Origin of the sequence: Streptomyces sp. NPDC006551, from assembly GCF_040611675.1 — a bacterium.
In the GTDB taxonomy this organism is placed as follows: Bacteria; Actinomycetota; Actinomycetes; order Streptomycetales; family Streptomycetaceae; genus Streptomyces.
In genome coordinates, this window is record NZ_JBEXOT010000012.1 from 112523 (window position 1) to 158287 (window position 45765).

46 protein-coding genes (1 of these 46 running past the window's edge) are annotated in these 45765 nt (G+C 71.5%); 28 read left to right on the forward strand and 18 right to left on the reverse strand.

Annotation, left to right across the window (positions count from 1 at the left end; translation table 11 throughout):
• From ABZY12_RS14915 to ABZY12_RS14925, 3 genes are all read left to right on the forward strand, one after another.
• Positions 1–1533 carry the 3' portion of an ABC-F family ATP-binding cassette domain-containing protein gene (locus ABZY12_RS14915; protein ID WP_356890126.1) on the forward strand. 66 nt of this gene lie to the left of the window's left edge, so the window shows 1533 of its 1599 coding nt (coding positions 67–1599); the start codon falls outside the window, past its left edge; the stop codon is at positions 1531–1533.
• Positions 1534–1855: 322 nt separating this feature from the next.
• On the forward strand, positions 1856–2077 hold the full coding sequence (locus ABZY12_RS14920; protein WP_006123601.1) for a helix-turn-helix domain-containing protein: 222 nt from the start codon (positions 1856–1858) through the stop codon (positions 2075–2077).
• A gap of 122 nt (positions 2078–2199) precedes the next feature.
• The gene (locus ABZY12_RS14925; protein WP_356890128.1) at positions 2200–2997 is read left to right on the forward strand and encodes an enoyl-CoA hydratase/isomerase family protein; all 798 of its coding nucleotides are present in this window, start codon (positions 2200–2202) and stop codon (positions 2995–2997) included.
• A gap of 351 nt (positions 2998–3348) precedes the next feature.
• Here ABZY12_RS14925 and ABZY12_RS14930 read toward each other — a convergent pair whose 3' ends face one another.
• Positions 3349–4020 carry a hypothetical protein gene (locus tag ABZY12_RS14930; protein ID WP_356890130.1) on the reverse strand — a complete coding sequence of 224 codons (672 nt, stop codon included), beginning with the start codon at positions 4018–4020 and terminating at the stop codon, positions 3349–3351.
• Between the two features lie 93 nt (positions 4021–4113).
• Between ABZY12_RS14930 and ABZY12_RS14935 the strand changes: the two genes are divergently transcribed.
• The 5 genes from ABZY12_RS14935 to amaP are packed head-to-tail and all read left to right on the forward strand — an operon-like array spanning position 4114 to position 6350.
• Positions 4114–4566: an Asp23/Gls24 family envelope stress response protein gene (locus tag ABZY12_RS14935; RefSeq protein ID WP_356890132.1), complete on the forward strand. Its 453-nt coding sequence runs from the start codon at positions 4114–4116 to the stop codon at positions 4564–4566.
• A 29-nt stretch (positions 4567–4595) separates the two neighbouring features.
• Positions 4596–4787: a hypothetical protein gene (locus ABZY12_RS14940; protein ID WP_356890134.1), complete on the forward strand. Its 192-nt coding sequence runs from the start codon at positions 4596–4598 to the stop codon at positions 4785–4787.
• A 6-nt stretch (positions 4788–4793) separates the two neighbouring features.
• Positions 4794–5144 carry a hypothetical protein gene (locus tag ABZY12_RS14945; protein ID WP_356890136.1) on the forward strand — a complete coding sequence of 117 codons (351 nt, stop codon included), beginning with the start codon at positions 4794–4796 and terminating at the stop codon, positions 5142–5144.
• Positions 5141–5758, forward strand: a complete 618-nt coding sequence (locus tag ABZY12_RS14950) for a DUF6286 domain-containing protein (protein WP_356890138.1) — start codon at positions 5141–5143, stop codon at positions 5756–5758. Before ABZY12_RS14945 ends, ABZY12_RS14950 begins: the two co-directional genes overlap by 4 nt.
• A gap of 4 nt (positions 5759–5762) precedes the next feature.
• Positions 5763–6350, forward strand: coding sequence for an alkaline shock response membrane anchor protein AmaP (gene amaP, locus ABZY12_RS14955; RefSeq protein WP_356890140.1), 588 nt, complete (start codon positions 5763–5765; stop codon positions 6348–6350).
• A gap of 297 nt (positions 6351–6647) precedes the next feature.
• Here amaP and ABZY12_RS14960 read toward each other — a convergent pair whose 3' ends face one another.
• The 7 genes from ABZY12_RS14960 to ABZY12_RS14990 form a co-directional block, all read right to left on the reverse strand.
• Entirely contained in the window at positions 6648–7403 is a 756-nt protein-coding gene (locus ABZY12_RS14960) for an SDR family oxidoreductase (RefSeq protein ID WP_356890142.1), read from the reverse strand.
• Between the two features lie 4 nt (positions 7404–7407).
• A complete protein-coding gene (locus ABZY12_RS14965; protein WP_356890144.1) occupies positions 7408–9192 on the reverse strand; it encodes a glycoside hydrolase family 15 protein in 1785 nt (594 codons plus the stop codon).
• A 52-nt stretch (positions 9193–9244) separates the two neighbouring features.
• Positions 9245–10045, reverse strand: a complete 801-nt coding sequence (locus tag ABZY12_RS14970) for an SURF1 family protein (protein WP_356890146.1) — start codon at positions 10043–10045, stop codon at positions 9245–9247.
• A gap of 198 nt (positions 10046–10243) precedes the next feature.
• Positions 10244–10477 carry a hypothetical protein gene (locus ABZY12_RS14975; protein WP_356890148.1) on the reverse strand — a complete coding sequence of 78 codons (234 nt, stop codon included), beginning with the start codon at positions 10475–10477 and terminating at the stop codon, positions 10244–10246.
• Positions 10478–10531: 54 nt separating this feature from the next.
• Positions 10532–11506, reverse strand: coding sequence for a DEDDh family exonuclease (locus ABZY12_RS14980; protein WP_356890150.1), 975 nt, complete (start codon positions 11504–11506; stop codon positions 10532–10534).
• Between the two features lie 144 nt (positions 11507–11650).
• Positions 11651–14254 carry an MXAN_6230/SCO0854 family RING domain-containing protein gene (locus ABZY12_RS14985; RefSeq protein ID WP_356890152.1) on the reverse strand — a complete coding sequence of 868 codons (2604 nt, stop codon included), beginning with the start codon at positions 14252–14254 and terminating at the stop codon, positions 11651–11653.
• 150 nt (positions 14255–14404) lie between these two features.
• A complete protein-coding gene (locus ABZY12_RS14990) occupies positions 14405–15040 on the reverse strand; it encodes a TetR family transcriptional regulator (protein ID WP_356890154.1) in 636 nt (211 codons plus the stop codon).
• 100 nt (positions 15041–15140) lie between these two features.
• On the opposite strand from ABZY12_RS14990, the gene ABZY12_RS14995 reads away from it, so the two are divergent.
• From ABZY12_RS14995 to ABZY12_RS15030, 8 genes are all read left to right on the forward strand, one after another.
• Entirely contained in the window at positions 15141–15950 is an 810-nt protein-coding gene (locus ABZY12_RS14995; RefSeq protein ID WP_356890156.1) for an acetoacetate decarboxylase family protein, read from the forward strand.
• Positions 15950–16834 carry an SDR family NAD(P)-dependent oxidoreductase gene (locus ABZY12_RS15000; protein ID WP_356890158.1) on the forward strand — a complete coding sequence of 295 codons (885 nt, stop codon included), beginning with the start codon at positions 15950–15952 and terminating at the stop codon, positions 16832–16834. Before ABZY12_RS14995 ends, ABZY12_RS15000 begins: the two co-directional genes overlap by 1 nt.
• Positions 16835–16845: 11 nt before the next feature.
• Complete coding sequence (locus tag ABZY12_RS15005) at positions 16846–18153, forward strand: amidohydrolase family protein (protein WP_356890160.1); 1308 nt, start codon at positions 16846–16848, stop codon at positions 18151–18153.
• Entirely contained in the window at positions 18153–19376 is a 1224-nt protein-coding gene (locus ABZY12_RS15010; RefSeq protein ID WP_356890162.1) for an amidohydrolase family protein, read from the forward strand. The genes ABZY12_RS15005 and ABZY12_RS15010 overlap by 1 nt, the downstream gene beginning before the upstream one ends.
• A gap of 24 nt (positions 19377–19400) precedes the next feature.
• The gene (locus ABZY12_RS15015; protein ID WP_356890164.1) at positions 19401–20114 is read left to right on the forward strand and encodes a VIT family protein; all 714 of its coding nucleotides are present in this window, start codon (positions 19401–19403) and stop codon (positions 20112–20114) included.
• A gap of 148 nt (positions 20115–20262) precedes the next feature.
• On the forward strand, positions 20263–21141 hold the full coding sequence (locus ABZY12_RS15020) for a sterol desaturase family protein (RefSeq protein WP_356890166.1): 879 nt from the start codon (positions 20263–20265) through the stop codon (positions 21139–21141).
• The gene (locus ABZY12_RS15025) at positions 21138–21806 is read left to right on the forward strand and encodes a lysoplasmalogenase (RefSeq protein WP_356890168.1); all 669 of its coding nucleotides are present in this window, start codon (positions 21138–21140) and stop codon (positions 21804–21806) included. The genes ABZY12_RS15020 and ABZY12_RS15025 overlap by 4 nt, the downstream gene beginning before the upstream one ends.
• An 18-nt stretch (positions 21807–21824) precedes the next feature.
• Positions 21825–22868 carry a zinc-dependent alcohol dehydrogenase family protein gene (locus ABZY12_RS15030; protein ID WP_356890170.1) on the forward strand — a complete coding sequence of 348 codons (1044 nt, stop codon included), beginning with the start codon at positions 21825–21827 and terminating at the stop codon, positions 22866–22868.
• Here the strand turns inward: ABZY12_RS15030 and ABZY12_RS15035 are convergent.
• The gene (locus tag ABZY12_RS15035; RefSeq protein WP_356890172.1) at positions 22858–24159 is read right to left on the reverse strand and encodes a CoA transferase; all 1302 of its coding nucleotides are present in this window, start codon (positions 24157–24159) and stop codon (positions 22858–22860) included. The genes ABZY12_RS15030 and ABZY12_RS15035 overlap by 11 nt on opposite strands.
• A 90-nt stretch (positions 24160–24249) precedes the next feature.
• Positions 24250–25788, reverse strand: coding sequence for a S8 family serine peptidase (locus tag ABZY12_RS15040; protein WP_356890174.1), 1539 nt, complete (start codon positions 25786–25788; stop codon positions 24250–24252).
• 287 nt (positions 25789–26075) lie between these two features.
• Between ABZY12_RS15040 and ABZY12_RS15045 the strand changes: the two genes are divergently transcribed.
• From ABZY12_RS15045 to moaA, 3 genes are all read left to right on the forward strand, one after another.
• On the forward strand, positions 26076–26450 hold the full coding sequence (locus tag ABZY12_RS15045; protein ID WP_356890176.1) for a DUF485 domain-containing protein: 375 nt from the start codon (positions 26076–26078) through the stop codon (positions 26448–26450).
• Positions 26447–28081: a cation acetate symporter gene (locus ABZY12_RS15050; protein WP_356890178.1), complete on the forward strand. Its 1635-nt coding sequence runs from the start codon at positions 26447–26449 to the stop codon at positions 28079–28081. Before ABZY12_RS15045 ends, ABZY12_RS15050 begins: the two co-directional genes overlap by 4 nt.
• Positions 28082–28241: 160 nt before the next feature.
• A complete protein-coding gene (gene moaA, locus ABZY12_RS15055) occupies positions 28242–29240 on the forward strand; it encodes a GTP 3',8-cyclase MoaA (protein WP_356890179.1) in 999 nt (332 codons plus the stop codon).
• Here moaA and ABZY12_RS15060 read toward each other — a convergent pair.
• Positions 29223–29483: a hypothetical protein gene (locus ABZY12_RS15060; RefSeq protein WP_356890181.1), complete on the reverse strand. Its 261-nt coding sequence runs from the start codon at positions 29481–29483 to the stop codon at positions 29223–29225. The two genes, moaA and ABZY12_RS15060, sit on opposite strands and share 18 nt — an antisense overlap.
• A gap of 181 nt (positions 29484–29664) precedes the next feature.
• Entirely contained in the window at positions 29665–30009 is a 345-nt protein-coding gene (locus tag ABZY12_RS15065; RefSeq protein ID WP_356890183.1) for a DUF3099 domain-containing protein, read from the reverse strand.
• Between the two features lie 182 nt (positions 30010–30191).
• On the opposite strand from ABZY12_RS15065, the gene ABZY12_RS15070 reads away from it, so the two are divergent.
• Complete coding sequence (locus ABZY12_RS15070) at positions 30192–30467, forward strand: GlsB/YeaQ/YmgE family stress response membrane protein (protein ID WP_356890185.1); 276 nt, start codon at positions 30192–30194, stop codon at positions 30465–30467.
• A 158-nt stretch (positions 30468–30625) separates the two neighbouring features.
• Here the strand turns inward: ABZY12_RS15070 and tyrS are convergent, their stop codons facing one another.
• The 3 genes from tyrS to ABZY12_RS15085 are packed head-to-tail and all read right to left on the reverse strand — an operon-like array spanning position 30626 to position 34857.
• On the reverse strand, positions 30626–31891 hold the full coding sequence (tyrS, locus tag ABZY12_RS15075) for a tyrosine--tRNA ligase (protein WP_356890223.1): 1266 nt from the start codon (positions 31889–31891) through the stop codon (positions 30626–30628).
• Positions 31892–31945: 54 nt separating this feature from the next.
• The gene (locus ABZY12_RS15080; protein ID WP_356890187.1) at positions 31946–33337 is read right to left on the reverse strand and encodes a metallopeptidase TldD-related protein; all 1392 of its coding nucleotides are present in this window, start codon (positions 33335–33337) and stop codon (positions 31946–31948) included.
• Positions 33334–34857: a TldD/PmbA family protein gene (locus tag ABZY12_RS15085; RefSeq protein WP_356890189.1), complete on the reverse strand. Its 1524-nt coding sequence runs from the start codon at positions 34855–34857 to the stop codon at positions 33334–33336. Before ABZY12_RS15085 ends, ABZY12_RS15080 begins: the two co-directional genes overlap by 4 nt.
• Positions 34858–35043: 186 nt before the next feature.
• On the opposite strand from ABZY12_RS15085, the gene fabG reads away from it, so the two are divergent.
• The 3 genes from fabG to ABZY12_RS15100 all read left to right on the forward strand — a co-directional run bounded on the left by fabG (position 35044) and on the right by ABZY12_RS15100 (position 37123).
• On the forward strand, positions 35044–35748 hold the full coding sequence (gene fabG / locus ABZY12_RS15090; RefSeq protein ID WP_356890191.1) for a 3-oxoacyl-[acyl-carrier-protein] reductase: 705 nt from the start codon (positions 35044–35046) through the stop codon (positions 35746–35748).
• Between the two features lie 5 nt (positions 35749–35753).
• Complete coding sequence (fabI, locus tag ABZY12_RS15095) at positions 35754–36539, forward strand: enoyl-ACP reductase FabI (protein WP_356890193.1); 786 nt, start codon at positions 35754–35756, stop codon at positions 36537–36539.
• Between the two features lie 176 nt (positions 36540–36715).
• A complete protein-coding gene (locus ABZY12_RS15100; protein WP_356890195.1) occupies positions 36716–37123 on the forward strand; it encodes a hypothetical protein in 408 nt (135 codons plus the stop codon).
• On the opposite strand, the gene ABZY12_RS15105 is transcribed toward ABZY12_RS15100, so the two are convergent.
• Positions 37068–37772 (reverse strand): FadR/GntR family transcriptional regulator, encoded by a 705-nt coding sequence (locus ABZY12_RS15105; RefSeq protein ID WP_356890197.1) that lies wholly within the window; start codon positions 37770–37772, stop codon positions 37068–37070. The genes ABZY12_RS15100 and ABZY12_RS15105 overlap by 56 nt on opposite strands.
• Before the next feature lie 64 nt (positions 37773–37836).
• Between ABZY12_RS15105 and ABZY12_RS15110 the strand changes: the two genes are divergently transcribed.
• From ABZY12_RS15110 to ABZY12_RS15125, 4 genes are all read left to right on the forward strand, one after another.
• A complete protein-coding gene (locus tag ABZY12_RS15110) occupies positions 37837–39135 on the forward strand; it encodes an MFS transporter (protein WP_356890199.1) in 1299 nt (432 codons plus the stop codon).
• Between the two features lie 17 nt (positions 39136–39152).
• On the forward strand, positions 39153–39269 hold the full coding sequence (locus ABZY12_RS15115) for an SGM_5486 family transporter-associated protein (RefSeq protein ID WP_356890201.1): 117 nt from the start codon (positions 39153–39155) through the stop codon (positions 39267–39269).
• Between the two features lie 142 nt (positions 39270–39411).
• On the forward strand, positions 39412–39615 hold the full coding sequence (locus ABZY12_RS15120) for a hypothetical protein (RefSeq protein ID WP_356890225.1): 204 nt from the start codon (positions 39412–39414) through the stop codon (positions 39613–39615).
• Positions 39616–39650: 35 nt separating this feature from the next.
• Entirely contained in the window at positions 39651–40169 is a 519-nt protein-coding gene (locus ABZY12_RS15125) for a histidine phosphatase family protein (protein ID WP_356890203.1), read from the forward strand.
• Positions 40170–40268: 99 nt separating this feature from the next.
• On the opposite strand, the gene serB is transcribed toward ABZY12_RS15125, so the two are convergent.
• A complete protein-coding gene (serB, locus tag ABZY12_RS15130) occupies positions 40269–41483 on the reverse strand; it encodes a phosphoserine phosphatase SerB (protein WP_356890205.1) in 1215 nt (404 codons plus the stop codon).
• A 331-nt stretch (positions 41484–41814) separates the two neighbouring features.
• Between serB and ABZY12_RS15135 the strand changes: the two genes are divergently transcribed.
• Positions 41815–44376 (forward strand): FHA domain-containing protein, encoded by a 2562-nt coding sequence (locus ABZY12_RS15135; protein ID WP_356890207.1) that lies wholly within the window; start codon positions 41815–41817, stop codon positions 44374–44376.
• 73 nt (positions 44377–44449) lie between these two features.
• On the opposite strand, the gene ABZY12_RS15140 is transcribed toward ABZY12_RS15135, so the two are convergent.
• Entirely contained in the window at positions 44450–45190 is a 741-nt protein-coding gene (locus ABZY12_RS15140) for a transglycosylase SLT domain-containing protein (RefSeq protein WP_356890209.1), read from the reverse strand.
• Positions 45191–45765 lie beyond the last annotated feature (575 nt).

Sequence of the window (45765 nt, forward strand, 5' to 3'; positions counted from 1 at the left end):
CGTATCGCCAAGGGCGACCGCATCGGCCTCGTCGGCCGTAACGGCGCGGGCAAGACCACCCTCACCAAGTGCCTCGCAGGCGAGGGCATGCCCGCCGGCGGCACCATCAGCCGCTCGGGCGAGGTCGGCTACCTCCCGCAGGACCCGCGCACCGGCGACCTCGACGTCCTGGCCCGCGACCGCATCCTCTCCGCGCGCGGCCTCGACGTCCTCCTCCGCAAGATGCGGCAGAACGAGGAGCGCATCGCGACCGGCTCCGGCGCCACCCGCGACAAGGCGATGAAACAGTACGAGCGCCAGGAGACCGAGTTCCTCACCAAGGGCGGGTACGCCGCCGAGGCCGAGGCGTCCACCATCGCCGCCGCCCTCGGGCTGCCCGACCGGGTCCTCGGCCAGCCGCTGCACACCCTCTCCGGCGGTCAGCGCCGCCGGATCGAGCTGGCCCGGATCCTCTTCTCCGACGCCGACACCCTGCTCCTCGACGAGCCCACCAACCACCTCGACGCCGACTCCATCGTCTGGCTGCGCGACTACCTCAAGACCTACCGCGGCGGCTTCATCGTCATCTCCCACGACGTCGACCTCGTCGAGACCGTCGTGAACAAGGTCTTCTACCTGGACGCCAACCGCTCGACGATCGACGTCTACAACATGGGCTGGAAGCTCTACCAGCAGCAGCGCGAGGCCGACGAGAAGCGCCGCAGGCGCGAGCGCCAGAACGCCGAGAAGAAGGCCGCCGCCCTCAACTCGCAGGCCGACAAGATGCGCGCCAAGGCCACCAAGACCGTCGCCGCGCAGAACATGGCCAAGCGTGCCGAGCGGCTGCTCTCCGGCCTGGACGCGGTCCGGGTCTCCGACAAGGTCGCCAAGCTCCGCTTCCCGGAGCCCGCGCCCTGTGGCAAGACCCCGCTGACGGCGGAGGGCCTGTCCAAGTCCTACGGCTCGCTCGAAATCTTCACCGATGTGAATCTCGCCATCGACAAGGGCTCGCGCGTCGTCATCCTCGGCCTCAACGGCGCGGGCAAGACGACGCTGCTGCGGCTGCTCGGCGGCGTCGAGCAGCCCGACACCGGCGAGGTCACCCCAGGCCACGGACTGAAGCTCGGCTACTACGCCCAGGAGCACGAGACCCTCGACCCGGAGCGCTCGGTCCTGGAGAACATGCGGTCCGCCGCGCCCGACCTCGACCTCGTCGAGGTGCGCAAGGTGCTCGGCTCCTTCCTCTTCTCCGGCGACGACGTCGACAAGCCGGCCGGGGTGCTCTCCGGCGGGGAGAAGACCCGGCTCGCGCTCGCGACCCTGGTCGTCTCCTCGGCGAACGTGCTGCTCCTGGACGAGCCGACCAACAACCTCGACCCCGCCAGCCGTGAGGAGATCCTCGGCGCGCTGCGCACCTACAAGGGCGCGGTCGTGCTCGTCACCCACGACGAGGGCGCGGTCGAGGCGCTCCAGCCGGAGCGGATCATCCTGCTCCCGGACGGTGTCGAGGACCTATGGGGCGCGGACTACGCGGACCTGGTGGCCCTCGCCTGATCATTCCGGCATGGATCATTCGGCTCATGGGTGATCCGTCATCTGAGTGAGGGCGTCTCATCCCCTCGGCGCGGCTCTCTGCGGAATCCTTCCGCCGGGGCCGCGCCGTGCTCGTTCCCCCAGTGCGGCGCTGACCTGGTACTTCCTGGCCGGACACGGGTGGAAGCCGCGACCGGGCCCTGCGGAATGAGTGCCTCCGGTCGTGGTGGCGGCTTTCCTGTCCGCAAACCTCACGGCACAGACCTTGTCGAATGGGTGGCCAGGACGTCGGGAAGGGGTGATCATGAGAAGTCCAGAGCGCACTTCCCATGAGGAGGCACGGGTGGCCGAGACTCTGAAGAAGGGCAGCCGGGTGACCGGCGCCGCGCGCGACAAGCTCGCGGCAGACCTGAAGAAGAAGTACGACTCCGGTGCGAGTATCCGGGCGCTGGCCGAGGAAACCGGCCGCTCCTACGGATTCGTCCACCGGATGCTCAGCGAGTCCGGAGTCACGCTGCGTGGACGTGGCGGAGCGACACGGGGCAAGAAGGCAGCCTCGGCCTGACATCGGGGCGCGGCTCGTCCGGTCCACCGTTTCTCACGGTGGCCACCCGGTCGACCGTGCGGTCGACCGGGTGGTTACTGTGCAGTCACTTAGCAGTGCTGCACCGGAACCGGAGGCGCCCCATGACTTCGCTCGACTCTGTGCTCGTGTTCGACAAGGACGGTGTACGGCTCACCGTCGAGGACGCCGTTGCCACGGTGACGCTGACCAATCCGGCGAAGCGCAACGCTCAGTCTCCCGCTCTGTGGCGGGCGTTGACGGAGGCCGGCAGGTCGTTGCCCGGCAGTGTGCGGATCGTGGTCCTGCGTGGCGAGGGCAAGTCCTTCTCCGCCGGACTCGACCGGCAGGCGTTCACGCCCGAGGGCTTCGACGGAGAGCCGTCCTTCCTGGACATGGCACGTGGTTCGGACGATGACCTGGACGCGGTCATCGCCGAGTACCAGGAGGCGTTCACCTGGTGGCGCCGCAGCGACATCGTGTCGATCGCGGCCGTCCAGGGGCATGCCATCGGTGCCGGGTTCCAGCTCGCCCTCGCCTGCGACCTGCGGGTCGTCGCCGAGGACGTGCAGTTCGCCATGCGCGAGACCAGCCTGGGCCTCGTGCCGGACCTCACCGGCACGCACCCGCTCGTCTCACTCGTCGGCTATGCCCGCGCGCTGGAGATCTGCGCCACCGGCCGCTTCGTCCACGCCGACGAGGCCGAGCGCATCGGCCTCGCCAACATCGCCGTGCCCGGCGCGGAACTCGACGCCGCGGTACGGGACTTGAGCGCCGCCCTGCTCGCCGCACCGCGCGACGCGGTGATCGAGACCAAGGCGCTGCTCCAGGGCGCCTCCGGCCGCTCCTACGAGGACCAGCGCGTCGCCGAGCGCGCCGCCCAGGCCCGCCGTCTGCGCGATCTCGCCGGCCTCGGCGACTGACCCCGGCGCGGCCTGGGGCTTGGGGCCTGGCGGCCCCCGAAGCCTGCCCGCCTTGCCCGGTGGCCCGTCGGCCGTGCGGCCGGGTCCCATGCGTCGCCGAGCGCGCCGCCCAGGCCCGCCGTCTGCGCGATCTCGCCGGCCTCGGCGACTGACCCCGGCGCGGCCCGCCGCTTGGGGCCTGGCGGGCCCCGAAGCCTGCCCGCCTTGCCCGGTGCCCCGTCGGCCGCGCGGCCGAGGTTCACGCGTCGGGCGGCCCGCCGGCCGGTGGCCCGACCGGTGGGCCGGTGGCGGCTGGGGCGCCGCCGACGGCCCTGAGCGCTCGGCGACCTCGCGGGCGCGCGCCCGCCGGCGTCAGCGGATCTCCGAGACCAGTACCGTGACCGCGGTCCCCTCCGGGGTGGACGAGGTCAGTCGGGTGCGGACCGACCTCGCCACGTCCAGGGCCCGGTGGCCGGAGGTCACCGCCAGTTCCACGCGGAGCCGGCCCTCGGAGCGGTGGACCGGGGCGCCCAGGACGTCCGTCAGGGCCGCCACGCCCTCGACCGCGAGGGCCGCCAGGGCCGCGGGATCGTCCGCGGCCGGCGAGGTTCGCCCGGGTGGGGGAGCGGGGGCCGGTGCTTTCGGCCCGCCCGCCGGGCCCTCCACGAGGCCCGTCACCCGCAGGTCCACCTCCGCCACCCCGAGACCCAACTCGCCCGCGGCGGAGGCGAACAGGGCCTCCCGTACCTCCTCCGCGAGGACCGGCAGCGGCCTTTCCGTCGTCGCCGCGAACTCCGCCGTGATCCGCAGCGGCCCCGGCGGCAGCCCGCCCGGCGGTACGGGGAGCGGCGCCTCCTCGTCCGGTGCCACGAGAGCCACCCGGAGCGGCCCCGGCACCACCCCTCGTACCGCCGCCGCTGCCCGCAGCAGCACCGTCCGCGCCGCGCGCTCCGTCAGCCACGCGCCGTCCTTCGCCTCCCCGAGCGGCAGCAGCCGGCCCGGGCCCAGGCGCTCTCGCACCGTCGTCGCCCAACCTTCAGTCATTGCTCCAGCCTGCCGCATCCACGGCGCGAGACGGGGCAAGCGCACTTAATGTGGGCAAAGAAGCACATAAGTGCCCGGAAGGGATGAATGGCTATGAGTGAGACCGCACACTCCGACGCACCGTCCATGACGAAGCGCGGCGGCGGCGCCCCGGCCACGCGGGGCCGGACCACCATCGCGGACGGAGTCGTCGAGAAGATCGCCGGCCTCGCCGCCCGCGACGTCGACGGCGTCCACGCCATGGGAAGCGGGCTCTCCCGCACCTTCGGCGCCGTCCGCGAGAAGGTCCCCGGTGGCGGTGGCACGAAATCGGGCGCCACGCGCGGTGTGAAGGCCGAGGTCGGTGAGGTGCAGACCGCACTCGACCTGGAGATCGTCGTCGACTACGGCGTCTCCATCTCCGACGTCGCCGGTGACGTCCGCGAGAACGTGATCGCCGCCGTCGAGCGGATGACCGGCCTGGAGGTCGTCGAAGTGAACATCGCCGTCAGCGATGTGAAGTTGCCCGACGAAGAGGAAGAAGAACCGGAGCAGCGGCTCCAGTAGCCGCGGGACGCCCGGCGAAAGGGGTCGGAATGAGCATGGCATTGGTCGGCCTGGTGGCCGGAATGGCCCTCGGCTTCGCCGGGTACTTCGGCGGCTTCGGGGCGTTTGTGCTGGTCGCGGCGTTGGGAGCGATCGGCTTCATCGCCGGTCGGTTCCTCGACGGGGATCTCGAACCCGGCGACCTCTTCCGGGGTCGCGAGCGCGGCGAACGGCGGAGGTGACCGGGGGTGACAGTCGATCAGGTGGGGGCCGCGGGCCGCGGCGCGACCACGATCGCCGACCGGGTCGTCGCGAAGATCGCCGCACAGGCGGCACGGGAGGCGCTCGACGCCGTGCCGAAGGGCGGCTCGGCGCCGTACGCCTCGGTCGTCGTGCACCGTGACACCGCACGCGTGTCGGTGAGCCTGGAGCTCTCCTATCCCTCCGACGTCGGCCGGCAGTGCGGCGCCGTGCGCGGTCAGGTCATGCGGCGGGTGAGGGAGCTGGCGGGCATGGAGGTGCCCGAGGTGGCCGTTCACGTGGAACGGCTGCACTCACCGCGCACCGCCAAGGACGCGGCGCGGGGGAGGCTGGCATGAGCACCGAGGCCGAAACCGCCGAGAACACCCGGCCCGAGCCGGTGCCCGCCCTGAAGGAGACGCCGCCCGGGTTGGTACGCCGTTTCTGGGCCGTCCGGCGGATCCCCGCGGCGCTCGTCGCCGCCGTGGTCCTCGGCGGCGCGGGTCTGCTCCTCTACGACGTCGCGGCGGTACGGGCGGACCGCACGGCCATGCGATGGCGGCGCGAACTCGCCGACGGCCTGGCGACCCGCACCCTGGACAACGCCTGGATCCTGGCCGGGGCATTCGCCGCCGTGCTCCTCGGCGCCTGGCTCCTCTTCCTCGCGGTCACGCCCGGCCTTCGGTCCGTGCTGCCGATGAGGCGCGAACACACCGACGTCCGGGCCGGCCTCGACCGGGAGGCCGCCGCCCTCGCCCTGCGGGACCGGGCGATGGAGGTCTCGGGAGTGCAGTCCGTACGGGTGCGGATGAGGCGGCGCAAGGCGGCGGTGCGGGCGGTCTCGCACTTCCGTGAACTGGACGACGTACGGGCCGACCTGGAGCACGCGCTGGCCACCGGCATCGGCGAACTCGGGCTCGCCCGCCCACCGGCGCTGACGGTACGGGTCGGTCGGCCGCCGAGGAAGGGATGAGGAGATGACGGTCGTTCTCCGGCGCGTCAACCGGATCGTGCTCGGGCTCGTGGGGCTGCTGCTCATCGTCGTCGGCGGGGCGGTCGCCGCCGCCGGACTCGACCTGCCCGTGCCGTCCTGGTGGCCCTGGTCCGGGCCGTCCGACGTCCTGCTGAGCGAGTCGGGCCGACGGCGCTGGCGCGACGACGGCTGGTGGTGGCCGGCGGTCATCGCCGCCCTCGGGCTGGTGGTGCTGCTCGCCCTGTGGTGGCTGATCGCCCAGTTCCGGCGGGCCCGGCTGGCGGAGATCCTCGTCGACACGGGCGACGGGGAGGGCGCGGCCGTCCGCGGCCGGGCCCTGGAGGACGTGCTGGAGGCGGACGCCGCCGCGCAGGAGGGTGTGGCGCGCGCCCAGGTCGCCCTGACCGGCCGCCGCACGGCCCCGCGCGCCCGCGTCGCCCTGTCGCTGGAGCCGTACGCCTCCCCGGGCGAGACCCTGGCCACGCTGACCGGCGAGGCCCTGGACCACGCCCGCACCTCGACGGGCCTGCGCTCCCTGCCGACCGAGGCCCGCCTGCGCGCCGTCAAGCACCGGGCCCGCCGGGTGAACTGACCGCGACTCGACCGGCCGGTGGCCGACGCCACCCGGCCACCGGGCCGCCCCGTGCCCGACGCCACCGGGCCGCCCCGTGCCCGACGCTGACCGGCCACCGCCCGTCCCGTGCCCGACGCTGACCGGCCACCGCCCGCCCCGTGCCCGATGGCGACCGGTTACCGTGCCGTCCCGCGTCCCGCGTCTGGTGGCGACCGGTTACCGTGCGTTCCCGCGTCCCATGGCGACCGGCCACCGGCCCGCCCCACGCCCGACGCCACCCGGCCACCCGGCCGCCCCGCGCCCGGCGTCGCCGTCTCAGAAGCCGTGTCGCGCGCCGCCGTCCACCGGGACCATGACGCCCGTCACGTACGAGGCCGCGGGCGACAGCAGGAACGCGGCCGTACGGCCGTACTCCTCCGGCGTGCCGTAGCGGCGCAGCGGGATCCGGGACTCGTTCGCCGTGCGTGCCGCGTCCGCGTCGCCCGACAGGGCGTCCAGGGACCGGACCCGGTCGGTGTCGATGCGCCCGGGCAGGACGCCGACGACCCGGATGCCCCGCGGGCCCAGATCGGTCGCGAGGGACTTCGCGAAACCGGCGAGCCCAGGGCGCAGACCGTTGGAGATCGTGAGGCCCGGGATCGGCTCGTGGACCGAGCCGGACAGGACGAAGCCGATGACCCCGCCCTCGGTCAGCGTCTCCGCCGCCGCCCGGGCCATCCGGACCGCGCCGAGGAAGACCGTGTCGAACGCCGACGACCACTGCTCGTCGGTGTTGTCCGCGCCGAAGCCCGGCGCCGGGCCGCCCACGCTGACCAGGATCCCGTCGAAGCGGCCGAAGCGGGACCGCGCCTCGGCGATCACCCGCGCGGCCGCCTCCGGGTCGGCGTTGTCGGCGGCCACGCCGGCCGCACCCGGACCCAGCTCGTCGACCGCCTCGGCGACCGACTTCTCCTCGCGCCCGGTGATCACCACCTTCGCGCCCTCGGCGAGCAGCGCCTCCGCCGAGGCCCGGCCGAGCCCCCGCGTCGCCCCCGTCACCACGTACACACGGTCCTTCAGTCCAAGATCCATGGACCTATCCTGCCGTCTCCGCCCACGGCAGCGCGAGGGCGGTGCCCACGAGCCCCACATGGCTGAACGCCTGCGGGAAGTTCCCCAGCTGCCGCCGCGCCACCGGGTCGTACTCCTCCGCCAGCAGACCCACGTCGTTGCGCAGCTTCAGGAGCCGCTCGAACAGCTCCCGAGCCTCGTCCTCCCGCCCGATCAGCCACAGCGCGTCCGCCAGCCAGAAGGAGCAGACGAGAAACGTTCCCTCGCCGCCCGGAAGGCCGTCGACCGAGACGCCCTCGGTGCTGTACCGGCGCAGTAACCCGCCCTGCGTCAGCTCCTTGCGCACCGCGTCGACCGTCCCCACCACCCGGGGATCCTCCGGCGGCAGAAAGCCGACCTGCGGGATGAGCAGCGTCGCCGCGTCCAGCTCCCGCGAACCGTACGACTGTGTGAAGGTGTTGCGCCGGGAGTCGTACCCCTTCTCACAGACCTCCGCGTGGATCTCGTCCCGCATCGCCCGCCACCGCGCCGCGTCCCCGGGCAGCGACGGGTCGGCCTCCAGCGTGCGCACCGCCCGGTCGGCCGCGACCCAGGCCATCACCTTCGAGTGGACGAAGTGGCGGCGCGGCCCCCGGACCTCCCACAGCCCCTCGTCCGGCTCGCGCCAGGTCGACTCCAGGAAGCCGAGCAGGCTCAGCTGGAGGTTCCAGGCGTGCCGCTGCGGCGGGATGCCCGCCTGTCGCGCCCGGTGGAGCGAGTCCATGACCTCGCCGTACACATCGAGCTGGAACTGCTCCACCGCCGCGTTCCCGATCCGTACCGGCGCCGAGTCCGCGTGGCCGCGCAGCCAGGGGAGCGTCATCTCGGGCAGCCGGCGCTCCCCGGCGGGGCCGTACATGATCTGCAGATCCGCCGGGTCGCCGGCCACCGCGCGCAGCAGCCAGTCGCGCCACGCCGCCGCCTCGTCGACATAGCCGGCCGCGAGGAGCACGCCGAGGGTGAGGGTGGAGTCGCGCAGCCAGCAGGAGCGGTAGTCCCAGTTCCGTACGCCGCCGATCTCCTCCGGCAGGGAGGTGGTGGGCGCGGCCACGATGCCGCCCGTCGGGGCGTAGGTGAGCGCCTTCAGGGTGATCAGCGAGCGCATCACCGCCTCGCGGTACGGGCCTTCGTAGGTGCACCGTGACGACCAGGCCCGCCACTCCGACAGGGACTGCTCCAGCGCGACGAACGGATCGATGAGCTTCGGGCGCGGCTCGTGCGACGGGTGCCAGGTGAGGACGAACGCCACCTTCTCACCGGCGGCGACGGTGAAGGTCGAGCAGGTGGAGAACTGCTGGCCCCAGGTCTTCACGGGCGGTTCGCTGCGCAGCCAGACCGAGTCGGGCCCGGCGATGGCCACCCGGTGCCCGTCGATGCGCCGTATCCACGGCACGACCGAGCCGTAGTCGAAGCGCAGTCTGAGCACCGCGCTCATCTCCACGCTGCCGCTGACGCCTTCCACGATCCGCATGACATCGGGCGCCTTGTCGCGCTGCGGCATGAAGTCGACGACCTTGACGGTGCCGGTGCGGGTCTCCCAATACGTCTCCAGGACGAGGGTGTCACCGGCGTAGCCACGGCGGGTGCAGGTCGTCGCGCCCTTGGGCGCGATCCGCCAGTGACCGTTGTCCTCGTCGCCCAGGATCGCGGCGAAGCAGGCGGCCGAGTCGAAGCGCGGCAGACACAGCCAGTCGATCGACCCGTCGCGTCCGACGAGCGCGGCGGTCTGGAGATCCCCGATGAGGGCGTAATCGTCGATACGTTGCGTCACGCTCTGGCGTGTTCCCGAAAGCACCGACGGTCAATCAGTCGACCGGAGTGGGCTACACCGCAGCGGTGGCCGGTTCCGGAGTTCCCGCACCACCGTCGGCGCGGGCCTCGGCTTCGCGATCGCGCTTCTCGCGGCGTACCAGGATGATCCAGCCGACCGGCACGCCCGCGGCGAAGAGCCACCACTGCACGGCGTACGCCATGTGCGCGCCGATCGAGTCGTGGTCGGGCTCGGGGATCAGCTCGGGGGAGTCACCGGCCGGTTCGGGCGCCGTCTGCTCCAGATAGCCGCCGAGGACCTCGCGGCCCAGCAGCTCCGCCTGCTGCTCGCTGTTGATCAGCATGACCTGACGGTCCGGCAGTCCGCGCAGGTCCTTGATGCCGCTGGCGCCGGTCGTCTCGTCGGCCTTGAGGCGGCCGGTGACGGTGACCTCGCCCTTGGGGGCGGGCGGCACCTCGGGGAAGGACTTCTGGTCCGGGGCGGCGGGGACCCAGCCGCGGTTGACGAGGACGGTACGGCCGTCCCGGAGCACCAGCGGGGTCAGGACGAGGACACCGATCCGGTCGTCGGCGTTGGTCCGGCGGCGGACGACGACCTCGTGCGCGGTGTCGAAGGTGCCGGTGGCGGTGACCCGGCGCCAGTAGTCGGCGCGCGGGACGGTGTGCCCGGGGGAGGTCAGCGACTCGATCGGGACGGGCTTCGCCTTCAGGTTGTCCGCGATCAGGGTGTTCTGGGCGACCCGGCGCTCGTGCCGGTGGAACTGCCAGAAACCCAGCTCGATCATCACGGGGATGAGGACGAGGGCGACGAGGGTGAGGATCACCCACTGCCGGGACAACAGGAAGCGGTACACGTCGTCGACGGTACAACGTCGCGAGAGGCCCCCTCGCGGCGGGTGCCGGAGGGGGTCGAGCCCGCGCGGGCGGGGAGCCGGGTGGGACCGTGCGGTCGCGGGGCGAGCTGCGGACCACAGGGACCGTGCGGTTCGCGGGGCGGGCTGCGGACCACGGGGACCGTGCGGTCGCGGGCGAGCCGCGGACCACAGGCCCCCCTAGACGTGGTCGACGATGCCCACCTTTCCCTCCGCGCGGGCGCAGTGACCGCCGCAGTACCACTTGCCCTGCACCTCGACGCCCTGGCCGATGATCTGGACCCGGCAGTGCTCACAGATGGGCGCCATGCGGTGAATGGCGCAGGCGAAGCAGTCGAAGACGTGCACCGCGCCCTGCGCGTGCACTTCGAAGGACATGCCGTAATCGTTTCCGCAGACCTCACAACGTGCCATGCGCCACAGGGTGCGTCCCGGGGCGTACGAAGGGCGGGCGGCACGCCCGGCCGTTCACCCGTCTGCCGGGGCGACGTCCCGCAGCAGTTGTGTGAAGCCCGCCTCGTCCACGATCGGGGTGCCGAAGGACTTCGCCTTGACCGTCTTGGAGGTGGCCGCGTCCGGGTCGTTCGTCACCAGCAGGCTCGTCAGCCGGGAGACGCTCGTCGCCACATGGAGCCCCGCCTCGACGGCGCGGTCCTCCAGCAGCTCACGGTCGATGGAGGTGTCGCCCGAAAACGCCACCCTCATGCCCTGCTTGAGCGGTTTGTCCGCTTCGTAACGTCCGGGATTCGGGTACGGGCACGGCGGACGCTTCCTGGACGGCCGCCAGCCGTTCGCGTGGTACGAGGACTGGTGGCCGATCCGGGGCGTGGCCGGCGCCGGAGCCCACTCCGTCAGCGGCCGGCATTCCAGCAGCGGCAGCCGTACGTTCCGTTCCGCCGCGGCGTGCAGGCTCGGCCGGAACGCCTCGGCCAGCACCCGCGCGTCGTCCAGCGCGTTGTGGGCCCGCTGCTGGACGACACCGAAGTGCGCGGCCAGCGACTCCAGCTTGTGGTTGGGCAGCGGGAGCGACAGCTCCTTGGACAGGGCGATGGTGCACAGCCGCTGGCGCACGGGCGCCGTGCGCTCGGCGCGCGCGTACTCGCGGGCGATCATCGACCAGTCGAACATCGCGTTGTGCGCCACCAGGACCCGGCCGTCGAGACGCGCCGAGAACTCGGCGGCGATCTCCGGGAAGAGCGGCGCCCCCTTGAGCGTCTCGGTGGTCAGCCCGTGGATCCAGACCGGCCCGGGGTCCCGCTCCGGGTTGACGAGCGTGTACCAGTGGTCCTCGACATTGCCCTGGGCGTCCAGGCGGTAGACGGCAGCCGACACTATCCGGTCGTCCCGGGCGAGTCCGGTGGTCTCCACGTCGACGACCGCGTACCCCGGTGGGTAGGCGGTCGGCCACGTCGCTGCTGTCGTGCGGTCGTCGAGCATGGTCACTGAGAATACGGGCCGCCGCTGACAACGCCGCCCCCGGTGTCCGCTCCGGGCCCGGAATCCGGCCGCCGGGTCGACACCCGGGTCCCACGGACGGGTGGTCGTACGGCAGTTCACCTCCGCCCTTCGCACCCGCCTGCGTGACGCTCAGCCCAGCATGGCCACGAGGTCCCCGGCCGCGGCCTGTTCGAGACCGCAGCCGTCCACCGGGCCGGGCAGCAGCCGGTAGACCGTGCCCGTCGCCGCCTCGGGCACGACCTCGCCGTCGAGGAGGGCGAGGAACGCGTGCCGGCCGCTCGCGACCTCCCCGGCCATCACGCACCCGTCCTCGGCGGTGTGCCGCCGCTCCGGCGCCCCGCCCGTACGGATGCGGTCCGCGAAGGACTCCACCGGCTCCCCCGGTCCCCGCTCGTACTCCCTCACCTCGTCGTCGCCCTCGTGCCCGCGCCGCAGCACCGCGACCCGGTCCGTACGCGCCGCCGCGTGCCAGACGGCCAGATCCCACAGGCTCGTCCGGCCGGCGGTGAAGTACTGGTACAGGTCCTTGCCGACCCGCCCCAGAACGGCGCTGTGCGTGTACACGCTCTGGAAGCCCTCGGACGGCGGCAGATGAAGGTCCGTCCACAGGAAGGTGCGGTGCTCCAGGTCCACCAGCATCGGCACATGGATCTGGGCGTCGCCCACCAGGTCGTACCGCTGCCGCACGGTCCTCGGGTCGTACTCCGCGCCCCTGCCCTCCCTGGAGGGGAGGGCCATGAAACCGGCGAAAGCGTCGAGGAGCTGCTCGAACGGCACGTTGTTGTAGCTGAAGACGATCGGCATCGCGAACCGCACCCCCGTGTCGGCGAGCGCCGCCAGATCCAGGTCGGCGTACTCGGTCGCCCCCTTGGGGGCCGGTGCCGAGGTCAGGTCGCCGGAGTGGACCACGGCGCGGTCGCCGTGGACGAGGTTGGTGTAGTCGCACAGCCCGACGTACGCCCAGTCCGCGTCGAACAGCGCCACCGACAGATCCAGGTCCACCCGGGTCTTCGTCGGCTGCGCCCAGTGGAGGAACATCCGCAGGACCTCGCCCCGGGGCAGCGGCTGCGTCGAGCCGCGCGGCACGGAGACCAGGGCCTTGGCCGCCGCGCCCTCGGCCGACGGCACGGCAAGGCCGGACAGGCCCGCGTCGAGGACCGCGACGTCGAAGCGGGGCGCGTCCGCGAGCCGGCGCAACACCTCGCCCTCCAGGAGGGCGCAGACCTCGGCGGTGAGAGGGGCGGCCAGCGGAGCGCGCGCGTCGTCCAGCGTGTACGCGTGCGTCACCCTGCCGCGCGGGAAGAACACCCGGCGGTCACCGGGCAGATGACGGATCCTGAGCCGTCCGAGCGCCGAGAGCAGAGGTCCGGGACCTGCCCCGGGAAGGGCCCGGCGCAGCACCTCGGCCACGTCCGCGGGCAGGGTCTCGAAGCCGTACAGCCGCAGCAGGTGGTCGAGCCGGCGCACCAGCTCCCCGGGTCGCTGGGCGAGCAGCGCCAGAGCGGTGCCCAGGTCCCGGGTGGCCAGCGCGGTCTCCACCCGGCCCGTCCAGGTGTGCGGCTTGACGCGGTCGCCGTCGATCCGTACGACCCGGGGGTGTGCGGCGGCGGTGCGCCGCAACGCCTCGCCCAGTGCGTCCCGCCCGGTGTCGAGGGAGGTGCCGCGCAGCACCGCGAAGGCCAGGGCGGCCCGCGGGTGCCGGGTGTGCCGCTCGAAGGGGTGGAGCGTCTCGGCCGCCTTCTTCCACAGCCCCGGGTGGCGCAGCAGGTCCTCGACCAGCGAGGTGGTGTCGAGCCCGTCCAGGACGGCGAGAAGCTGCCGGCGCAGCGCGCGCGGCAGCGACCGGAACGGGCGGGGCTCCAGCAGGTCGGCCTCACCGCCGGACCAGACCGCGAGCAGTCGCAGGACATCGGTGGCGGTGGTCAGCCGGACGTCCAGCTCTGGCCGCACGGCCTCCCGGGTCGACCGGTCGAGCAGCAGGGTGCCCAGGAGCAGCGCCTTGGTCTCCCGTACGGGAATGTCGGCGGGCAGCCAGTCGAGCGCGGCCGGGGCGTGGGCCAGCAGCACCTTCAGGTCGTCGCGGTCGGCGGGGGAGAGCGGGGTGCGGCGCGCGAGCAGGGTGAGCAGGGCCTTGACGGAGTCGGCGGCGAGGTCACGACCGAGGGCGAGCAGTCGCAGCGGACCGGCGGAGGACTCCTCGTCGTCCCCTTCGGGGACGGCCGCGGCGGCCGACGGCCGCAGGAACGGGTCCGCGGGGTCGACGCGGCGGTGGCAGAGCGGACAGCCGGAGTAGTCGTCGCCGTCCCAGCAGCGCCGGCACACGAGGTGGGCGCAGGGCGAGACGGGATGCACGCTGCCCCGCGTCCCACACAGCACGCACGGTTGCGTCGGCCACTGGAGCAGCAGCGCGAACACCCGGTCCACGTACAGACCGAAGGTGTCGTCCGGGACGGAGACCGGGAAGGACCGGAACAGCGGCATGTGCGGGCGGTCCGCGCCCAGTTCGGCGTCGAGATGGCCGAGCAGCCGCTTGCCGGCCTCCGCGAGCCCGGCAGGTCCGAGCCAGGCGAGCGCGGCGCGCAGCTCGGCGGTCGGGGCGAAGCCGCGGTCCAGAAGCTCGGTCTCCAGGGCGACCACGCCCTCGGAGGTGGAAGGGTCACCGGGGCGGGGCCCGGCCTGATCGACGTAGACCGTACGGAGACGGCGGAGCAGGACGGACGACACCACAGACAAAAAGGGATCTCCAGAGGGGAGGGGAAGAGCGAGGCGGGAGCGGAGAGTGAGCGCGCTACGGAGGTCAGAGAAGGGAGAAGGAAGCACGCTTGCGGAGCCGCCCCCGCGTGACATCACCGTAGAACGACCCCACGCGCGCGTGCCACCGAATTAATCCGGCACCCGCGCCGACGCCCCCAACAACCCCTCCACCAAGGCGCGTACGGACGTGGTGAAGAGCCGGTCGCTGTCGACGGGGCGGGCCAGCGCGCGCGCCAGCGCGGGGTCCGGGCCCGGGCGTTCGGCGTCCCAGAGCGCCTCCTCACCGGGGGACTGGAGGGGGGCGCGTTCGCGGTTGCGCTCCACCAGGACGAAGCCGACGACCTGGAACTGCACGGCCCGGACGACCTCCGCCGCCCGCGCCCCGCGCACCCCGGCCGCGTGCACCTCCTTGGCCAGCGCCCGCTGCGCGGGCAGGAACATCCGCTCCGTGAGGCCCCTTTCGTGGACCATCGCCACCAGGTGCGGGCGGTCGCGCAGCTCCCGCCGGAGGGCGCGGGCCACGGAGACGATCCGGGCCGCCGGGGTGCGGCCGCGCGGGGCGATCGCGGCGAGATCGTCGACGGTCCGCTCGACGAGCGCGTCGAGGAGGGACTCGCGGTTGCCGACGTGCCAGTAGATCGAGGTGACGGCGGTGCCCAGCTCGGCGGCGAGCCTGCGCATGGTCAGGGCGTCCGGGCCGTGCCGCTTGACCAGGGCGGCGGCGGCGTCCAGGACCTCCTCCCGGCTCAGTGCGGTGCGAGGCATCGGCTTCCCCCAACTCTCGTCCGTGCGCGGGTCTTTACCCTTGTCCGCCACCGATGTAACTGTGTTACAGGCGCTGACGGTCCCTGAAGGGTGGTACGTCATGGCACGAGTACGGTACGGGGCACGCACCGAGGCCGAGATCACCGCGGCCCGTACGAAGAGCTCGAAACTCCCCGACATCTGGTCCACCGGGGTGGTCGCCGTCTGGGAGACCGATCCGGACGTGGTAGCGGCCGTGCTGCCGCCTCCGCTCAAGCCCACCCCGCGTCCCCTGGTACGCGCCGCCATCTCACGGGTCGACCTGCCGGGCTATCCCCTCGGTGCCGGTTCGGTGGCCGTCGCCGCCGCCCACGGCGACCAGGAGGGCTGGTATCCGCTGGTCATGCCGATGACCCACGAGCGGGCCCTGATCGGCGGCCGCGAGGTCTTCGGCGAGCCGAAGAAGCTCGGCGACGTCGTCGTCGAACGCGACGGCCTCGTCGTCCACGCCTCGCTCGGCCGTCACGGCATCGACTTCGTCGAGGTCCGCGGGGCGGTCTCCGGCCCCCTCCCACTGCCGGAGCCCGCCGAGAAGACCGACTTCTACTTCAAGTTCCTGCCCGCCGTGGACGGTTCCGGCTTCGACGCCGACCCCGTCCTCGTCCACTGTGTCCGGCACGAGAAGGTGCGGAAGCTGGAGCGGATCACCGGTGACATCGTGCTGCGCGAGTCCATGTACGACCCCGTCGCCGACCTCCCCGTACGCCGGATCGTCGAGATCACCTTCGGCGAGAAGACCACCGACCAGAAGGGCCGGGTCGCCGAACGCGTCAGCGCCCAGGCCCTCCTTCCGTACATCCACCAGCGCTACGACGACCCGGGCCAGATCCTCGACGGGCCGCCGGAGGGAGCGACGGCGGGGAGCGCGTGATGGAGCTGCGCGAGGGACAGGTCGCCGTCGTCACCGGCGCGGCGAGCGGCATCGGGCTCGCCATGGCCCGCCGCTTCGCCGCCGAGGGCCTCGCCGTCGTCCTCGGCGACGTGGAGGAGGCCGCGCTCGCCGAGGTGGCCGACGAGCTCATGGAGGACGGGGCGCAGATCCTCGCCCGTACGGTCGACGTCAGCGAACCCGACGCCGTCCGGGCGTTCGCCGACGCCGCGTACGACACCTTCGGCGCCGTCCACGTCCTCTGCAACAACGCGGGGGTCGGGTCGGGAGCCGAGGGCCCCCTGTGGGAGCACGAGCCCAACGACTGGAAGTGGGCCTTCTCCGTCAACGTCTGGGGCGTCTTCCACGGCATCCAGGCCTTCGTCCCGCGCATGCTCGCGGGCGGTGAGCCCGGCCATGTCGTCAACACCTCCTCCGGCGACGGCGGGATCGCCCCGCTCCCCACCGCCTCCGTCTACGCCGTCACCAAGGCGGCGGTGGTGACCATGACCGAGTCGCTCTACGCCCATCTCAGGGCGGAGCACGCGCGCGTGGGCGCCTCCGTGCTCTTCCCCGGCCCGCACATGCTGCGCACCGGCCTGTGGGAGTCGCACCGCAACCGGCCCGAGCGGTACGCGAAGCAGCGTCCGCGCAGAACCCCGTACCGCAGCCTCGACCAGTGGGAGGCGGCCATGAAGGAGGCCGGGCACGAGGTCGCGTTCACCCCCGTCGAGGAGGTCGCCGGGCACGTCGTCGACGGCATCCGCGCCGACCGGTTCTGGATGCTGCCGGAGAGCGAGCACAGCGACCGCCAGATCCGCGCCCGGGCGCGGTCGATGCTCGACCGCGCCAACCCGTCGTACCTGGAGAGCTTCATCCTCGACTGAGGAGTCACGCCGTGACGCACGAGACGCATGAGACGTACGAAGACCCGTATCTGATCATCTCCTCCGACTGCCACGCCGGCCTGCCCACCGAAAAGTACCGGCCCTATCTCGACTCCCGCTTCCACCGCGCCTTCGACGACTTCCTCGCCGGGCGGGAGGCCCGCCGCGAGGCCATGACCCGGCTGGGGGTGCGCAACGAGGACTTCGCGAACAAGTGGTTCCACGACAACGAGGAGGGGCTGCGCGGCGGCTGGGACGCCGCCCAGCGGCTCAAGGAGCTCGACGGCGACGGCGTGGCCGGTGAGGTCGTCTTCCCCGACGCGGACGCGGTCGACAGCCGGACCGCGGCGCCGTTCGGAGTCGGCCTCGGCCTCTCCGGCGACCAGGACCCGGAGCTCGGCATGGCGGGCGCGCAGGCGCACAACCGCTGGCTCGCCGAGTTCGTGGGCGGGAACGCCGACAACGCGGCGCGGCACTGCGGGGTGGCGCTGCTGCCGATCACGGCGGAGCCGTCGCGGGTGGTCGCCGAGATCCACCGGGCCAAGGAGTCGGGGCTCGGCGCGCTGATGATTCCGTCGATGTGGGTGGACAAGGAGCCGTACCACGACCGGCGTTACGACCCCGTGTGGGCGGCCGCAGCCGAGACGGGGATGCCGCTGGTCACCCACTCGGGCGCGGCCCCGCGCGAGGAGTACGGCGACCATCTCGGCATCTACGTCAGCGAGGTCACCTGGTGGCCGGCCAGGCCGCTGTGGTTCCTGCTGTGGTCCGGGGTCTTCGAGCGCCATCCGGGGCTGAGGTTCGGCGTCGCCGAGTCCGGCTGCTGGTGGCTGCCCAACCTGCTGTGGTTCATGGACCGGCTCTATCTGGGAGCCCACGGCGGAAAGAAGCTCTCGCCGTTCGCGGAGCTCAAGCGGCCGCCGAGCGAATACCTGGACCGTCAGGTGTTCGTCTGCGCCACCAACACCAAGCGGCGCGAGCTGGCGCAGCGCTACGAGATCGGCGTCGACAACATCCTCTGGGGCTCCGACTTCCCCCACCCCGAGGGGACCTGGCCGGCCACGCGCGCGTGGCTGCGGAACACCTTCCACGACATACCGGTGACGGAGACCCGCCGGATGCTGGGCCTCGCCGCCGCGGAGGTCTTCGGCTTCGACACCGAGAGGCTGGCACCGATCGCCCGCCGGATCGGCCCGACCCCGGCGGAGCTGGGCCAGTCGCCCGACCAGGCGGCGGTGGAGGCGTCCTGGGCCCGCTCGCGGGAGGTCGGCCGCCACTGGCTGACGGACCACGACTTCCCGGTTCTGGGGGCGAGCTGATGGAGCGGTACACCGTCGTCTCGGCGGACTGTCACGCGGGCGCGGACCTCCTCGACTACCGGCCGTACCTGGAGAAGAGGCACCACGACGACTTCGACGCCTGGGCCGCGGGCTATGTGAACCCGTACGAGGACCTGCTCGCCGACACCGCAGACCGCAACTGGAACTCGGACCGCCGGCTGCGCGAGCTGGAGGCGGACGGAATCGTCGCGGAGGTCGTCTTCCCCAACACCATCCCACCCTTCTTCCCGTCCGCCTCGCTGATGGCCCCCGCTCCCACCCGCGAGGAGTACGAGCGGCGCTGGGCGGGGCTGCGCGCCCACAACCGCTGGCTGGCCGACTTCTGCTCCCTCGCCCCCGGCCGCAGGGCGGGCGTGGCCCAGATCCTCCTCAACGACGTCGACGAGGCCGTACGGGAGATCCGCCGCACGAAGGAGGCGGGCCTGACGGGCGGGATCCTCCTGCCCGGCGCCCCGCCCGGCAGCGGGATCCCGGAGCTGTACTCGGGGGCGTACGACCCGATCTGGGCGGTCTGCGCGGAGCTTGACGTCCCCGTCAACCACCACGGCGGCTCGGCCTCGCCGCCGCTCGGCGACGAGCCGGCCGCGCGCGCGGTGTTCATGGTCGAGACGACGTGGTTCTCCCACCGGGCGCTGTGGCACCTGGTGTTCGGCGGCGCCTTCCGCCGTCACCCGGAGCTGAGACTCGTCCTCACGGAGCAGGGATCCGGCTGGATCCCCGGCGTCCTGGAGATGCTGGACTACTACCACGGCCGCCTGGTCGCAGCCGCCTCCCGGGCCGCCACCGCGGAGTCCAGGTTCGGAGCCGGCCTCGCCGCGTCCATGGGCAAGGGTCCCAGCGCGGTCTGGCGCGACAACTGCTTCGTCGGCGCGAGCTTCATGCGCCCGCACGAGGTCCCCCTGCGCGACCGGATCGGCCTCGACAAGATCATGTGGGGCAGCGACTACCCGCACGACGAGGGCACCACGCCGTACTCCCGCGAGGGACTGCGCCTCGCGTACGCGGGGCTCCCGAGGGAGGAGGTCGCGGCGATGGTCGGCGGCAACGCGGCGCGGGTCTACGGCTTCGACCTGCCGTACCTGGACTCGATCGCCGCCGTCCACGGCCCTTCGGTCGAGGAGATCGCCGAACCGCTGAAGGAGGTACCGGCGGACGCGACCAGCCCCGCCTTCGCCCCGGGCGGGTCGGTGCGCGTGTGGTGACGGGCCGGATGAGACTCTCCCGGGGTGACTGATGCCCCTGTCCACGACGAAGCCCACGGCGGAGGGCTCGGCTCCCGTCTCAACTGGCTCCGGGCCGCCGTGCTCGGGGCCAACGACGGAGTCGTCTCCACCGCGGGCCTCGTCGTCGGCGTCGCCGGCGCGACCCGGTCCCACGCCGCGCTGCTGACCGCGGGCCTGGCCGGCCTGCTGGCCGGGTCCATGTCGATGGCGGCGGGGGAGTACGTCTCGGTCTCCACCCAGCGCGACTCGGAGAAGGCCGCCCTGGCCACGGAGAAGCGCGAGCTGCGCGAGCAGCCGGAGGAGGAACTGGCCGAGCTGACCGACCTGTTGTCGGCCCGCGGCCTCTCCCCGGACGTCGCCCGCGAGGCCGCGGAGCAGCTCACCGAACGCGACGCGCTGCGCGCCCACGCGCGAGTGGAGCTGGGTATCGACCCCGACGAGCTCACCAACCCCTGGCACGCGGCCGCCGCGAGCTTCCTCGCCTTCACCGCGGGCGCCCTGCTGCCCCTCCTCGCGATCGTCCTGCCCCCCGCCTCGGTCCGCCTCTGGGTCACCGTCCTCTCGGTCCTCGCCGCCCTCGCCCTCACCGGCTGGTGGAGCGCCCGCCTGGGCGCTGCCCCGACCCCACCGGCGATCCTGCGGAACGTGGGGGGCGGGGCACTGGCGATGGCGGTGACGTACGGGGTGGGGTCACTGCTGGACGCGGTGGGCGTCTGACGAGTCGGGCGACCACGACCGCCGTCCTCGCGATCGCGCCCGCCTCCGGGTTGTCGGAAGGTGCCAAAGCTTGCTGACAAGTCGTCTCGCATACTTGTTGGTAACAACGTCTAGCCGCAGCCCGACACCCCCCTCTACCGTCATCGGCATGCCGAACCTGCCCGATGTCGTGCTGTGGTCCATACCCGCGTTCGTGCTGCTCACCGTCGTGGAGATGGTGAGCTACCGGCTCCATCCCGACGAGGACGCCGCCGGGTACGAGACCAAGGACGCCGCCACCAGCCTCGGCATGGGGATCGGCAGCCTCGTCTTCGACTTCCTCTGGAAGATCCCGATCGTCGCGATCTACACCGCCGTCTACGAACTGACCCCCCTGCGCGTCCCCGTCCTGTGGTGGACGATCCCGCTGATGCTGCTCGCGCAGGACTTCTTCTACTACTGGCAGCACCGCGGCCACCACGTCATCCGCATCCTGTGGGCCTGCCACGTGGTGCACCACAGCAGCCGCAAGTTCAACCTCACCACCGCGCTGCGCCAGCCCTGGACCAGCCTGACGTCCTGGCCGTTCTATCTGCCGATGATCGCCCTCGGCGTGCACCCCGCCGCGATCGCCTTCTGCTACTCGGTCAATCTCGTCTACCAGTTCTGGATCCACACCGAGCGCATCGACAAGCTGCCCCGCCCCTTCGAGTACGTCCTCAACACCCCCTCCCACCACCGCGTCCACCACGCCTCGCAGGGCGGCTACCTGGACCGGAACTTCGGCGGCATCCTGATCGTCTGGGACCGCCTGTTCGGCTCCTGGGTCGGGGAGACCGACAAGCCCGTCTTCGGGCTCACCAAGAACATCGAGACCTACAACCCCCTGCGCGTCGCCACCCACGAGTACGCCGCCATCGCCCGTGACGTGCGGGCCGCCACCAGCTGGCGCGAGCGCGCCGGACGGGTCTTCCGCGGGCCCGGATGGCAGCCGGGGCCCGACACCCGCGAGAGCACCGGCCCCGCCGCGCCGGAGCCGGCCGCATGAGGAGCCCCGCCGTCGGCTCCGCCCCGGCCCAGGCGCCCGCCCTCTCCCGCGCGCTCCTCGCCGTCTTCCTCCTGGCCGTCGCCGCCGACCTGGTCTCCCTCCTCGCCGGCGCCGACCTCGGCCACCGGATCGCCAAGCCGCTGCTGATGCCGCTGCTCGCCGCGTACGCCGTCACCCGAGGCGCCCCGAAGCTCCTGACCGCGGCCCTCCTCTTCGGCTGGGGCGGGGACGTGTTCCTGCTCCTCGACGCCGACTGGGCCTTCCTCGCCGGCATGGGCTCCTTCGCCGCCGGACACGTCTGCTACCTGGTGCTGTTCGGACGGCGGCGTACGCGGCCGCTCCTCGGCCTCGGATACGCCGCCGCGCTCGTCGGCACCGTCGCCCTCCTGTGGCCCGACCTCCCCGCCGAGCTGCGCCTCCCCGTCGCCGGGTACTCGCTCCTGCTCACCGCCATGGCCTACCGCGCGAGCTCCCTGGGTCTCGCGGCCGGCGCGGGCGGAGCTCTCTTCCTGCTCTCCGACACCCTCATCGCGACCGGTGTCGCCGACTGGCCCCAGCTCCCGGCGCCCGACTTCTGGATCATGCTGACCTACCTGGCGGCGCAGTACCTCCTGACAGTCGGCGTCCTGAAAGCGGAGTACGGTGAACGTCGTACGACCGACTGACAGCGAGGACCGTCCCCCATGCGCGCCACCACCATCCACGCCCCGTTCGACATGCGCGTGGAGGACGTGCCCGACCCGGTGATCCAGCAGCCCACGGACGTCGTCCTGCGGGTGCTGCGCGCCTGCGTCTGCGGCAGCGACCTGTGGGCCTACCGCGGCGAGTCGGCCCGGAAGCCCGGTCAGCGCATCGGCCACGAGTTCCTCGGCATCGTCGAGGAAACCGGCGCCGAGGTCACCGGCTTCGACCCCGGCGACCTGGTCGTCGCCCCCTTCGTGTGGTCCGACGGCACCTGCGCCTACTGCGCCGAGGACCTGCAGACCTCCTGCCCGCAGGGCGGCTTCTGGGGCTCCCTCGGCTCCGACGGCGGCCAGGGCGAGGCCGTCCGCGTCCCCTTCGCCGACGGCACCCTCGTCAAGCTGCCCGCCGACGCGGCCTCCGACGACCACCTGCTGACCGCGCTCCTCGCGCTCTCCGACGTCATGGGGACCGGACACCACGCCGCCCTCGGCGCGGGCGTGCGGCCCGGCTCCACCGTCGCGGTCGTCGGCGACGGCGCCGTCGGCCTCTGCGGCGTCCTCGCCGCCCGGCGCCTCGGTGCCGAGCGGATCATCGCGCTCGGCCGCCACACCGTCCGTACGGACATCGCCCGCACCTTCGGCGCCACCGATGTCGTCGCCGAGCGCGGCGAGGCCGCCGAGGCCGCCGTCCGCGAACTCACCGGCGGCCAGGGCGCCCACGCCGTCATCGAGGCGGTCGGCACCGAGCAGTCGATGCGTACCGCCGTCGCGATCGCCCGGGACGGCGGCTCCATCGGCTACGTCGGCGTCCCGCACGGCAGCGGCACCGGACTCGACCTGTCGGTCATCTTCGACCGGAACATAGCGCTGCGCGGCGGCGTCGCGCCCGTCCGCGCGTACATCCCCGAGCTGCTTCCGGACGTCCTCGACGGCACCATCGACCCGTCCCCGGTCTTCGACCTGACCGTCGGCCTCGACGGGGTCCCCGGCGGTTACCGGGCGATGGACGAGCGCACCGCACTCAAGGTCCTCGTCAAGCCGTGAGCCACGCGGGGTCGTCCCCGCCCTGGAGGCCCGGCGGACGCGACCAGCCCGCCGGGCCGCCTTCGTACGACACCGGCGACAGCGCGTGCCGCAGCCGTCCCAGCGGGCTGTCCGTCTCGGCCAGGTACCGCTCCGGTTCGTAGCGGGGGAGCGAGGCGGTCAGCCAGTGCCCCGTCTGCGCCAGTGCCAGGCGTACCAGACGGGTGCCGCCCTCCCGGTCCTGTTCGGTCAGCGACCTGAGCACCGCGGCCGCGAGCAGATAGCCGGACCCGTGGTCCAGGGCCTGCGCCGGCAGCGCCCCCGGCCGGTCCGCCGAGCCCTCGGTCACCGCGATCCCGGTCGCCACCTGCACCAGACTGTCGAAGCCGCGCCGCTCGGCCCAGGGGCCGTAGTCGCCCCATGCCGACAGACGGGCGGTCACCAGACCCGGCCGGTGGAGGTCGAAGCGGTCCAGGGCTCCGGGGCGGTAACCGGTGACCAGGACGTCGGCGGCGTCGAGGAGTTCGTCGAAGGCACGGCGGTCCGACGGGCTGTCCAGGTCCAGCGCGGCCGTCCGCTTCCCGAAGTCGGTGTCGGCGTGCTGGTCGGCCAGTTCGGGGTTCCGCGGCGGGTCGACGCGCAGCACGTCCGCGCCGAGGAGGGCGAGGGTACGGGTGGCGACCGGACCGGCGATGACCCGGGTGAGGTCCAGGACCCGGAGCGGACCCGAACGCCGCCTCGGGGGCGCCTCGTCGAGCCGCTCCCGCGTCAGGAGCGGCCGCGCCGCCACCTCCCGGCCCTGCTCGTGGGCGGCCCACTCCTCGGGCCTGCGCAGGGCGACCGCCAGGCCCCCGGCCGCGTACACCGTCGTCTCGACCTCGACGGCCTTCCGTTCGGCGATCGCCGCCTCCACGGCCTCCACCGAGTCCCCGCGCACGCCCAGCGCCGCGAGCAGCGCCGCCCGGTGGTGCGGATAGTTGGCGTGCGTACGGATCCAGCCGTCGCGAGCGCGCCAGAAGCGGGACAGCGGCGCGAAGTTGACCGGTGCCCGTCCGCCGACCCGGAGATGTCGCTCGCTCACGAACGCGGTCGCCACCGCCCCGTCGTCCACTCTGACCGGCCCGGTCACGCCGTGACGTTCGACGGCGGCGAGACCGGCGACCGCGACCGTGGCGCGGGCCAGCTCCATCACGGGCAGCCGGGCCGGCAACAGTCCCGCCGGGCCCCCGTACCTCACGCGGTCGAGCAGGGCGGGATCGCCGCCCAGGGCCGACCACAACAACTCCGTGCCTGTGCGTACCGTGGTGTCCATGCCCGCACTATGGCACTCAGTGCCATGCGAAGGGCCCCGGTGTGTGCGCGACCGACAACGTCCGCGCACACACCGGGGCCCCGCGAGCAATTAGCGGCGCACGGCGTCGAGGGCGTCCACAAGCCCAGCGCCGTAGAAGCCGTTCTTGTTCTTGCCGCCCTCGCACACCGCGTCGATCTTGCCGTCACCCTCGATGTCGTAAGGGTTCGTGCAGGCGCGGTCGTCGGCCTGCGCGTACAGCAGGGACTTGAGCGCCGCCGGGCTCGCGTGCGGGTGGGTCGACTTCAGCAGCGCGAGCACGCCGGCCGCGTGCGGCGCGGCCATCGACGTACCGGCCTTGTAGTTGTAGCCGCCGTTGACCGTGGTCGACAGGATGCGGCCGTTGATCGCCGGGGCGTCCGGCGTCTGGTACTCGGTGCGGTCGCCGCCGGGCGCCGCGATGTCGATGACCCCCTGGCCGTAGTTGGAGTACGAGGACTTCAGGTCCTTGGCGCCCGTGGCGGAGACCGTGACCACGCCCGGCAGCATGGCCGGGTAGTCGAAGCACTCCTTCGGGTCGATGACCCGCGTCACCGGGGTGGTGTCGTTCGGGCTGGTGACGTCGGTGATCTCGTCCGCCGCCAGGTCCATCTTGGAGTTGCCGGCCGCGGCGACGTTGACCGTGCCCTTGCGCTCGGCGTAGCGGGTGGCCCGCGTGACCGCCTCGACCAGGGCCTTCTGGTCCTCGTCGTTCTTGCACGCGAACAGCCACGGGTCGGTGTAGTAGCTGTTGTTGGTGATGTCGACGCCGTGCTCGGCCGCCCACACGAAGCCGCAGACGACGGCCTCGGTGTAGAAGAAGCCGTCCGGGGTGGAGACCTTGATGCCGGAGACCTTCACGCCCGGCGCGACACCGGTGATGCCGACGCCGTTCTTGGCGGCGGCGATGGTGCCGGCGACGTGCGTGCCGTGGTCGCTCTCGCCCGGGTTCGGACGCCACGAGCCCGGCGTCGTGTTCGGGGCGCCGGTCACGCAGTTGGCCGAGGACGCGGCGTCGAAGTTCGGCGCCAGGTCCGGGTGGGTGTCGTCGACACCGGTGTCGATGACGCCGACCGTCACCTTCTTGCTGCCGAGCGTCTTCTGGTGGGCCTTGTCCGCCTTGATGGCCGGCAGGTCCCACTGCAGGGGCTCGAGCGGGTCCTGGCCCGCGGTGGCGCCGGCCGCCGCGGCGGTGGCCTCGGCGGCGGTGAGCGCCTGGCCGCCCTCGCCCACGGAGGTGTCGGTCTGGACGGAGAGCGGCGCCGTACGCGTCGCACCGGCCGACACCACACCCCGGGCCTGGCGGATCGTCTTCGCGAACTCGGGGTTCTGCGAGTGGACGACTATCACGCCTATCTGGTCATAGGAGATGACCACCGTGCCCCCGGCCGCGGCGATCGCCTTCTTCACCGAGGCGGCCGTCCAGCGACCCCCCTCGACGTTGACGACGTACGACAGCTTCGGGCCGTTCGTCGCCACGGCGGCCGTCGCCGGGGCGTCGCTCGCCACCGCGGCGGATGCGCCGGTCGGAAGGAAGCCGAGCGAGGCCGTGAGCGCGAGACCGGCCGGAAGAGCGAGTACTCGACCGCGTCTCGATCCCAGATGAGCCATGGGTTCTCCACATCATCCGTATGTACTGCCCGTACGCCGGTTGCGGGCGGGCAGGTGCATGACGAGTGAAGTTATCGCTGATCTTGCCGGGCCTTCAATGAGTTGAGAGGACTTGATACAGATACGGAGGAAGATCCAGGAGAGGAGAAACGTGAGGGGTGAACCGCGTCGCCCCGCGCTCCGTGCCGTTGTGCAGGGGAGGAGCTCCGTCCGGACCTCCGTTCCCCCGCCCCCCAGCGAGGCCCCCTTTGTCCATGCCTGTCGCACCCGTACCGCGAGGAGAATCCGTGGCCACCGAAGCACCGCCGCCGCCCCGAGGCGGCTCGGACGCCGACTCCGTCCCCGTCCAGCCCACGACAGAGGCGTTCGTCGAGGTCCAGGAGAGTGCGGAGTTCGGTGAACTGCGCCGTACGTACCGCTCCTTCGCCTTCCCGCTGACGATCGCCTTCATCGCCTGGTACCTGCTGTACGTGCTGCTCTCCAACTACGCGGGCGGCTTCATGGGGACCAAGCTCTTCGGCAACATCAACGTGGCGCTCGTGCTCGGCCTCGGCCAGTTCGCCACCACCTTCCTCATCGCCTGGCTCTACTCGCGGCACGCGGCCGCCCGCCTCGACCCGAAGGCCGAGGCCATCAAGTCCCGTATGGAGGCCGACGCGTGAGCAGCATCTTCGAGACCGTCTCGCTGGCGGCCGAGAACGCCACCAGCGAGCACCGGCCACTGATCATCGCCCTTTTCGGCGCCTTCGTCGTCGCCACCCTCTTCATCACGGTCTGGGCGGGCCGCCAGACCAAGAGCGCCGCCGACTTCTACGCCGGCGGCCGCCAGTTCACCGGCTTCCAGAACGGCCTCGCGATCTCCGGCGACTACATGTCCGCCGCGTCCTTCCTCGGCATCGCGGGCGCCATCGCGCTCTTCGGCTACGACGGCTTCCTGTACTCCATCGGCTTCCTGGTCGCCTGGCTGGTCGCCCTGCTCCTGGTGGCCGAACCGCTGCGCAACTCCGGCCGGTTCACCATGGGCGACGTCCTCGCCTACCGCATGCGCCAGCGCCCGGTCCGTACCGCCGCCGGCACCTCCACCATCGTCGTCTCGATCTTCTACCTGCTCGCGCAGATGGCCGGCGCGGGCGTGCTCGTCTCGCTGCTGCTCGGCATCACCAGCGACGGCGGCAAGGTCGCCATCGTCGCCCTGGTCGGCGTCCTGATGATCGTGTACGTCACCATCGGCGGCATGAAGGGCACCACCTGGGTGCAGATGGTCAAGGCCGTGCTCCTCATCGCGGGCACGCTCCTGATCACCTTCCTCATCCTGCTGAAGTTCAACTTCAACCTCTCCGAGCTGCTCGGCGCCGCCGCCACCAACAGCGGCAAGGGCCAGGCGTTCCTGGAGCCCGGCCTCAAGTACGGCGTCTCCGGCATCTCGAAGCTGGACTTCATCTCGCTCGGCGTCGCGCTCGTCCTCGGCACGGCCGGCCTGCCGCACATCCTGATCCGCTTCTACACGGTGCCGACCGCCAAGGCCGCCCGTAAGTCGGTCAACTGGGCCATCGGCATCATCGGCGCCTTCTACCTGATGACGATCGTCCTCGGCTTCGGCGCCGCGGCCCTGCTCAAGAACAGCGACATCATCGCCTCCAACAAGGCGGGCAACACCGCCGCCCCGCTGGCGGCCCTGGAGATCGGCGGCGGCGCCGGCTCCACCGGCGGAGCTATCCTGCTCGCGGTCATCTCGGCCGTCGCCTTCGCCACCATCCTCGCCGTGGTCGCCGGACTGACCCTGGCCTCGTCCTCCTCCTTCGCGCACGACATCTACGCCAACGTCATCCGGCGCGGAAAGGCCACGGAGAAGGAGGAGGTCCGCGCCGCCCGCTGGGCGACCGTCCTCATCGGTGTCGTCTCGATCGCGCTGGGCGCCCTCGCCCGCGACCTCAACGTCGCCGGCCTGGTCGCCCTCGCGTTCGCCGTCGCCGCCTCCGCCAACCTGCCGACGATCCTCTACAGCCTCTTCTGGAAGCGGTTCACGACCCAGGGCGCGCTCTGGTCGATCTACGGCGGTCTGATCTCCTCGGTCGTCCTGGTGCTCTTCTCGCCGGTCGTCTCCGGCAAGCCCACCTCGATGTTCAAGACCGTGGACTTCTACTGGTTCCCGCTGGAGAACCCGGGCCTCGTCTCCATCCCGCTCGGCTTCCTGCTCGGCTGGCTCGGCTCCCTCCTCTCCAAGGAGGAGCCGGACAAGGGCAAGTACGCGGAACTCGAGGTCAAGTCCTTGACCGGTGTCGGAGCGCACTGAATCGTATACGGTACGCAATCGGCGGACGGCCGCGTCGTAGAGTTCTACGACGCGGCCGTGCCGGTCCTCGTGACAATCGTCCGTGCTCGTTGTCGGTGCGCTCACGTAGGCTCGGTACATACCGAATCCGCAATCCGCGAGATGGGGGAGGGGGCCCACAGTGCTCATCGACACCTACGGCCGTGTGGCCACGGACCTGCGTGTCTCGCTCACGGACCGGTGCAATCTGCGCTGCACGTACTGCATGCCCGAGGAGGGCCTGCAGTGGCTCGCCAAGCCCGATCTGCTGACCGACGACGAGATAGTCCGGCTGATACGGATCGCGGTCACCGACCTCGGCATCACCGAGGTCCGCTTCACCGGCGGAGAGCCGCTGCTCCGCCCCGGTCTCGTCGGCATCATCGAGCGCTGCGCGGCCCTGGAGCCCCGCCCCAAGATGTCCCTCACCACCAACGGCATCGGGCTCAAGCGCACGGCCGCCGCCCTGAAGGCCGCCGGGCTCGACCGGGTCAACGTCTCCCTCGACACGCTGCGGCCCGAGGTCTTCAAGACCCTGACCCGTCGCGACCGTCATCACGACGTCCTGGACGGCATGGCCGCCGCCCGTGACGCCGGGCTCACCCCCGTCAAGGTCAACGCCGTCCTGATGCCCGGCCTCAACGACGACGAGGCCCCCGACCTGCTGGCCTGGGCTGTGGAGAACGCGTACGAACTGCGCTTCATCGAGCAGATGCCGCTCGACGCCCAGCACGGCTGGAAGCGCGACGGAATGATCACCGCCGGGGACATCCTGGAGTCGCTGCGCACCCGCTTCACGCTCACCCCCGAGGGCGCGGAGGAGCGGGGATCGGCGCCCGCCGAGCGCTGGGTCGTCGACGGCGGCCCGCACACGGTCGGCGTCATCGCCTCCGTCACCCGCCCGTTCTGCCGGGCCTGCGACCGGACCCGGCTCACCGCCGACGGTCAGGTGCGCACCTGTCTGTTCGCCACCGAGGAGACCGACCTGCGCGCCGCGCTGCGGTCGGAGGGCCCGGACGGTTCGGACGCCGAGATCGCCCGGATCTGGAAGCTGGCGATGTGGGGGAAGAAGGCCGGTTCGGGTCTCGACGACCCGAGCTTCCTGCAGCCGGAGCGCCCCATGTCAGCGATCGGCGGCTGAGCCCCCGGCTCCCGGGCCCTCGCCGGCCGAGTCCCACTCGGCCAGCGGCACGACATCCTTGAGGAACCCTCGTACGCCGAGGAACTGGGAGAGATGCTCGCGGTGCTCCTCGCAGGCGAGCCACGTCTTGCGGCGCTCCGGCGTGTGCAGCTTGGGATTGTTCCAGGCCAGCACCCACACCGCGGCGACGCGGCAGCCCTTGGCGGAGCAGATCGGGGTCTCGTCACTCACCGGATTGATCACCGGAACATTGTCCAACAAGGGCGATGCCGAGCAGCCACGGGGGGAGCTGCCCGGCATCGGTCCGTCGCTCCGACGGGGGATGCGGAGCGCGTAGGAAGTATGTCACGGGGAGCGGGGTGTGGTGCACCGGAACTTCATGATTGATCTGAGCTTTTCTTGAGCTTTTCGAGCCCATTAATGATCAACTCTGCTGCTGCGAGCGGTCCGTAGGCGCTTCCGTGGGACTCTCCGCAGGTCCGATCGCGGGCCGCGTCGGCGCCGGCACGAAGGTGGGCGGCAGGGACGGCGCGCGCTCCCGGCCGGCGTTGGCGATCACCACGGAGATGTAGGGGAGCAGTCCGCCCAGCACCAGGGCCACGATGGCCACATGCCGCTCGACGTTCCACAGGACCGCGGCCGCGATGACGGCCAGCGTGCGTACGGACATCGAGATCACATAGCGCCGCTGCCGGCCGCGCACGTCGTCGGCCAGCCCCTGACGGGCCCCGGTGATCCGGAAGACCTCGGTCTCACCATGCTTACGCATTGCACACCACCACCCGGCGCTCGCGCCGGACTCTCCCCGGTCCGGACCTCATCTCCACGGTACGCCCGCCACCTGGCCCTTCGGTGGCCGGGGCACGTATGGATCAGCCCGACATGCGTGGTACTGCCGACAGGCCGAGACTGGGCGGACATGCGCAAAATGCGCCGCATGAGGAGGCGACCATGAGTTGGTTGTGGGCAATCATCGTGGGTCTGGTCCTCGGTCTGATCGCCAAAGCGATCATTCCCGGGAAGCAGCAGATCCCCCTGTGGCTGACGACCGTTTTCGGCATTCTCGGCAGTGTTCTCGGCAATGCCGTCTCGACCTGGATCGGGGTCAACGACACCAAGGGCATCGACTGGACACGCCATCTGCTCCAGCTCATCGGCGCGGTGGCCGTCGTGGGTGTGGGCGACATGCTGTGGGCCTCGATCAGAGGCAACAAACGGCGCGCGTGACGCCGCACGCACGACGGCGGCCCGGCACACGCGTTCGGCGTGTACCGGGCCGCCCTCGTGCCCATGTCGTCTCCGGGGCGCCGGCCCGAGGACCGGTGTCCGGCGGATCGGGGCCGGACAGGCCTCGGTCCTGTCCGCGGATCAGGGCCGGACGCTCCCTAGGCGCCGACCTCGATCGCCGCCAGGTTCTTCTTGCCCCGGCGCAGCACCAGCCAGCGGCCGTGCAGCAGCTCGTCCGCCGACACCTCGGCGTCCTCGGCGGTGACCTTCACGTTGTTCACGTAGGCCCCGCCCTCCTTCACCGTCCGGCGTGCGGCCGACCTGCTCGGCGCCAGACCGACCTCGGTGAACAGGTCCACGACCTGGCCGAGCTCCGCCACGCGCGCGTGGGGCAGCTCCGACAGCGCCGCGGCCAGGGTGGCCTCGTCGAGCTCGGCCAGGTCGCCCTGCCCGAACAGCGCCTTCGAGGCGTTGATGACGGCCGCGCACTGCTCGGCGCCGTGCACCAGCGTCGTCAGCTCCTCCGCGAGGGCCCGCTGAGCCGTACGGGCCTGCGGCCGCTCGGCCGTGACCTTCTCCAGCTCCTCCAGCTCCGCGACGGACTTGAAGGACAGGATCCGCATGTACTTCGAGATGTCCCGGTCGTCCACGTTCAGCCAGAACTGGTAGAACGCGTACGGCGTCGTCATCTCCGGGTCCAGCCAGACGGCCCCGCCCTCGGTCTTGCCGAACTTGGTGCCGTCCGCCTTCGTCATCAGCGGCGTCGCCAGCGCGTGCACGACCGCGTCCGGCTCCAGCCGGTGGATGAGGTCCAGGCCGGCCGTGAGGTTGCCCCACTGGTCGCTGCCGCCCTGCTGCAGCACACAGCCGTAGCGGCGGTACAGCTCCAGGAAGTCCATGCCCTGCAGCAGCTGGTAGCTGAACTCGGTGTAGCTGATGCCCTGCTCGGACTCCAGGCGCCGGGCGACCGAGTCCTTGGTCAGCATCTTGTTGACCCGGAAGTGCTTGCCGATGTCCCGGAGGAACTCGATCGCGGAGAGCCCCGCGGTCCAGTCCAGGTTGTTCACCATGACCGCGGCGTTCTCCCCCTCGAAGGAGAGGAACGGCTCGATCTGGCTCCGCAGCCGGCTCACCCAGTTCGCGACCGTCTCCGGGTCGTTCAGGGTGCGCTCGGCCGTCGGCCGCGGGTCACCGATCTGCCCGGTGGCCCCGCCGACGAGCGCCAGCGGCCGGTGACCGGCCTGCTGGAGCCGGCGGACGGTGAGCACCTGGACCAGGTGGCCGACGTGGAGACTGGCCGCGGTCGGGTCGAAACCGCAATAGAACGTGACGGGACCGTCCGCGAGAGCCTTGCGCAATGCGTCCTCGTCAGTGGACTGGGCGAAGAGCCCACGCCACTTCAGCTCGTCGACGATGTCCGTCACGGTCGTCCGTCTCCTCGGGTCGATGGGGGTCATGCCTCACTCAGTCTATGGGGGTCAGACCCCCTTGCTGACCGAGCTCATGTTGAAGTCCGGCACCCGCAGCGCCGGCATCGCCGCCCTGGTGAACCAGTCGCCCCACTCGCGCGGCAGCGTCTTCTCCGTCCGCCCCGCCTCCGAGGCCCGCGACAGCAGGTCCACCGGCGACTCGTTGAACCGGAAGTTGTTCACCTCGCCGACCACCTCGCCGTTCTCGACCAGGTAGACCCCGTCCCGGGTCAGCCCGGTCAGCAGCAGCGTGGCCGGGTCGACCTCGCGGATGTACCAGAGGCAGGTCAACAGCAGCCCGCGCTCGGTCGCGGCGACCATCTCGTCCAGCGAGCGCTCGCCGCCGCCCTCCAGGATCAGGTTCCCGGCCCCGGGCGCCAGCGGCAGCCGGGTGAGCCCCGCCGTGTGGCGTGTGGTGATCAGGTGCTCCAGCCGGCCCTCCCGTACCCAGTCGGTGTGCGAGACCGGCAGACCGTTGTCGAAGACGGAGGAGTCGTCGCTCGAGGAGTGCGCGATGACGAACGGCGCGGACTCCAGACCGGGCTCTTTCGGATCGCTGCGCAGGGTCAGCGGCAGCGGGGAGAGCGTCTCGCCGAGACGGGTCCCTCCGCCCGGCTTGGAGAAGACCGTACGGCCCTCCACCGCGTCCCGGGCCGTCGAGGACCACAGCTGGTAGATCAGCAGATCGGCCACGGCCGTCGGCGGCAGCAGCGTCTCGTACCGCCCGGCGGGCAGCTCGATCCTGCGCTCCGCCCAGCCCAGCCGCTTCGCCAGGTCGGCGTCGAGCGCCGCCGGGTCGACGTCCTTGAAGTCCCGCGTCGCGCGCCCGGCCCACGCGGAGCGCGAGCGGTCGGGGGACTTGGCGTTGAGCTCCAGGGTGCCGTTGGGCTGGTCGTGCCGCAGCCGGAGCCCCGTCGACGTACCGAGGTACGTCGAGGTCATCTGGTGGTGGGCGAATCCGTACAGCTCACGGCCGCCGGCCCGGGCGCGGGCGAAGGCCTCGCCGAGAGCGGGCGCGAAGTCCGTGAAGACGGCGGAGGTCGTCTCGGCCGGCGCGTCCGTGAAGTCCGGGGACGCGTCGATGCCCTCCACCAGTGGCTGCGCGTCCTCGGCGGGCCCGGCGCCCCGGGCGGCGGCCTCGGCGGCCCGCACCAGCGGCTCCAGGTCGTCGACGGTCACGGCGGACCGCGAGACGACGCCGGACGCGGTGCCCTGCGCGCCGTCGACGGTCGCGATGACGGTGAGCGTCCGCCCGCGGGTGACGCCGTTGGTGGTCAGCGCGTTGCCGGCCCAGCGCAGATTGGCGGAGGACTCCTCGTCGGCGATCACGACACACCCGTCGGCACGGGACAGCTCAAGGGCCCGCTCGACGATCTCGTACGGCTTGCTGACGGGGCTCATCGACCGGCCTCCTGCGTGGTGTTCAGAATGTTGACTCCGCGGAAGAGAGCCGAGGGACAGCCGTGCGAGACCGCCGCGACCTGGCCCGGCTGCGCCTTCCCGCAGTTGAACGCGCCGCCCAGGACGTACGTCTGAGGGCCGCCGACCTGCTCCATCGAGCCCCAGAACTCCGTCGTCGTCGCCTGGTACGCGACGTCCCGCAGCTGTCCGGCCAGCCGGCCGTTCTCGATGCGGAAGAAGCGCTGCCCGGTGAACTGGAAGTTGTAGCGCTGCATGTCGATCGACCACGACCGGTCGCCGACCACGTAGATACCGCGCTCGACACCCCCGATCAGATCCTCCGTGGAGAGCCCGCCCGGATCCGGCTGGAGCGAGACGTTCGCCATCCGCTGCACCGGCACGTGCCCGGGGGAGTCGGCGAAGGCGCAGCCGTTCGACCGGCCGAGCCCCGTGAGCTTCGCGATCCGCCGGTCCAGCTGGTAGCCGACGAGCGTGCCGTCCTTCACCAGGTCCCAGCTCTGCGCCTCGACGCCCTCGTCGTCGTACCCGATCGTCGCGAGCCCGTGCTCGGCGGTGCGGTCACCGGTCACGTTCATGATCGACGAGCCGTACGCCAGCTTCCCCAGCTGGTCGAAGGTGGCGAACGAGGTCCCGGCGTACGCCGCCTCGTACCCCAGTGCCCGGTCCAGCTCGGTGGCGTGGCCGATCGACTCGTGGATGGTCAGCCAGAGGTTCGACGGGTCGACGACCAGGTCGTACGTCCCCGGCCGCACGCTCGGCGCCCGCATCTTCTCGGCGAGCAGCTCGGGGATCCGCTCCAGCTCCGTGTCCCAGTCCCAGCCGGTGCCGGTCAGATACTCCCAGCCCCGGCCGACCGGCGGCGCGATCGTCCGCATCGAGTCGAACTCGCCGGTCGTCTCGTCGACCGCGACGGCCGTCAGCTGGGGGTGCAGCCGGACGCGCTGCTGGGTGGTGACGGTCCCCGCCGTGTCCGCGTAGAACTTGTTCTCGTGGACGGTCAGCAGCGACGCGTCCACGTGCGCCACCCCCTCCGCCCGCAGCAGCCGGTCGCTCCAGTCGGCGAGCAGCGCGCTCTTGTCGGCGTCGGGGACGTCGAAGGGGTTGATCTCGTACGAGGAGATCCAGGTCTTCTCGGCGTGCACCGGCTCCTCGGCGAGCTCCACATGCTCGTCCGACCCGGCCGCCGCGATGACCTTCGCGGAGAGCTTCGCCATGGCGACCGCCTGCGAGGCGACCCGCGCGGCCCCGTCCATGGTCAGATCCACCCCGGAGGCGAACCCCCAGGCCCCGCCGTGCACCACCCGCACCGCGTAGCCGAGGTCCGTGATGTCCGAGGAACCGGAGGGTTTGGCGTCCCGCAGCCGCCAGGAGGCGCTGCGGACCCGCTCCAGGCGGAAGTCGGCATGCTCGGAGCCGAGTGCACGCGCGCGTGCGAGCGCCGCGTCGGCGAGCGCCCGCAGCGGCAGTGCCGTGAAGGCCGCGTCGATGGAATGAGGCACGAATGTCTCCTGTCGTGTGAGACCGGTCGCCCCCGATCATGTCGCGCTTTCGGCCGTGATGCCCAGAGGTTTCTGTAGGGACCCGACAGTGGCATGCGGAAGCCACTGTCAGGGCCCGATTCTTCGCGCAAGGGGCTGGACCGATAGGTTTTCGGCGTACCACACCGCTATCGAAAGGGTGATCCGTTGAGCCGCTCGGTTCTCGTCACCGGAGGAAACCGGGGCATCGGCCTCGCCATCGCCCGCGCGTTCGCCGAGGCCGGCGACAAGGTCGCGGTCACGTACCGGTCCGGAGAGCCGCCGGCCGGCTTCCTGGCCGTCAAGTGCGACATCACCGACGCCGAGCAGGTGGAGCAGGCGTACAAGGAGATCGAGGAGAAGCACGGTCCGGTGGAGGTGCTGGTGGCCAACGCCGGCGTCACCAAGGACCAGCTCCTCATGCGCATGTCCGAGGAGGACTTCACCTCCGTCCTCGACACCAACCTCACCGGCACCTTCCGGGTCGTCAAGCGTGCCAACCGCGGCATGCTGCGCGCCAAGAAGGGCCGCGTCGTCCTGATCTCCTCGGTCGTCGGACTCCTCGGCTCGGCGGGACAGGCCAACTACGCCGCCTCCAAGGCCGGCCTGGTCGGCTTCGCCCGTTCCCTGGCCCGCGAGCTCGGCTCGCGCAACATCACGTTCAATGTCGTCGCGCCCGGCTTTGTCGACACCGACATGACCAAGGTGCTCACCGAGGAGCAGCGCAAGGGCATCGTGTCCCAGGTGCCGCTGGGCCGCTACGCGCAGCCCGAGGAGATCGCCGCCACGGTGAAGTTCCTGGCCTCCGACGACGCTTCGTACATCACTGGAGCCGTCATCCCGGTTGACGGCGGATTGGGCATGGGGCACTGACACCTATGACGAACACTGGCGGAATCCTCGAGGGCAAGCGCATCCTGATCACCGGTGTGCTGATGGAGTCCTCCATCGCCTTCCACACCGCGAAGCTGGCGCAGGAGCAGGGCGCGGAGATCATCCTCACCGCCTGGCCGCGGCCCACGCTGACCGAGCGCATCGCCAAGAAGCTCCCCAAGCCCGAGAACGTGAAGGTCCTGGAGCTCGACGTCTCCAACGACGAGCACCTCGCGCGCCTGGAGGGCCAGGTCCGCGAGCACCTCGGCGACCGACTCGACGGCATCGTCCACTCGATCGGCTTCGCCCCGCAGGACGCGCTCGGCGGCAACTTCCTCAACACGCCGTTCGAGTCCGTCGCCACGGCCATGCACGTCTCCGCCTTCTCCCTGAAGTCGCTGACGACGTCGCTGCTGCCGCTGATGACCGAGGGCGGCTCCGTCGTCGGCCTCACCTTCGACGCGCAGTACGCCTGGCCGCAGTACGACTGGATGGGCCCGGCCAAGGCCGCCCTGGAGGCCACGAGCCGCTACATGGCCCGTGACCTGGGCAAGCAGAACATCCGCTGCAACCTGATCTCGGCGGGTCCGATCGGCTCGATGGCCGCGAAGTCGATCCCCGGATTCTCGGAGCTCGCCGCGGTCTGGGACAGCCGGTCCCCGCTGGAGTGGAACCTGGCCGACCCGGAGCCGGCCGGCAAGGGCGTCGTCGCGCTCCTGTCCGACTGGTTCCCGAAGACGACCGGTGAGATCGTCCACGTCGACGGTGGTCTGCACGCCATCGGCGCGTAACGCCTGCACGCTGCGGCTCGACAGCCGTGACGAAGGCCGGGTGCCCGCCCCTCGGGGGGCGGGCACCCGGCCTTCGTCGTGGGACGGCTCCCCTCCCGAGTCGAAAAGTCCGACGGATCACCTCAGACTGGGTCAGAGCGTGACATTCCGGCTACGGGTGGGGAGGAGGTACGGATATGCGCGCGCCGCACCGCAGGGCCGCCGCGTTCGTCTCGGCCGCCGCACTGTTCACCGGGCTCGCCGTCGCCGCCGAGGTCCGCGCCGCCCCCGCCCCGACCGAGGACCCGTTCGCGGTCACCGTCGCCGAACAGCCCGACACCTTCGGGGCCTCGTGCCGTGCCGTCGTCCAGGGCTCGCGCGTCACCGCGTACTGCCACAACCCCTTCCCGGACACCGACCGCGTCCGGCTGCACATCGAGTGCGCACGCTGGTGGGACGTGGACACCGACAGCGCCCCCGTCGACGTCGCCCCGACCGCCTTCGCCCAGGTGACCGGTCGCTGCTGGAAGGAGGTCCGCGCCGCCTGGATCACCCATCAGCCGGTCGAGACCCCTGGGCGGGCCCAGGGCGCCGGAGGCACATGAACGGGTACCCGGCTGCCTCCGCCGCCGCGGTCTCCGCCTCGCCGTCCCGGATCGCCTCCACCAGGCGCGCGTGGTCCATGTGGTGCTCCGGCCGCAGCTCCTGCCCCACGTCGTCGCGCAGCCACTCCCGCAGTACGTGCCCGAGATCGGCGTAGAGCTCGGTGAGGACGTCGTTGTGCGAGGCCACCACGACCGCGTGGTGGAACGCCGCGTCCGCCGTCACGAACCGCTCCGCGTCGCCCGACGCCCAGGCCTCCTCGCGCCCGGCCAGCAGCGCGTCCAGCTGCTTCATGTCCCGCTCCGTGCGCCGCCCCGCCGCGAACCGGGCCGCCGCGGACTCCAGCGTCGAGCGCAGCTCCGCGATGTGCCGCGGGTCGGAGCCGGCGAACCGCCGGTGCATGACCCCCGCCAGCTCGCTCGTCGCGACCACGTAGGTGCCGGAGCCCTGCCGGATGTCGAGAAGGCCGTTGTGCGCGAGCGCGCGGACCGCCTCCCGGACGGTGTTGCGGGCCACGCCCAGTTGCTCGACCAGTTCCGGCTCGGTCGGAATCCGTGATCCGACCGGCCACTCGCCGGAGGTGATCTGGTTCCGCAGCTCGGTGATCACCTGATCGGAGAGCCCGGACCGCCGGGGAGAGCCGAGCGCCATGACGCACCTTCCAATATGGTTCCGGATTGGACAACCAATCATCCCATGATTCTATGATGGCTCCATGCCTGACGAGCCGCAGACCCTCACGACACCCGCAGCACCGGCCCGCGCCTCCTCACCGGCCACCACCGGAGGGGGTTCTTCCGTACCGGACAGGCCCGCCCTGTGGATCACCCGGCTCGTCGTCGTCGGGCTCGTCCTCGCGGCCCTCAACCTCCGCCCCGCCATCACCAGCCTCGGCGCCCTCCTCGAAGAGGTCCGCGACGGTCTCCACATGAGCGGCAGCGTGGCCGGCGTCCTCACCTCCGTGCCCCCGCTCTGCTTCGCGATCTTCGGCATCACCGCCCCGCGGCTCGCCCGCCGCTTCGGCCCCACCGCCGTCGTCTGCGCCGGCATGGCCGCGATCTTCGCCGGCCTCGCCGTACGCCCCTTCGCCACCGGCACCGCCGGCTTCCTCGCCGCCAGCGCCCTCGCTCTCATGGGCATCGCCGTCAGCAACGTCCTGATGCCGGTCATCGTGAAGCGGTACTTCCCCGACCGCATCGGCACCATGACCGGCCTGTACTCCATGGCCCTCGCCATGGGCACCTCCCTGGCCGCCGCCGCGACCGTGCCCATGACCCAGGCCATAGGCGGCAGTTGGCGCACCGGCCTCGGCGTCTGGGCGGGTCTCGCCGCCCTCGCCGTCCTGCCCTGGATCCCCCTGCTGCGCGACCGCGGCACGGGTGGGCCGGCCGCTCGCGTCCCCGCCCAGTCCGGAGCGGCTCAGCAGGCCCCGCCTCTCCGGATCACCCGCAGCCGCACCGCCTGGGCCCTCGGTGTCTTCTTCGGCCTCCAGGCCACCGGCGCGTACATCACGATGGGCTGGATGCCGCAGATCTTCCGCGACGCGGGCGTCCCGGCCGGCACGGCCGGTGTCCTCCTCGCCGTCACGATGGTGATGGGCGTACCGCTCGCCTTCGTCATCCCCCGCCTCGCCGGCCGGCTCAAGAACCAGGGCCCGATCGCCGTCGCCCTGGGCCTGTGCGGCCTCGGCGGCTACACCGGCCTCTACCTCGCGCCCGCCGAGGGCGCGTGGGTCTGGGCCGTGCTCCTCGGCGTCTCCAACTGCGCCTTCCCGCTCGCCCTCACCATGATCGGCATGCGCTCGCGCACCGGCGCCGGCGTGGTCCGGCTCTCCGCCTTCGCCCAGAGCGTCGGCTATCTCCTCTCCATCCCGGGCCCCCTCCTCGTCGGCGTCCTCTACCAGCACAGCGGCGGCTGGGGCCTGCCCATCGCGCTGATGGCCGGGCTGATGCTCCCCCAGATGGTCGTCGGCATCCTCGCCGGGAGGGACCGGACGGTCGAGGACGAATGCTGAGATGCGAGACTGGGCCCATGCCAGTGCTCGACCCGAATCCCCAGAACGGCCAGAAGAAGCTCCTCATCGTGCTCGGCGCGATGCTCGGCATCACGGTCCTCATCGCCGTCGTCGCCTCGATCGCCTCACCCTGAGACGGGGGAGGGTGGGGACAACCCCCCTCCCCCTAGGGGGTGACTCTCAGGGTGAAGTGGGTGGATCACCGGATGGGCCCGCCCGCCCCCGGTCCGTACGTTGGAGACATCGCAGCGGATCACCCTTTCCACGGAGGCGGCCATGTCGGCCCGTACGCACCCCAGCACCCGGAGCACGGCGGCCGGCCTCGACACCCGGCTGCCCTGGTGGGCCCTCGCCCTCCCCGTGGCCGCGTTCATCGTCCTCTTCCTGCTCATAGCGGGCCCCGGGAAGGCCCACGCCATCGGCGGCGATCCGGCGGTCGGACACGTCCTGGAGCGGATCCAGCAAACGCTCTCACTCTGAGTCGACGTGAGCCGTTTCATGGGAAGCTGGAGCGCATGAGCGTCGATACACCCCGCAGGATCGTGCTGCTCCGGCACGCCAAGGCCGACTGGCCCCAGGTGTCCGATCACGAGCGACCGCTCGCCGAACGCGGCCGCACGGACGCCCCCGTGGCCGGCCGCAGGATCGCCGAGACCGGGATCTCCTTCGATCTGGCCCTCTGTTCGACCGCCGTCAGAACCCGCGAGACCTGGAAACTGGCCGTGCACGAGCTCCCGCACCGCCCCAGGACCGTGTACGAGGAGCGACTGTACGAAGCCTCGCTCGGCGAACTCATCGCCCTGCTCAACGAGACGCCCGAGGACGTGAACGACCTTCTCGTCATCGGGCACAACCCCGGGATGCACGCGCTCTCCGACGCCCTCGCGGGCTCGGCCGAGGGCGACACGCGAGCCCGCATGAACCGGGGCGGTTTCCCGACCGCCGCCTTCGCCGTCGTCGGCTTCGACGGCTCATGGAAGTCCGTCGAGCACGGCGTGGGTACCCTGCTCGAGTACTGGGCCCCGCACGACTGACCCCGTACCACCGATCTCCGTACCGCGCGTACGGCACGACAAGGGCCCGGTCACCCCTCGGCGACCGGGCCCTCCGCCCGAGGCGTGGCACAGGCGTGGTCAGTGCAGCAGGTCCTCGCCGCCGTCCGCCGCCTCGACCTCCTCGCGGGTGATCCCGAGCAGATAGAGCACGGTGTCGAGGAAGGGCACGTTCACGGCGGTGTGGGCCGCCTTGCGGACGACCGGCTTGGCGTTGAACGCCACCCCCAGTCCGGCCGCGTTCAGCATGTCCAGATCGTTGGCGCCGTCGCCGATCGCCACGGTCTGCGCCAGCGGCACCCCGGCCTCCAGGGCGAACCGGCGCAGGAGCCGCGCCTTGCCCGCCCGGTCGACGATCTCGCCCGTGACCCGGCCGGTGAGCTTGCCGTCCACGATCTCCAGGGTGTTGGCCGAGGCGAAGTCGAGCCCCAGCCGCTCCTTGAGGTCATCCGTGACCTGGGTGAACCCGCCCGAGACGACACCGACCTGGTAGCCGAGCCGCTTGAGTGTACGGATGAGGGTGCGGGCACCGGGAGTGAGCCGTACCTCGGCACGGACCTTGTCCACCACGGAGGCGTCGAGCCCGGCCAGCAGCGCCACCCGCGCGTGGAGCGACTGCTCGAAGTCCAGCTCGCCGCGCATCGCCGCCTCGGTGACCTCGGCCACCTTGTCCTCGCAGCCCGCGTGGGCCGCGAACAGCTCGATGACCTCGTCCTGGATGAGCGTCGAGTCGACGTCCATCACCACCAGACGCTGGGCGCGGCGGTGCAGCCCGGCGGAGACGACCGCCACGTCCACGCCGATGTGGTGCGCCTGCGGGGCGAGCGCGGTGCGCAGCGGCTCGGTCTCACAGCCCGAGACCGCGAACTCGACCGCCGTCACCGGATACTTCGCGAGGCGGAAGATCCGGTCGATGTTGCCGCCGGTCTCGGTGATCCTGGCCGCTATGGCGGCCGTCGCCTCGGCCGTCAGCGGGTGCCCGAGCACGGTGACGTGGGAACGCCCACTACCGCGCGGACGGTTGTCACCGGTGCCGGAGATGATCTCGGCCTGAAGCTTCAGCGACTCGGCCCAGCTGTGCACGGTGGCCCGCAGCTCCCCCTGGGAGGCGACGGTCGGCTCGGTCACGAGCGCGCACAGGACGAGGCGGCCGCGGGACACGACCTGCTCGATGTCCACGACGTCGACGGAGTAGGCGGCGAGGGTGTCGAAGAGCCCGGCGGTGATCCCGGGACGGTCCTTCCCGAAGATCTTGACGAGAAGGGTGGGAACGTCTGAGGTCTGCGATGCGCTCATGGTGGTTCCACCGTATCGGGCACCGGGTGCCACCAGCCTCCCCGTCCCGCGTACCGGACACCCGACTGGTCCCCTCCTCTGTCACGGTAACGCCGCAGACCCGGCCCCGCCCCGCCGCCGCCCTCGCGCCCCGACTCCCGACGCGCACGGGACGCCGGGTTCCTCACGCGCTGCCCCATTCGTGGAGGCCGCGCACGCGCCTCTGCACGGTCTTCACCCCGCCCGACTTTCGGATACGGGACCCGGCCTGAAATAGTTCCCCCCGGATGTTCGCCATCCCTGGACTCCCTGCGACAGGGGGTACATCGGGGGACAAGTAGTGGGGCATGGAGTGCCAGAACTCGTACTGGAATTGAACGGAAGGACCTGGACTCTCGATCCGTCCAGGTCGTACACCCTCGGCCGCGATCCGCAGGGCGACCTCGTGATCGACGACGCCCGGGTCTCGTGGCGACACGCCACCATCAGCTGGGGCGGCCGCAGTTGGGTCATCGAGGACCACGGCTCGACCAACGGCACCTTCGTACAGGGCCAGCGGATCCACCAGATGGAGATCGGGCCCGGCTCCGCGGTGCACCTCGGCAACGCGACCGACGGGCCGCGGCTGAATCTCGCCGCCGGCGCCCAGGCCGCCCAGCAGCAGGCACCGGCGCAGGCCGCGCCCGCCCACCAGGCCGCGGCGCAGGCGGAGTGGGCCGGCCACCAGGGCCGGCCGCAGCAGCAGGGCTGGCAGCAGCAGCCCGCACCGGCCCAGCCGCACGCGCAGACCCCGCACCCGCAGGCCCCGCAGTTCCCGCAGCAGCAGGGCGGCCCCGTCGAGCAGTTGGCACAGAAGGTGCCGGGCCAGGGCGGCGGAGCCGCGGGCGCGCCGCCGGTCTACGGCGACCGCAGCCCCACCACGTTCCACCAGCTGGCCCTCGGCCACGTCATGCGCATCGGTCGTGCGCTCGAGAACGAGCTGGTCGTCTCCGACCTTCAGGTCTCGCGCCACCACGCCGAGTTCCACGCCACCCCCGACGGCCGTTTCGAGATCCGCGACCTCGGCTCCCACAACGGCACGTACGTCAACGGTCAGCCGATCGCCAAGGGCGGCACCGCCCTCATCGGCCCCAACGACATCGTCGGCGTCGGCCACTCGACCTTCCGGATGGTCGGCGGCCAGCTCGAGGAGTTCGTCGACACCGGTGAGGTCTCCTTCTCGGCCCGCCACCTCACCGTCACCGTCGACGGCGGCAAGCAGATCCTCAAGGACGTCACCTTCGGCGTCCCCGAGAAGTCGCTGATCGGCGTGATCGGCCCGTCCGGTTCCGGCAAGTCGACCCTGCTCAAGGCGCTCACCGGCTACCGCCCGGCCAACGAGGGCGACGTCCTCTACGACAACCGGAGCCTCTACAAGCAGTTCGCCGAGCTGCGCCAGCGCATCGGTCTGGTCCCGCAGGACGACATCCTGCACAAGGAGCTGACCGTCCAGAAGGCGCTGCGCTACGCCGCCAAGCTCCGCTTCCCCGGCGACACCGCCGAGGCCGAGCGCGAGGCCCGCATCGACGAGGTGCTGCGCGAGCTCAAGCTCGACATCCACAAGGAGAAGAAGGTCACCTCCCTCTCCGGTGGCCAGCGCAAGCGCGTCTCGGTCGCCCTGGAGCTCCTCACCAAGCCGTCGCTGATCTTCCTGGACGAGCCGACCTCCGGCCTCGACCCGGGCATGGACCGCGACGTCATGCAGCTGCTCCGCGGCCTCGCCGACGACGGCCGTACGGTTCTGGTCGTCACGCACTCGGTGGCCGAGCTCGGCCTCTGCGACAAGCTGCTCGTGATGGCGCCCGGCGGTTCGGTGGCCTACTTCGGCCCGCCGGAGGAAGCGCTGAACTTCTTCGGCTACAGCACCTGGGCCGACGTCTTCTCCGCCTTCGAGAACTACCGCGACTACGACTGGGCGGGCCGCTGGAAGGGCTCGCAGCACTACCAGATGTACGCCGCGGACATCGACGCCGTCGCCGCCCAGCCCGTCCAGATGCCGCAGCACGCGATGGCCAGGCCGCCGAAGCCGCAGGGCTGGGGCTCCCAGCTGTGGACCCTGATCCGCCGCTACTCCTCGGTCATCGCGTCCGACAAGGGCTTCATGGGCCTGATGGTGATCCTGCCGGCCGTCCTCGGCCTGGTCTCGGTCGTCATCCCCGCCGACTTCGGCCTCGCGCCGCCCAGGCCGCCGTCCCGCTTCAACGGCGACGCCGGCACGATCATGCTCATCCTCGCGGTCGGCATGTGCTTCTCGGGCGCCGCCAACTCCGTACGAGAGCTGATCAAGGAACGGGTCATCTACGAACGGGAGCGGGCCACCGGCCTGTCCCGCTCGGCGTACCTGATGTCCAAGGTCATCGTCCTCGGCGTGATCACCGCCATCCAGGGCGTCATCATCTGCGGCATCGGCTTCGCCACCCGCGACCTGCCCGCCGAGGGCCTGGTCATGCCGCCGGCCGTCGAGCTGTGCGTCACGATCATCGCGCTCGGCTTCACCTCGATGATGTTCGGCCTGGTCATCTCCTCGCTGGTGAAGACCGCCGAGAAGACGATGCCGCTGCTCGTCATGTTCGCGATCGTCCAGGTCGTCTTCACCGGCATCCTCTTCCAGGTGTACGGCTCCCCTGGCCTGGAGCAGTTCGCCTGGCTGATGCCCTCGCGCTGGGCCATCGCCGCCGCGGGCTCGACCCTCGACCTCGGACACCTCATGCCGCCGTGGGACCACAAGGACCCGACCAACCTGGACCCGCTGTGGGACCACACGGTCGGCCAGTGGGGCTTCAACCTCACGATCCTGGTGCTCATCGGGATCATCTGCGGCATCGCGGTGGCGCGTCTGCTGCGCCGCCACGAGCCCGAGGTCATGCGCAAGTAACAGCGGTCGTACGACGCCGAAGGGCGGCACCCCGTGCGTGGGGTGCCGCCCTTCGGCATGTGCGCAGCGTCCGTCAGTAGGCGCTGTTGACGTTGTCCATGGAGCCGTAGCGGTCGGCCGCGTAGTTGCAGGCGGCGACGATGTTGGCGACCGGGTCGTACTGGTCGAACTTGGTGCCCGGCACGTGGTAGGCCTTGAAGGTCGGGTAGATGACCTGCAGCAGGCCCTTCGACGGGACACCGTTGATGGCGTTGATGTCCCAGTTGTTGATCGCCCGGGGGTTACCGCTGGACTCCCGCATGATGTTGCGGTGGATGCCCTCGTAGGTGCCCGGGATGTTGTGCTTGTCCATGATGAACAGCGCCTCACGGATCCAGCCGTCGAGGTTGTTCGCGAAAACGGGCTGGCGGGCGGCGGCACGGCTCGCGGCGGCCTTGGCGTCGGCGCGCTTCTTCGCGTCGGCCTTCGCCTTCGCCGCGGCCTTCGCCTTGGCGGCGGCCTGGGCCTGAGCGTCGGCCTTCGCCTTGGCGGCGGCCTTGGCCTTCGCCTCGAGCTCCTGCTTCGCCTTCAGACCGATGGTGGTCTGCTGCTCGGTGAGGCTGGCGTGCAGCGCCTTGGCCTGCGGGCTGTTCGCGTTGTACGCCCAGGCGACCTGCTGCGTGTTGGCCAGCGCCTGGGGCTCGGTCTCAGCGGCGGCGTCGTTGCCGGGGACCAGGGTGAGGGCGAGGGCGGCGGCACCGAGGGCGGCGACACCGGCGATGGAGGCCTTGTGGGTCTTCTTCAGCCGATAGTGGCCGGGGGTGTTCGCGGACATGCAGGGCTACCTCTTCGAATAGACAGGGGGTCGCTCAGGCCGGTGGCGGCTCTGCGCCTGCTTCGGCGGCGACGGATGCAATTCTTAGCGGCAGCAAAAACCTGTGGCAAAGGTGTGACGTACGATGCCGGGTAGTGGATCAGGGGCCCGTGCATCGCCCACGGATACCGGCCGGGGACCATGCCCCACAGCGCCCGTCTGCTCTTTGCTCGTCGACTAAAGGTGTTCGTAAGTGACCTGCGTCCTATGCGCGGGCTCACATCGGGCACGTAGCGAACTCACCCCAAGTTGCGCCCGCAATGCACACAGTGAGCGGGATCCTCCGAGTGGACGAGGGGGGCGGGGCCTGCCTCCTGCCCGAGGCGGAGCACGCCTCCCACCAGGTACTTCGCCCCAAGGCCTGGGCGGCGGATCTTGGCCGGGGCCTAGGCCGTGTCTTTCGGATCTTGCCGGGCTCGCGACGCCTGGCACGCACGCTCTCCCCGTAGCCCTTCGGGCACGGGAGGTGCCCCCAGTCGTCGTCGGTCGCCGATGCTCCGCATGGACTCCCTCCTCCGCCTTGCGATCGCACGCAC

What these genes read in the sequence shown, in the direction of transcription:
- ABZY12_RS14935 (WP_356890132.1), top strand. Translation starts at nt 4,114, where the DNA reads ATGAGTGAGACCGCACACTCCGACGCACCGTCCATGACGAAGCGCGGC.
- ABZY12_RS15125 (WP_356890203.1), top strand. Translation starts at nt 39,651, where the DNA reads ATGAGCGTCGATACACCCCGCAGGATCGTGCTGCTCCGGCACGCCAAG.
- ABZY12_RS15140 (WP_356890209.1), bottom strand. Translation starts at nt 45,190, where the DNA reads ATGTCCGCGAACACCCCCGGCCACTATCGGCTGAAGAAGACCCACAAG.
- ABZY12_RS14960 (WP_356890142.1), bottom strand. Translation starts at nt 7,403, where the DNA reads ATGGATCTTGGACTGAAGGACCGTGTGTACGTGGTGACGGGGGCGACG.
- ABZY12_RS15025 (WP_356890168.1), top strand. Translation starts at nt 21,138, where the DNA reads ATGAGGAGCCCCGCCGTCGGCTCCGCCCCGGCCCAGGCGCCCGCCCTC.
- ABZY12_RS15020 (WP_356890166.1), top strand. Translation starts at nt 20,263, where the DNA reads ATGCCGAACCTGCCCGATGTCGTGCTGTGGTCCATACCCGCGTTCGTG.
- ABZY12_RS15065 (WP_356890183.1), bottom strand. Translation starts at nt 30,009, where the DNA reads ATGCGTAAGCATGGTGAGACCGAGGTCTTCCGGATCACCGGGGCCCGT.
- ABZY12_RS15010 (WP_356890162.1), top strand. Translation starts at nt 18,153, where the DNA reads ATGGAGCGGTACACCGTCGTCTCGGCGGACTGTCACGCGGGCGCGGAC.
- ABZY12_RS14950 (WP_356890138.1), top strand. Translation starts at nt 5,141, where the DNA reads ATGAGCACCGAGGCCGAAACCGCCGAGAACACCCGGCCCGAGCCGGTG.
- ABZY12_RS15040 (WP_356890174.1), bottom strand. Translation starts at nt 25,788, where the DNA reads ATGGCTCATCTGGGATCGAGACGCGGTCGAGTACTCGCTCTTCCGGCC.
- ABZY12_RS14995 (WP_356890156.1), top strand. Translation starts at nt 15,141, where the DNA reads ATGGCACGAGTACGGTACGGGGCACGCACCGAGGCCGAGATCACCGCG.
- serB (WP_356890205.1), bottom strand. Translation starts at nt 41,483, where the DNA reads ATGAGCGCATCGCAGACCTCAGACGTTCCCACCCTTCTCGTCAAGATC.
- ABZY12_RS14940 (WP_356890134.1), top strand. Translation starts at nt 4,596, where the DNA reads ATGAGCATGGCATTGGTCGGCCTGGTGGCCGGAATGGCCCTCGGCTTC.
- ABZY12_RS15080 (WP_356890187.1), bottom strand. Translation starts at nt 33,337, where the DNA reads ATGAGCCCCGTCAGCAAGCCGTACGAGATCGTCGAGCGGGCCCTTGAG.
- ABZY12_RS15000 (WP_356890158.1), top strand. Translation starts at nt 15,950, where the DNA reads ATGGAGCTGCGCGAGGGACAGGTCGCCGTCGTCACCGGCGCGGCGAGC.
- ABZY12_RS14975 (WP_356890148.1), bottom strand. Translation starts at nt 10,477, where the DNA reads ATGGCACGTTGTGAGGTCTGCGGAAACGATTACGGCATGTCCTTCGAA.
- ABZY12_RS15120 (WP_356890225.1), top strand. Translation starts at nt 39,412, where the DNA reads ATGTCGGCCCGTACGCACCCCAGCACCCGGAGCACGGCGGCCGGCCTC.
- ABZY12_RS15030 (WP_356890170.1), top strand. Translation starts at nt 21,825, where the DNA reads ATGCGCGCCACCACCATCCACGCCCCGTTCGACATGCGCGTGGAGGAC.
- ABZY12_RS14990 (WP_356890154.1), bottom strand. Translation starts at nt 15,040, where the DNA reads ATGCCTCGCACCGCACTGAGCCGGGAGGAGGTCCTGGACGCCGCCGCC.
- ABZY12_RS15105 (WP_356890197.1), bottom strand. Translation starts at nt 37,772, where the DNA reads ATGGCGCTCGGCTCTCCCCGGCGGTCCGGGCTCTCCGATCAGGTGATC.
- ABZY12_RS14930 (WP_356890130.1), bottom strand. Translation starts at nt 4,020, where the DNA reads ATGACTGAAGGTTGGGCGACGACGGTGCGAGAGCGCCTGGGCCCGGGC.
- ABZY12_RS15115 (WP_356890201.1), top strand. Translation starts at nt 39,153, where the DNA reads ATGCCAGTGCTCGACCCGAATCCCCAGAACGGCCAGAAGAAGCTCCTC.
- amaP (WP_356890140.1), top strand. Translation starts at nt 5,763, where the DNA reads ATGACGGTCGTTCTCCGGCGCGTCAACCGGATCGTGCTCGGGCTCGTG.
- ABZY12_RS15100 (WP_356890195.1), top strand. Translation starts at nt 36,716, where the DNA reads ATGCGCGCGCCGCACCGCAGGGCCGCCGCGTTCGTCTCGGCCGCCGCA.
- ABZY12_RS15035 (WP_356890172.1), bottom strand. Translation starts at nt 24,159, where the DNA reads ATGGACACCACGGTACGCACAGGCACGGAGTTGTTGTGGTCGGCCCTG.
- ABZY12_RS14925 (WP_356890128.1), top strand. Translation starts at nt 2,200, where the DNA reads ATGACTTCGCTCGACTCTGTGCTCGTGTTCGACAAGGACGGTGTACGG.
- ABZY12_RS15110 (WP_356890199.1), top strand. Translation starts at nt 37,837, where the DNA reads ATGCCTGACGAGCCGCAGACCCTCACGACACCCGCAGCACCGGCCCGC.
- fabI (WP_356890193.1), top strand. Translation starts at nt 35,754, where the DNA reads ATGACGAACACTGGCGGAATCCTCGAGGGCAAGCGCATCCTGATCACC.
- ABZY12_RS15070 (WP_356890185.1), top strand. Translation starts at nt 30,192, where the DNA reads ATGAGTTGGTTGTGGGCAATCATCGTGGGTCTGGTCCTCGGTCTGATC.